Source organism: Marichromatium sp. AB32 (assembly GCF_003718675.1).
In the GTDB taxonomy this organism is placed as follows: domain Bacteria; phylum Pseudomonadota; class Gammaproteobacteria; order Chromatiales; family Chromatiaceae; genus Marichromatium; species Marichromatium gracile.
On record NZ_RHFJ01000015.1, the window covers coordinates 1 to 57,671 of the forward strand.

Consider the following 57,671-nt stretch of genomic DNA (forward strand, 5'->3'; position numbering starts at 1 on the left):
ACGACGCAGTGCGTCAACGATCTGCTGCTCGCTGTACTTGCTCTTGCGCATGTGGGCTCTCCTCTGCTCGGCCACCATCATGCCGTCGGTCTCTACTTTTCGCTGGACCTATTTTTGGGGAAGGGGAAAGCGACGACGAGGCGGTGCTGATCGTCGATGAGACCGGTTTCTTGAAGAAGGGAGCGCACTCGGTGGGGGTGCAGCGCCAGTACAGCGGCACGGCGGGCCGGTTCCAGACTAAGCCGGCCTTAGCGCGCACGATGCTTGAGCGCGCACTCGATGACGGGGTGCCTTGTAGGTGAGTGACAGGCGATGCCGTCTACGGTAAAAATCGCAAGCTGCGCCTGTGGCTCAAGGCGCGCGAACAGCCCTTCGTACTCGCTGTGGCGGGCAATGAACCGGTGTGGTTCGATGGCCCGCAGACCCATCGTGTCGCGGCACTGGCCAAGGCGCTGCCAGAGACCCTGGCAACGCCACGCCGTCGGCGCCGGCAGCAAGGATGCGCGCACCTTCGAGTGGGCCTGGGTACCGCTGCGGCGCCTGCAGCTCAACGCCGAGGAGCGGGCCTACTACATCGCCTTCGCGCCCCGCGCCGAGGCCACGCTCGAGCGCCTGGCCAAAGTCGCCGGGCAGCGCTGGGCGATCGAGGTCGGCTTCGAGCTGGCCAAGCAGCAGTGCGGGCTCGACGAGTATGAGGTGCGTCGCTGGCCGGCCTGGCACGCCATATCACCCTTGCGCTGCTGGCCCATGCCAGCCTCGTCGTGCTGCAACGACGGGCGAAAAAGGGGGCGCCATCGCCGGGCGGATCGCACTGACCGCCCCTGAGATCCGGCGCCTGCTCGAGGCGTTGTTGTGGCGCGAACGCGCCCCGCCGGATGCTGTCATCGCCTGGTCGAATTGGCGGCGACGACATCAGGCGCGGGCCAGGGTCTGTCATTATCGAGCGCGTGGGGCTGGGCCGCCGTGATGATATTCGGCTGTAGTAGTAAACAGGGGGAGTTGATATACGGCCTCCGGCCGATTAAGGAAATAATCCACAAGCGCAGGAATTACAGACACAAAAAAAGCGGCCCTGCCAAAGCAGAGTCGCTTTTTTTTATTTTGGTCGGGGCGAGAGGATTTGAACCTCCGACCACCTGAACCCCATTCAGGTGCGCTACCAGGCTGCGCTACGCCCCGTGAAGAGACCGAAATAATATCGGGCTAGCGGTCTCTTGTCAACGCCTCAGGACCTGAAGGATCTCTTCGAGTTCCAGACGCATCTGCCGGAGCAGTTGGTGCGTCTGGTTGAGGTCGTTGCGCGCGCCCTCGCCGCTGAGCTGCTGACGGGCGCCACCGATGGTGAAGCCCTGGTCGTAGAGCAGGTTGCGGATCTGGCGCACCATCAGCACGTCGTGGCGCTGATAGTAGCGGCGGTTGCCGCGCCGTTTCACCGGTTTGAGCTGGGGGAACTCCTGCTCCCAGTAGCGCAGCACGTGCGGCTTGACGCCGCACAGCTCGCTGACCTCACCGATGGTGAAATAGCGCTTGCCGGGGATGGGCGGGAGTTCGCCCTCCCCCTGGCTGCCGACGCTACCTTTCGTTTCCGGCATAGGCTTCCACCCGCGATTTGAGCTTTTGGCCTGGACGGAAGGTGACGACGCGACGCGCGGTGATCGGGATCTCTTCCCCGGTCTTGGGGTTGCGGCCGGGTCTCTCCTTCTTCTCGCGCAGATCGAAATTACCGAACCCGGACAGCTTGACCTGTTCGCCGCGCTCGAGCGCGGTACGGATCTCCTCGAAGAACATCTCGACGATGTCCTTGGCCTCGCGCTTGTTGAGCCCCAGTTCGTCGAACAGATGTTCAGCCATGTCGGCTTTGGTCAAAGCCATACCGTCAATCCCTCAATCGTGCGTCAAGTTCGGACGTCAACCGGGCCAGGATGCGGCCCACTGCGTCGTCGATCACTTCTTCGGTAAGTGTCTGAGAAGAAGCCTGTAAAATCAATCCCAAAGCCAGACTTTTTCGTCCTTTCTCGATGTTGTCGCCGGCATAGACGTCGAACAGCACCAGGTCGCGCAGCAGCTCGGAGCCGGCGGCGCGGGCGCAGGCGGCGACGGCGGCGAAGTCGACCTCGGCATCGACCACGATGGCGAGATCGCGACGGATGCTGGGGAAGCGCGAGATCGGGCTGAAGCGCGGCGCGACGCCGAGATCCAGCGGGGCCAGCTCCAGCTCGAAGAGGAAGGCGTTGCCGTCGAGGTCGAGTTCGGCGGCGAGCGCCGGGTGGAGCATGCCGATCCAGCCGATCGGCGCGCCGTCGCAGTCGATGCGCGCGCTCTGCCCCGGGTGCAGCGCCGGGTGGGCGGCAGCGACGAAGGCGAAACGCTCGGGCGCGCCGGTGAGCGCGAGCAGCGCCTCGACGTCGGCCTTGAGGTCGAAGAAGTCGGCGGCGCGCTCACCCTGCCCCCACTGCTCGGGCGCCACCGCGCCGAGACTGAGGCCACCGATGGCCTCGCGCTGGGCCAGCCCCTCGGACTCGGGGATGAAGCGCAGCCCGCTCTCGAAGATGCGCACCCGCGCCTGCTGGCGCGCCTGGTTGTGGCGGGCGCACTGCAGCAGGCCCGGCCACAGGCTGGTGCGCATGCAGGAGAGTTCGCTGCTGATCGGGTTGGCGAGCTTCAGCGGCTCGCGCTCGGGGTCGATGCGCGCCTGCAGCTCGGGGGCGACGAAGCTGTAGGTGATGACCTCGTGATAGCCGCGATCGACCAGCGCGAGACGCGCGCGATCGGTCTCGAAGGCGCCCTCGGGCACCGGACGCATGGCGCTGTTGGTGGTGGCCTGGCGCACCGGGATGTTGTCGTAGCCGTAGATGCGACCGATGTCGGCGATCAGGTCGACCTCGTGGACCAGATCGAAGCGCGCGCTCGGCGGGGTGACGCGCCAGCCGCCCTCGACCGTCTCGAGCGTCATGCCGAGACGCTCGAGGATGTCGACGATGGTCTCGCGCTCCAGCGCGACGCCGAGCACCTGCCCCACCCGCGCCTCGCGCAGGGTGAGCGCGGCGCGTTGCGGCAGCGCCGACTCGGCCACCGCCTCGACCACCGGGCCGGGGGTGCCGCCGGCGATCTCCAGCAGCAGCGCGGTGGCGCGTTCGATCGCCTGGCGCTGCAGCTCGGGGTCGACGCCGCGCTCGAAGCGGTGCGAGGAGTCGGTGTGCAGGCCGTAGCTGCGCGCCTTGCCGCTGACGGCCAGCGGCGAGAAGAAGGCGCTCTCGAGGAGCACGTCGCGGGTCTCCTCACCGACGCCGGAGCCGGCCCCGCCCATGATGCCGGCGACGGCCAGCGGACGGCTGGCGTCGGCGATCACCAGGGTGTCGGCGCGTAGCTCGATCTCGCTGTCGTCGAGCAGCACGAGGCGCTCGCCGGGGGCGGCCATGCGCACCTGGATCTCGCCCTCGACGCGAGCGAGATCGAAGCCGTGCAGCGGCTGGCCGAGTTCGAGCAGCACGTAGTTGGTGACATCGACCACCGGGGAGATGGCGCGCACGCCGCTGCGACGCAGCCGCTCCTGCATCCACATCGGCGTGGTGGCGGCGGGATCGATGCCGCGCACCACGCGGCAGAGATAGCGCGGACAGGCCTCCTCGGCGAGCAGGCGGACCTCGACGCGGTCGTCGCAGGCGGGCGCGACCGGAGCGAAATCGGGGCGGGTGAGCGCGGCGCGGTTGATCACCCCGACCTCGCGGGCGAGCCCGGCGATGCTCAGGCAGTCGCCGCGGTCCGGGGTCAGGTCGACCTCGATGCAGTGATCGTCGAGCCCCAGCCAGGCGCGGAAGTCGGTGCCGATGGGCGCGTCCTCGGGCAGCGGCAAGATGCCCTCGGAGGACTCGGCGAGGCCGAGTTCGCTCGCCGAGCAGATCATGCCGAAGGACTGCACGCCGCGCAGCTTGGCCTTCTTGATCTTGAAGTCACCCGGCAGCCGCGCGCCGATGGTGGCCACCGGCACGCGCATGCCGGCGGCGACGTTGGCCGCACCGCAGATGATCTGCAGCGGCGCGTCACCACCGACATCGACGGTGCAGACGCGCAGCTTCTGGGCGTCCGGGTGCTGTTCGAGCGCCTGCACCAGACCGACCACGACGCCGCTGAAGGCGGCCGCGGCGGGTTCCACCGCGTCCACCTCCAGTCCTGCCATGCTGAGCTGATCGGCCAGAGTCTGAGTATCGACCGGCGGGTTGACCCACTCCCGCAGCCATGCCTCGCTGAATCGCATGTCCCGCTTTCCTGTGCTTCGGTCCCGGCGCGCGTCGGTGCCGGGGCCTCGATGAAGATGTTGGCGAAAGGCCGAGCGGCTCGGCGCTTTCCGTGGCACCCGCGGGTGCCGTCCCGAGCGGAGCGCGCCGCGCGCCTGGGCTCAGGCGCGCGGTGCGCTCCACGCGCCTCAGGCGAACTGTCGCAGGAAGCGCAGATCGTTGTCGAAGAAGAGTCGGAGGTCGTCGATGCCGTAGCGCAGCATCGCCAGTCGCTCCACGCCCATGCCGAAGGCGTAGCCCTGGTGGCGGTCGGGGTCGATGCCGACGTGGCGGAACACCTCGGGGTAGACCATGCCGCAGCCCAAGACCTCGAGCCAGCCGGTCTGCTTGCACACCCGACAGCCGTCGCCGCCGCACATCACGCACTGGATGTCGACCTCGGCGGAGGGCTCGGTGAAGGGGAAGTAGGAGGGGCGGAAACGCAGCTCCAGATCACGCTCGAAGAAGTTGCGCAGGAAGTCGTAGAGCACGCCCTTGAGGTCGGCGAAGCTCATCTGCTCGTCGACTACCAGACCCTCGACCTGATGGAACATCGGGGTGTGGGTCAGGTCCGAGTCGCAGCGATAGACGCGCCCCGGGGCGATGAGCTTGAGCGGCGGCGCCTGCTCCTCCATCACCCGCACCTGCACCGGCGAGGTGTGGGTGCGCAGCAGCAGCTCGGCGTTGAAATAGAAGGTGTCGTGCATCGCCCGGGCGGGGTGGTGCGCGGGGATGTTGAGCGCCTCGAAGTTGTGATAGGCGTCCTCGACCTCGGGGCCCTGCTCGACGGCGAAGCCGGCGTCGGCAAACAGCCGCTCGATGCGGCGCAGCGCGCGGGTGACCGGGTGCAGACCGCCGGCGGGGGTGCCGCGTCCGGGGAGGGTGACGTCGATGCGCTCGGCGGCGAGGCGGGCCTCGAGCGCGGCCTGTTCCAGCGTCTCGCGACGTGCGTCGAGCGCGCTCTGGACCTGGCCCTTGGCCTGGTTGATGCGCTGCCCGGCGACGGGACGCTCGGCCGGCGGCAGGGTGCCGAGCCGTTTCAGCAACGCGGTCAGCTCGCCGCTCTTGCCCAGATAGCGCACCCGCGCCTGATCGAGCGTGGCGAGATCGGGGGCGGCGGCGATGGCCGCGAGCGCCGTCTCGCAGAGGGTGTCGATATCGAGTCCGATTTCTTCTGCCATACCTGGATCTTCCGACAGGGGTGTCTGTTGAACGGCCTGCCAGCCCCATGACGCAAAAAGAGGGAAAGACCGGGGCCTTTCCCTCTTCCGTTCGGCGGCTACGCAGGCGGGATGGCGGCGAGCGCGGGGCGGGTCGCGATCTCGGCGACGCACCCCTGGCGTTGTCGAGCGACCCGATCCCTGGGAAGGTGTTGCAGGCAGACGCTCGTCACGCGCCCATACCGACCGCCGTCACCGGCGTGGTCAGCCGAGGCGGACCACGCCGCGCGCCTCAAGCCAGCGCTTCCTTCGCCTGAGCGGCGAGCGCGGCGAAGGCGACGCTGTCGTGGTAGGCGATGTCGGCCAGCACCTTGCGGTCGACCTCGACGCCGGCCATCTTCAGACCGGCGATCAGGCGGCTGTAGGACAGACCGTTGGCACGCGCAGCGGCGTTGATACGGGCGATCCACAGGGCGCGGAACTGACGCTTTTTCTGGCGACGGTCGCGATAGGCGTACTGGCCGGCCTTGATGACGGCCTGCTTGGCGACGCGATAGACCTTGCGGCGGGCACCGTAATAACCCTTGGCCTCGTTCAGAACCTTCTTGTGGCGGGCGCGAGCGGTAACACCGCGTTTCACTCGTGGCATGTGGAGTCTCCGGTTGGAATCAGCGGGTTAGCAGTAAGGGATCATGCGCAGCGCTGCACGCACATCCGACTTGTGGATGCGCTGCGGCGCACGCAGCTGACGCTTACGCTTGGTGCTCTTCTTGGTCAGGATGTGACGCCGGTGGGAGGCGTTGCACTTGACCGAACCGGATGCGGTGCGCTTGAAGCGCTTCGCGGCTCCGCGGTTGGATTTCAGCTTGGGCATTCGATACTCCGCTATTTGCTGATCTTTTGTTTTTACAGCGACGGCAACGAACCGACGACGCCACATCGCCCGACCGTCGTGTCGACGACGGTCGGGCGGCGGCCACGCCGGGGCGTGCTCTTCGGGGAAGAGGATCGACGATCCGTTCGGTGTCGCTATTTCTTCTTGGGACCCAGCACCATCACCATCTGCCGCCCTTCCATCTGCGGCTGCTGCTCGACGGTACTGATCTCGGCCAAGTCGCTCTCCACGCGCCGCAGCAGCTCGAGCCCGAGTTCACGGTGAGCATGCTCGCGACCACGAAAACGCATGGTGACCTTGGCCTTGTCCCCTTCCTGCAGGAAACGCGTCAGGTTGCGTAGTTTGACCTGATAGTCTCCCTGATCCGTTCCAGGACGGAACTTGACTTCCTTGACCTGAACCTGCTTTTGCTTCTTCTTGGCTTCGTTCTTCTTTTTCTTCTGATCGAAGAGAAAACGACCGAAGTCCATGAGCCGACACACCGGCGGATCGGCATTAGGAACGATCTCGACCAGATCGAGCGACGCTTCCTGGGCGAGGGTGAGAGCCTCTCGCGTACTGACGACGCCGACCTGGTTACCGTCCGCGCCGATCAGACGTACCTCCTGTACGTTGATTTCCTTGTTGACGCGGTTTCTCTTTGGTGCAGCGATAGCAGGTTCCTCCAAAAGCACAGATCACGATCGATCGGGCATCAGGCAACGTCGATCGTCGTCCGCGCAGCCCGACCGGGTTAGGCGATTCGGTTTGTCATCTCCTCGCCTACACGCTCGACAAAGGCGTCGAGCTCGAGCGTTCCGAGATCTTGGCCCTTGCGGTCACGCACGGCGACGGAGCGGGTTTCCACCTCGCGGTCACCGATGACGAGCAGATAGGGCACCCTCTGCAGGGTGTGCTCGCGGATTTTAAAGCCGATCTTCTCGTTTCTCAAGTCGGTCTCAACACGCAAGCCCTTTGCACGCAAGGTCTTAGCGATCTCAGCGACATAGTCGGCCTGGCGATCGGTGATATTGAGCACCACCACCTGCACCGGAGCGAGCCACAGCGGCAGCAGGCCGGCGTAGTGTTCGATGAGGATACCGATAAAACGCTCGACCGAACCGAGCACCGCGCGGTGGATCATCACCGGGGTCTGCTTGCTGTTGTCCTCGGCGATGTAGTGCGCGCCGAGCCGCCCCGGCATCGAGAAGTCGACCTGGATGGTACCGCATTGCCAGGCGCGACCGATGCTGTCGTGCAGGGTGAACTCGATCTTGGGACCGTAGAAGGCGCCCTCGCCCGGCTGTACCCGATACTCGAGTCCCTTGGCGTCGAGCGAGTGCTTGAGCGCCGCCTCGGCCTTGTCCCAGAGTTCGTCGCTGCCGACCCGCTTCTCGGGGCGCAGCGAGAGCGCCAGCTCGATGTTGTCGAAGCCGAAATCGCGATAGGTCTCGAAGACCATGTCGATGAGGGTGGCGACCTCGGGCTGGAGCTGCTCCTCGGTGCAGAAGACGTGGGCGTCGTCCTGGGTGAAGCGACGCGCGCGCATCAGCCCGTGGAGGGTGCCGGAGGGCTCGTTGCGATGAACCACGCCGAACTCGGCCATGCGCAGCGGCAGGTCGCGATAGCTCTTCAGCCCCTGGTTGTAGAGCTGGATGTGGCCGGGGCAGTTCATCGGCTTGATCGCGAAGTCGCGATCGTCGAGCTGGGTGGTGAACATGCTCTCGGCGAACTTCTCCCAGTGCCCGGAGCGCTCCCACAGCGAGCGGTCGAGCACCTGCGGGGTCTCGACCTCCTGATAGCCGTACTCTTCCAGCTTCTCGCGCATGTACTGCTCGGCGAGGCGGTAGACCACCCGGCCCTTGGCGTGCCAGAAGGCCATGCCCGGGGCCTCGTCCTGGAAGTGGAAGAGATCGAGCTGCTTGCCGAGCTTGCGATGATCGCGCTTCTCGGCCTCTTCCAGACGACGCAGATAGGCCTTGAGTTCCTTCTTGTCGCGCCAGGCGGTGCCGTAGATGCGCTGCAGCATGGCGTTGGCCGCATCACCACGCCAGTAGGCGCCGGCGAGCTTGGTCAGCTTGAAGCCGTTGCCGAGCTTGCCGGTGCTCGGCAGGTGCGGCCCGCGACAGACGTCGAACCAGTCACCCTGGCGATAGAGGGTGATGGTCTCGCCTTCGGGGATGGCGTCGATGATCTCGACCTTGTAGTGCTCGCCGAGCTCGGCGAAGACCCGCTTGGCCTCCTCGCGCGACAGCTCCTCGCGCACGATCGGCAGGTTGCGCTTGACGATCTCGTGCATCCGCGCCTCGATCCGCTCGAGGTCGTCGGGGGTGAAGGGCTCGTCGCGGGCGAAGTCGTAGTAGAAGCCGTTCTCGATCGCCGGGCCGATGGTGACCTGGGTGCCGGGGTAGAGCTCCTGGACGGCCTGGGCCATCACGTGCGCGGCATCGTGACGGATCAGCTCGAGGGCGGTCTCCTCGTCCTTGCTGGTGACGATGGCGAGTTCGACATCGCGATCGATGCGATAGGAGGTGTCGACCAGCTCGCCATCGACGCGACCGGCGAGCGCCGCCTTGGCGAGACCGGGACCGATGGATGCGGCGACATCGTGAACACTGACCGGCGCGTCGAACTGACGCGTCGAGCCGTCGGGAAGGGTAATCTGAGGCATGCGCGGACCTTGGGTGTTCAGTGGTGATCGATACGAGGGATCACATGAAAAAAAGCCGCCAGCCTCCTTGGTCGTCGCCACCGTAGTGGGGCATACTGACGTTTGGAGACTGACGGCCCGGTGTTTGGTAGGCGCAATTGGACTCGAACCAACGACCCCCACCATGTCAAGGTGGTGCTCTAACCAACTGAGCTATGCGCCTGTCGTCGTGAGCCATGTATACTACAGACCCTCCCCTGATCGCGCAACCCCTTTTTTAAAAAAAATGACGATCGAGCGTTTCTGACCCCTCGTCCATGTAATGAACGCGCGTGCGCGCGCGAGGCGGGAGGCCAAACCCGATTGATATACTGGCGCGAACAGACCGGCCGCCGGCGATGGCGACCACTGCAACACAGGGCGCGCCATCGATGACGGCGAGCCCCTCCCCCACAGCCAAACAGCCACGAGAGACGATGACCACCATTCGCGAGTCTGACTTCGTCGAGAGCATCGCCGATGCCCTTCAGTTCATCTCCTACTACCACCCGCAGGACTACATCCGCGCCCTGAGCGCGGCCTACGAGGCCGAGGAATCGCCGGCGGCCAAGGACGCCATGGCGCAGATCCTCGTCAACTCGCGGATGTGCGCCGAGGGCCAGCGCCCGATCTGCCAGGACACCGGCATGGTGGTGGTCTTCCTCAAGGTCGGCATGGAGGTGCGCTGGGAGACCGACAAGAGCGTGCAGGCGATGGTCGACGAGGGCGTGCGCCGCGCCTACACCCATCCCGACAACCCGCTGCGCGCCTCGATGGTCAAGCCGCCGATCGGGGCGCGCAAGAACACCCGCGACAACACCCCGGCGATCGTGCACATGGAGCTGGTGCCGGGCGACAGCCTCGAGGTGAAGATCGCCGCCAAGGGCGGCGGCTCGGAGAACAAGTCCAAGTTCGCCATCCTCAACCCCAGCGACAGCCTGGTCGACTGGGTGCTGAAGACGGTGCCGACCATGGGCGCCGGCTGGTGCCCGCCGGGGATGCTCGGCATCGGTGTCGGCGGCTCGGCCGAGCAGGCGATGCTGATGGCCAAGGAGGCGCTGATGGAGCCGATCGACATCCACGAGCTGCAGCAGCGCGGCGCCGAGGACGAGATCGAGGCGCTGCGTCTGGAGCTGATGGAGAAGGTCAACGCGCTCGGCATCGGCGCCCAGGGGCTCGGCGGGCTGGCGACCGTGCTCGACGTCAAGATCCACACCTACCCCACCCACGCCGCCTCCCTGCCGGTGGCGATGATCCCCAACTGCGCGGCCACCCGTCACGTCGAGTTCACCCTCGACGGCAACGGCCCGGCCAGGCTCGAACCGCCGCGCCTGGAGGACTGGCCGGCGCTGGAGTGGGACGGTGCCGCCGGCGCACGCCGGGTCGATCTCGACACCCTCACCCGCGAGCAGATCGCCGAGTGGCAGCCGGGCGAGCGCCTGCTGCTCTCGGGCAAGCTGCTGACCGGGCGCGATGCCGCGCACAAGCGCATCACCGAGATGCTCGCGCGCGGCGAGTCGCTGCCCGAGGGGGTCGACCTCACCAACCGCTTCATCTACTACGTCGGCCCGGTCGACCCGGTCGGTGACGAGGTGGTCGGCCCGGCCGGTCCCACCACCTCCACGCGCATGGACAAGTTCACCGAGCAGATGCTCGCCGAGACCGGGCTGATCGGCATGGTCGGCAAGGCCGAGCGCGGCCCGGCGGCGGTGGAGTCGATCGCACGACACGGCGCGGTCTATCTGATGGCCGTCGGCGGCGCGGCCTATCTGGTGGCCAAGGCGATCAAGTCCTCGCGCCTGGTCGCCTTCGAGGACCTGGGCATGGAGGCGATCCGCGAGTTCGAGGTCGAGGACATGCCGGTTACGGTCGCCGTCGACAGCCGCGGCGAGGCGGTGCACCAGAGCGGCCCGGCCGAGTGGCGCGCGCGCATCGGCAAGATCCCGGTCGAGATCGAGTAAGACGGGCCGGGCGACGCCGCAAGGCGTCGTCTGGGTGCCGCGCAGGCGGCACCCGCCCTGCCCTCACCCCGCGGCGCGCTGCGCCGGGGTCAGGGTGCGGATCGAGATGGCGTGCAAGGCGCCGCTGGCGATCTCCGCCTTGACCGTCTCCATCACCAACCGCTGCTTGGCCAGCGGCGTCAGCCCCTCAAACCGCTCGCTGACCACCACCGCGTCGAAGTGCTCACCATCGCCGGTGACCTCCACCTCGGCCTCGGGCATCCCCCGACGAATCAGATCGGCAACCGCTGTCGTCTCCACGTCTCGACTCCTGCGCAGGCTTGAGAATGAACGCGCGCCGACTCGGCGCACCCGCCAGAGATTGGTGCGGCGCGGCCCTGGCTCAAGCCACGGCCAGCGGCCAGCTACCAGCTACCAGCTACCAGCTACCAGCTACCAGCTACCAGCTACCAAGGGGATTGAACCGCAAAGCCGCGAAGGACGCGAAGGACGCGCAGAGAAGAAAGGCTTGCAGTCACCAGCTGCCAGCTGCCAGCTGCCAGCTGCCACCCACCGTGGGAAGCCGGCACCACCGCCGAGACCTCGATTCCATCAAGTCTTCTTCGCGCCCTTCGCGGCTTTGCGGTTCGAATCAGCATCCAGCCTCCGGTCGGCGAAGCTGGTGTGCTTGATCGGCGATTGACGGGCAAGACGGTATCTTGGCGGTTCAACCATTTCCCCGCCCGAGCCGCCCACCCGGCGGATGAACGCAACCGGGTCGCGGGGATATAATTGATGGTTTTCCCAGTCCGCAGCCAGCAACGCCAGACACCTCTTATGAGCGAGCTTCAAGCGCAACTCGACAAACGTCGTACCTTCGCCATCATCTCCCACCCCGACGCCGGCAAGACCACCCTCACCGAGAAGCTCCTGCTGTTCGGGGGCGCGATCCAGCTCGCGGGCACGGTCAAGGGGCGCAAGGCCGCCCGCCACGCCACCTCCGACTGGATGGAGCTGGAGAAGCAGCGCGGCATCTCGGTGACCTCCTCGGTGATGCAGTTCCCCTACGGCGAGGCCACCGTCAACCTGCTCGACACCCCCGGCCACGAGGACTTCTCCGAGGACACCTACCGCACCCTCACCGCGGTCGACTCGGCGCTGATGGTGATCGACGTGGCCAAGGGCGTCGAGGACCGCACCATCAAGCTGATGGACGTCTGCCGGCTGCGCGACACCCCGATCCTCACCTTCGTCAACAAGCTCGACCGCGAGGGCCGCGACGCCATCGAGGTCCTCGACGAGATCGAGGAGGTGCTGAAGATCCAGTGCGCGCCGGTGACCTGGCCGATCGGCATGGGCAAGCGCTTCCGCGGCGTCTACGACCTGCGCGACGGGCGCACCCATCTGTTCTCGGCCCAGCACGGCGGGCGCATCGTCGAGGGCGAGGTGATCGAGGGGCTCGACAACCCGCGCATGGACGAGGTGCTCGGCGATCAGGCCGAGGAGCTGCGCGAGGAGCTGGAGCTGGTCGAGGGCGCGAGCCACCCGCTCGACCTCGAGGCCTACCGCGCCGGGCGCCAGACCCCGGTGTTCTTCGGTTCGGCGATCAACAACTTCGGCGTGCGCGAGCTGCTCGACGCCTTCGTCCAGTACGCCCCGCCGCCGCGCCCGCGCAACACCCTGCAGCGCCCGGTCGAGCCCGCCGAAGAAGGCTTCACCGGCTTCGTGTTCAAGATCCAGGCGAACATGGACCCCGCCCACCGCGACCGCGTGGCCTTCATGCGGGTGTGCTCGGGTTGCTACCGCAAGGGCATGAAGATGCGTCACGTACGTATCGGTCGCACCATTCAGATCGCCAACGCCATCACCTTCCAGGCCGATGAACGCCGTCACGTCGAGGAGGCCTGGCCGGGCGACATCATCGGTCTGCACAACCACGGCACCATCCAGATCGGCGACACCTTCACCGAGGGCGAGGAGCTCAAGTACGAGGGCGTGCCCTACTTCGCCCCCGAGCTGTTCCGCCGCGTGGTGCTCAAGGACCCGCTGCGGATGAAGGCGCTGCAGAAGGGCGTGGTGCAGCTTGCCGAGGAGGGCGCGACTCAGGTCTTCCGCCCGCTCAAGAACAACGACATGATCCTCGGCGCGGTCGGTGTGCTGCAGTTCGACGTCGCCGCCTACCGCCTCAAGGACGAGTACGGCGTCGACGCCATCGTCGAGGCCGTGAACGTCCAGACTGCGCGCTGGGTGAGCTGCGACGACGCCAAGCTGTTCGAGCGCTTCAAGGACAAGAACTACGAGTATCTCGCCCTCGACGGCGACGACCAGCTCGTCTATCTCGCCCCCACCCGCGTCAACCTCAGCCTCGCCGAGGAGCGCTGGCCCGAGGTCCGCTTCTCCGCCACGCGCGAGCTGTAAGGCAACGCGACCAGCCGCCAGCCACCGGCCCCCAGTGGGCGCGGACGCTGGGGGTTGGTGCCCCCCCCTCACCCCAACTCGATCCTACGGGGATGCGCGCCGGCGACGGCCATCACCTCAACCCACTGGTGGCTGGCGACTGGAAGCCGGCGACTCCCGATCCGAGTTCCCGCGCCAGCACCAGGGCGTCCTCGCGGCCATTGGCGGCGGGGTAGTAGCCGCGACGACGGCCGATCTCGCAGAAGCCCTCGGCCTCGTAGAGCGCGCGCGCGGCGGTGTTGGAGGCGCGCACCTCGAGAAAGGCGGTCTGCGCCCCCTTGGCGCGGGCGCGCTCGACCAGCGCGCGCAGCAGGACGCGACCGAAGCCGCGACGCTGGCAGTCGGGATGGACGGTGATGTTGAGCACGTGACACTCACCGACCGCCACCGAAACCACCGCATGGGCCACCGGCCTGCCGTCGAGCTCGCCCACCCGGCAGTCGTAGCCGGCGCGCAGACAGTCGCGCATCACCCCCTCGCTCCAGGGGTGGGGATAGGCCGCCCGCTCCACCATCATCACCGTCGCGAGGTCGGTCTCGCGCATCTCGCGCAGGGCCAACCCCGCCTGTTCGATCACTGCATTCATCAGGGTTCCTGACATCATCCCCGTCGGTCGATCGCCGCTTGCCCGGCGATCAAAAGCATTCACAGATAGCGACTATAGTTGATCGGGGCGACGTGCCGGACGCCGGATGACAGACCGGCTCGCGCCCCAGTGGTCGGGACAGCCTCCGGACCAGGGGTCACGAGCAACCGCCGCGCCCCCGCTCCAGCCACCTCGCAACCCGGGACAGATCGATGTCGCACACAGAAATGGTCTCGCTCGACGGCAACGAAGCCGCGGCCTACATCGCCCACATGACCAACGAGGTCATCGCCATCTACCCGATCACCCCGGCCTCGCCGATGGGTGAGTGGTCGGACGAGTGGTCCTCGCTGGGGGTCACCAATCTGTGGGGCACGGTCCCCGACGTGATCGAGATGCAGAGCGAGGCCGGTGCCGCTGGCGCGGTCCACGGGGCGCTGCAGGCGGGGTCGCTCGCGACCACCTTCACCGCCTCGCAGGGGCTGCTGCTGATGATCCCCAACATGTACAAGATCGCCGGCGAGCTGACCCCGACGGTGATCCATGTCTCGGCGCGCTCGCTGGCCGCCCAGGCGCTGTCGATCTTCGGCGATCACGGTGACGTCATGGCCTGTCGCGGCACCGGCTTCGCGATGCTGTGCGCGGCCTCGGTGCAGGAGGTGATGGATTTTGCGCTGATCGCCCAGGCCGCGACCCTGGAGAGCCGGGTGCCCTTCCTGCACTTCTTCGACGGCTTCCGCACCTCGCACGAGGTCAGCAAGATCGCGCGCATCCCGCGCGAGACGGTGCGCGCGCTGATCAGCGAGGAGCAGGTACGGGCCTGTCGCGCGCGCGCCCTCAACCCCGACCGACCGGTGATCCGCGGCACCTCGCAGAACCCCGACGTCTATTTCCAGGGGCGCGAGTCGGTCAACCCCTACTATGAGGCCACCGCGGAGATCGTCGCCCGGGTGATGACCCGCTTCGCCGGACACACCGGTCGTCACTACCAGCCCTTCGACTATGTCGGCGCACCCGACGCCGAGCGCGTGCTGGTGCTGATGGGCTCGGGGATCGGGGCGGCCGAGGAGACCATCGAGCACCTGGTCGCGCGCGGCGAGCGGGTCGGGCTGGTCAAGGTGCGGCTGTTCCGTCCCTTCGCGCCCAAGGCGCTGCTCGCCGCGCTGCCCGCCAGCGCCGCGCGGATCGCGGTGCTCGATCGCACCAAGGAGCCCGGCGCCGACGGCGAGCCGCTCTACAAGGACGTGCTCACCGCCCTCGCCCAGGCCCATGCCAGCGGCGCGCGCGCGACGATGCCCCGGGTGATCGGCGGGCGCTTCGGGCTGTCCTCCAAGGAGTTCACCCCGGCGATGGCCAAGGCGGTGCTCGACGAGCTCGCCGCCGAGCAGCCGCGCTGCCCCTTCACCGTCGGCATCATCGATGACGTCGGCCACACCAGCCTCGACTGGGACCCCGCCTTCCGCCCCGACGCCAGCGCCGGCGTGAGCGCCTGCGTCTTCTACGGACTCGGCTCGGACGGCACCGTCTCGGCCAACAAGAACTCGATCAAGATCATCAGCGAGGAGACGCCCAACTACGGCCAGGGCTATTTCCAGTACGACTCCAAGAAGGCCGGCGCGGTCACCATCAGCCATCTGCGCTTCGGCCCGCGACCGATCTCCAGCACCTATCTGATCGGCGCCGACGAGGCGCAGTTCGTCGCCTGTCACCAACCGACCTTCCTCGAGCGCTACGACATGCTCGCGCTCGCCGCCCCCGGGGCGACCTTCCTGCTCAACAGCGCCGCCCCGCCCGATCAGGCGTGGAACGGCCTGCCACGGTCGATGCAGCAACAGATGATCGACAAGGGGCTCGCCTTCTATGTCGTCGACGCCTATGGCATCGCCGCCGCGACCGGCATGGGACGGCGCATCAACACCATCATGCAGACCTGCTTCTTCGCCATCTCCGGGGTGCTGCCCCGCGACGAGGCCATCACCCACATCAAGGAGGCGGTGCGCAAGACCTACGGACGCAAGGGCCAGCGCCTGCTCGATCGCAACTATCGCGCGATCGACGCCGCGCTCGCCGGGCTGCACCAGGTCAGTGTGCCGGCGACGCCGAGCAGCGACTTCGAGCGCCCGCCGGTGGTCCCGGCCGATGCCCCCGAGTTCGTCCGCCAGGTCACCGCACCGCTGATCGCCGGACTCGGCGACCGGCTGCCGGTGAGCCTGATGCCCGCCGACGGCACCTGGCCGACCGGCACCACCCGCTTCGAGAAGCGCAACATCGCGCTGCAACTGCCGCTGTGGGAGCCCGAGCTGTGCACCCAGTGCGGCAAGTGCCCGCTGGTCTGCCCGCACGCGGCGATCCGCGCCAAGGTCTATCCGGAGGAGACGCTGGCGAGCGCGCCCGCGGGCTTTCTCAGCGCCCCGGTCAAGGGACGCGACTTCCCCGCCGGACACCGCATCAGCTACCAGATCGCCCCCGACGACTGCACCGGCTGCGGGCTCTGTGTCGAGGTCTGCCCGATCCGCGACCGCAAGGACCCGAGCCGCAAGGCGCTCAACCTGGTCGAGGCCGGCGAGATCCATGCCGCCGAGCAGACGCACTGGGACTTCTTCCTCGATCTCCCCGAGTACGACCGCACCCAGCTCGAACCGACCAAGATCAAGCACGCGATGCTGATGCAGCCGCTGTTCGAGTTCTCCGGGGCCTGTGTCGGCTGCGGCGAGACGCCCTACGTCAAGCTCGCCACCCAGCTCTTCGGCGACCGCATGCTGATCGCCAACGCCACCGGCTGCTCCTCGATCTACGGTGGCAACCTGCCGACCACGCCCTACACCACCGATCCCGAGGGCCGCGGACCGACCTGGAACAACTCGCTGTTCGAGGACAACGCCGAATTCGGGCTGGGCATGCGCCTGGCGATCGACAAGCAGCGCGATCAGGCGCGCGAGCTGCTCGGTCGGCTCGCCGACACCATCGGCGTGGGGCTGGCGCGCGAGATCCTCGAGGCCGAGCAGTCCGACGAGGCCGGCATCCACGCCCAGCGCGCACGCATCGAGCGGCTGCGCCTGGCGCTCAGCGGCATCGACGCGCCCGAGGCGCGACTGCTCGAGGGGCTGTGCGATCAGCTGGTCAAGCGCAGCGTGTGGATCGTCGGCGGCGACGGCTGGGCCTACGACATCGGCTACGGCGGTGTCGATCACGTGCTCGCCAGCGGACGCGACGTCAACCTGTTGATCCTCGACACCGAGGTCTATTCCAACACCGGCGGCCAGACCTCCAAGGCCACCCCGCTCGGCGCCGTGGCCAAGTTCTCCGCCGGCGGCAAGCCGACCTTCAAGAAGGACCTGGCGCTGATGGCGATGGCCTACGAGAACGTCTATGTCGCCCAGGTCGCCTTCGGCGCCAAGGACGTGCAGACGGTGCGCGCCTTCCTCGAGGCCGAGTCCTACCCCGGCCCCTCGGTGATCATCTGCTACGCGCCCTGCATCGCCCACGGCGTCGATCTCTCCAACAACCTGCGCCAGCAGGACATGGCGGTCAACTCGGGACACTGGTCGCTGCTGCGCTACGACCCGCGCCGCGCCGCCGCCGGCGAACACCCGCTGCACATCGACAGCAAGCCGCCGAGCCTGCCCTATCGCGACTTCATCGCCACCGAGACCCGCTTCAGCGTGCTCGAGCGCATCCACCCCGAGGCCGCCGAACGCTACCTGCAACAGGCCCAGCGTCATGTGCAGACACGCTTCAGCCTCTACGAGCAGCTCGCGCAGATCGCGCTGCAGAAGGCGCCAGCGGCCGATGCCGACGAGCACAACCACTGAACACACCGTCCCGGACCGAACACGGAGCCGATCATGGATCTAGCGACCAAGTATCTGGGTCTCGACCTCAGCAACCCCTTCGTCCCCTCCGCCTCGCCGCTCTCACGCAGCCTCGACCAGGCGCGCGCGCTCGAGGACCACGGCGCCTCGGCGATCATCCTCTGGTCGCTGTTCGAGGAGGCGGTCAGCGCCGAGTCCGAGGCCATGGTGCGCTTCCTCCACCACCAGGAGATCGGCTTCGCCGAGGCCGATGACGGCTTCCTGCCCGACTATCACGACTTCGACAGCCCGCTCGAGCAGTACCTGGCGCACATCGGCCGGCTCAAGGCGGCGCTCGACATCCCCGTCATCGCCAGCCTCAACGGCGTCACCCCCGGCGGCTGGATCGCCCATGCCGGCGAGATCGAGCGTGCCGGGGCCGACGCCCTGGAACTCAACGTCTACTATGTCGCCGGCGACATCGGTCAGGACGGCGCCACGGTCGAGGCACGCTATCTCGACCTGCTGCGCGACCTGCGCGCTCACGTCGCCATCCCCATCAACATGAAGCTCTCGCCGAGCTTCAGCTCGCTCGGCCACCTGATCGGTCAGCTCGCCGCCGCCGGGGCCAACGGGGTGGCGCTGTTCAACCGCTTCTATCAGCCCGACATCAACATCGACACCCTGCGCCTGCAGCCGAGCCTGCACCCCTCGACCTCGGCCGAGGCGCTGCTGGCGATGCGCTGGATCGCCCTGCTCCACGGTCGCTTCGAGGGCCTGTCGCTGGGCGCCACCGGCGGCGTGCACACCGCCGCGGACGCGATCAAGCTGCTGCTCGCCGGCGCCGACGTGGTACACCTGTGCAGCGCGCTGCTCGCCCACGGCCCGGCCTATCTCGGCGAGGTGATCGGCGGGGTGGAGCAGTGGATGGAGGAGCAGGGGTTCGAGTCGGTGGAGGACTTCCGCGGCCGGGTCAGCGCCCTGGCCGTGCCCAACCCGGCGGAGTTCGAGCGCGCCAACTACGTCAACGTGCTCGACAGCTACAGCGCCTCGCCCGGGGTCAGGCTGTGAGCCTCAGCCGGCGAGCGCGTGACGGCGCGGGGCGTCGTCGACCCCCGGGGTGAAGAAGCGATAGCGCCCCTTGCCGGCGAGCTTGGCCTGATACATCGCCTGATCGGCGCGGCGCAGCAGCAGATCCGGGGTGATCTCGTCGCCCTGCTTGAAGCAACTGACGCCGAGGCTGGCCGAGACCTGCACCAGGTGATCGGTGATCGGCATGGGGCGCGAGAGCGCCTCGAGCAGACGATCGAGCAGCGGCGCGAGTTCGGCGATCCCGCCCGGATCGAGCAGCACGGCGACGAACTCGTCACCGCCGAGCCGGGCGACGGTATCGCCCTCGCGCAACACCCCGCGCATCCGCACGGCGAGGCCGGCGAGCAGACGGTCGCCGGCCTCGTGACCGAGCCCGTCGTTGACCGCCTTGAAGCCGTCGAGGTCGAAATAGACCAGCGCCAGGGCGCCGCCACGTCGCTGCACCTGGGTCATCGCCTGCTCGAGCCGATCGAACAGCAGCGCGCGGTTGGGCAGCCCGGTGAGGCCGTCGTAGTGCGCCGCCTGTTCGAGCCTGCGCTGTTGCAGCTTGAGCGCGGTGATGTCGTGATAGAGCAGGACATAGTGCTGCAACGCGCCCGCCTCGTCGCCGACCGCGGTCATGGTGATCATCGCCACATAGCTCTCGCCGCCGCGTCGTCGGCCCCAGAACTCGCCCTCCCAGTGGCCCTGATCGGCCAGGGTCGTCCAGATCGCCTCGACGGTGACGGCATCGCTGCCACCGAGCAGCCCGGCGCCGGACTCGAGCACCGCCGGACGGCGACCGAGCAGGGTCTCGCGCGACTCGCCGGTGATCTCGACGAAGGCGGCATTCAGGTCGACGATGTCCCCCTGCGCGTCGGTGATGACGATGCCCTCGCGGGCATGGGTGAAGACGTTGGCGGCGAGCTGGCGCGCCTCCTCGGCACGGCGCCGCTCGGTGATGTCGCGCACGCTGACCAGTACGCCGTCGATCTCCGTACCCTGATCGCGGTAAGGGGCATAGATCACGTCGAGATAACAGCGCCCGGTGCTGGGCAGCTCGAACCAGGCCTGATAGTTGACCGTCTCGCCGGCCAGACAGCGCGCCAACCGCGGCGCCACCACGCGCTCGAAGGTCTCGTCGCCGAGCAGCTCGCGGGCCGAATGGCCGACGATGTCGTCATAGCGACGCTCGAAGATGCGCAGATACGACTCGTTGACCAGCAGATAGACAGCATTGCGGTCGATCAGCGAGATCGAGTCCTGGGTCGCCGAGACCACCTGACGATAGCGCCGCAACGCCTGCTCGGCGGCACGCCGTTGCACGACCTCACGACGCAGCCGCCGATTCCAGATCACGAAGGTCACCACCAGCAACAACAACGGTCCGATCAGCCACGCCGGCTCGATCAACCCCGCCACCGGCTCGGCGCTGGCCGCACTGCTCCAACCCACGGCCACCACCGCACTCGCCACGCGCCATACCGCGACGCGCCCACTGCCATCACGCACTAAACCTCTCCTGGATAATCGGCGATGCCGGGGTTGTCGGCGACGCCCTCGAGACGTGGGGTCTCGAGCCGGGCGATGTCGATCCGCTCGCGATCGCGCAGATAGGTCGCCACCGTCTCCCAGATCGGCTCGCCCTCGGCCTGGGCGCCGACGCTCGCCCAGCCGGCCACCACATAGCGCTTGTCGGCCTCGATGGGGGTGGCGTCGGCGAGACGCAGCGACCGGATCCGCGAGCCGATCGCCGCGCCGGGCTCGCAGACATAGTCGAGCCCGCCGCTACGCACCATGTCGCCACCCTGCTGAACATAGGGATCGGGGTTGAAGAGGTTGTCGCAGACGTCCTCGAGGATGGCCTTGAGCTCGGCGCCGGTCATCTCGCGCCGATAGGTCTCGGGGTAGGTGATGCAGGTCTGGTCGAGCACGTGTTCCATGGTGATGGTCTGGCCCGGCAGCAGGGTGGTCCCCCAGCGGAACCCGGGCGAGAGGGCGATCTCGGCGTCCTTGACCGTGCGCAGCGCATCGCAGATGAGCTGGTCGAAGGTGCCGTTGAAGTTGCCGCGACGATACAGCGTCTGCCCGGCCACCGCCAGGGGCTCTTCGAGGCGCGCGCGATAGGGTGCACGCACCCCGGCGATATAGTCGGTCATCTCCGGATCGGGCGCGATCAGGTCGGAGAACACCGGCAGCAGCCGATAGCGGAAGTCGCGCAGCCCCCCCGGGCCGACATCGAGGTCCATCACCCCGAGGAACTTGCCGTTGGAGCCGGCGTTGGTCACCAGGGTGCGCCCGCCCGGGTTGTCGACCACCTGCGGCGCGGGCACGCCGTCGTGGGTGTGACCGCCGAGGATCAGATCGATGCCGCGCACCCGCGAGGCGAGCTTGAGATCGACGTCCATGCCGTTGTGCGAGAGCAGCACCACCAGCGCCGGGCGCTCGCGCTCACGCACCCGATCGACGATCTCCTGCAGCCGCCCCTCCTGGATGCCGAAGGTCCAGTCGGGGATGAATCGGCTCGGGTTGGCGATCGGGGTATAGGGGAAGGCCTGGCCGATCACCGCCACCCGCACCCCGCCGGCCTCGCGGATCACATAGGGGTCGAAGGCCAGCCCGAGGTCCTCGTCGAAGCCGGCGAAGTCCTCGAAGCGATAGTCGAACAGCGCCTCCTCGCGCACCTTGACGTTCTGCGCGACGAAGTCGCCGGCGAAGGCGGCGATGTTGTCGATCACCTCGGCATCGCGATAGGTGAACTCCCAGTGCCCGGTCATCACGTCGACGCCGAGCAGGTTGCAGGCGCCGACCATGTCGCGCCCACGGGTCCAGTAAGCCGTCCCCGAGCCCTGCCAGGTGTCGCCGCCGTCGAGCAGCAGGGTGGCCTCGCGCCCACGCTCGGCGCGCAGCCGCTCGACCAGGGTACGCAGCTGGGCAAAGCCGCCGACCCGGCCGAAGCGCTCGGCCTGCTCGGCATAGTCGAGATAGGTCAGCGCATGGGCCTCGAGCCCCCCCGGTGCGACCCCGAAGTGATCGAGCAGCGCCTGCCCGACCAGGTGCGGCGCTCGCCCACGCGCCGCCCCCAGCCCGAGGTTGACGTTGGGCTCGCGGTAGTAGACCGGGTTGAGCTGGGCATGGGTGTCGGTGATGTGGAGCAGCCGGAGGTTGCCGAAGACCGGCAGGTCGTAGGGATCGGCGGGGATGCGCCGCGCGGCGCGGGCGCTGAGCGGGAGCATGCCGGCGGCGCCCGCGAGGGCGAGCAGGCGCACGAAGTCACGTCGCGACAGGGTCATCGGGGATGTCCTCCTGCTGGGTTCTCTCGGGCTCGGCATCGGGCCGTGCGGACTAACAAGACAAAGAAATCGGCGCTCCCGCCACGATTGCAAGACACCCCGCGACGACATCGAAGGTGTCACGACGAGATTGAAAACACCGGTCGTCACCTTCACTTTCGGCGCACGGGGCGGCGCACACAATAACCATAGAAGACATCCGGTACCGTTCGACCCGGCGCGCACCGCTCCACGATGCGCGCGACACCACCGACGCTCGACCGGATCGCCGACGATCACGCCCCTGGCCGCCCCAGACCACCACCGTCACCAACGGAGATCCAGGAGGCCCCGCATGAGCTCGTCCCCGCACCCCAGGCTGGTGCTGACCGCACTCTCGCTCACCCTGGCGCTCGGCACCGCGCCGACGCGCGCCGAGATGCCCTCCGACCTCGCGCTCGAGGGCGACATCGAGGCCGGGCGCATCGTCGCCACCACGCGCGCCAAGGGCAATTGCGTCGCCTGCCACGTGATCGCCGGCGCCGAGAGCCCTGGCGCCATCGGCCCGATACTGATCGCCATGCAGACCCGCTACCCGAGCAAACGCGCGCTCGCCGAACAGATCTGGGACCCCACGGCGCAGAACCCCGAGGTGGTGATGCCGCCCTTCGGCAAGCACGAGATCCTCACCGAGCGGGAATTCGCCGATGTGGTCGAGTTCGTCTGGTCGCTATAGAGGATCACGGCACCGCAGCCACCCGACACGGAGGAGCACGCATGACAGCCAAGACCAGCCATCGCGCCCTGGCGCTGCTCGCCGGCGCACTGCTCGCCGCCCCGGTCGCGGCCGGTCCCGAGGAGGACCGCGCCGCCTTCCAGCAGTATTTCGAGACCCGCTTCCCCGCCATCGCCACCGAGGACTTCATCAACGGCGCCTACGCGCTCGACCCGGTCGGGCGCGAGAACTGGGAGGCGATCGAGGAGTTCCCCCCCTACGAGACCGCCCTCAGCAAGGGCGAGGAGATGTGGAACACCCCCTTCGCCAACGGCCAGGGCTATGCCGACTGCTTCCCCGACGGGCCGGCGATCGCCGGGCGCTATCCGCACTGGGACCGCGAGCGCGGCATGGTGATCACCCTGCCGCTGGCGCTCAACGACTGCCGCGCGGCCAACGACGAGCCACCGCTGAAGTACAAGAAAGGCCCGATCGCCGACCTGGTCGCCTACATCGCCTTCGCCTCGCGCGGCCAGATCACCGCCGTCGAGATCCCCGAGGACGACCCCCGCGCGCTGGCCGCCTACGAACAGGGCAGACAGTTCTATTTCGCCCGTCGCGGCCAGCTCAACTTCGCCTGCAGCCACTGCCATATGGGCAATTCGGGCACCACGCTGCGCACCGAGATCCTCAGTCCCGCCTACGGCCACACCACCCATTTCCCGGTCTATCGCTCCAAGTGGGGCGAGATGGGCACCCTGCACCGCCGCTTCAGCGGCTGCAACGAGCAGGTCCGCGCCAAGGCCTTCCCCGCCCAGGGCGAGGAATATCGCAACCTGGAGTTCTTCATGACCTACATGAACAACGGTCTGCCGCTCAACGGCCCGGGTGCGCGCAAATGATCCCGGCCCACGCACCAGAGGAGATGACGGCATGACGCCATTTCGCACCCGCGCCCGCTTCACCCTCGTTCTGGCGCTCACCACACTGATGATCGCACCCGCCTGGGCCACCCACCGCAGCGAGGCCGAGGCGGCGATCGCCGCGGCGCGCGCCGCTCACGAACGCGCCGTCGAGGCCGGGGCCGAGGTCGACGAGACCGCGGCGCTGATCGAACGCGCGGCGGGGCTGCTGCCCTCGCGCCAATACACCAAGGCGGTGCGGATCGCCGAGCAGGCGATCGCCCAGGACACCCATGCCTACGAACAGGCGCAACGCGACGAGACCGAGCCCGGCGCCGCCGCAGCCGAGGCGGCGATCGCCGCGGCCGAGGCCGCACGCGCGCGCGCCGACGCGGTCGGCGGCGAGTGGCGCGACACCGCCAAACTGATCGCCGAGGCGCAGGGACTGGCCCGCGCCGGTGACTTTGAGGCCGCCATCGCGCTCGCCGAACGCGCCCGCCGCCAGGGCGAACTCGGTCACGCGCAGGCGCTGCGCGAGCGCGACGCCGACTTCCCCGACTATATCCGCCAACCCTGAGCCCAGGAGACCTCCATGCACGCGAACAGCACCCTGATCCTGGTCGCGCTGACCGGCGCGCTCGGCGTCGCCACCGCCGCACCGGCCGCCGAGAACCGGATCTCCCCCGAGATCGAATCGGTCACCGTCACCCACCAGGGCGAGAGCGTCACCATCGCCCGCGGTCACGACCGCGACGCGACCCTGCCCGAGGCGTTCCAGAAGACAGATCGCGGCTGCCCGCCCTTCTGCGTCCAGCCGATGGTCGCCGTCCCCGGCGTCGAGACCATCGGCGAGCTGGAGCTGCTCGACTATCTCAAGCGTATCGAGCAGGGCGACGACAACATCCTGGTGGTCGACTCGCGCACCCCGGACTGGGTACTGCGCGGCACCATCCCGGGATCGGTCAACATCCCCTGGAACACCATCAGCCGCGACAACGCCGGCACCTTCGAGACCCCCACCGAGGCCGACACCTTCCGCCACGTGTTGGCCGACACCTTCGCCGCCGAACCACTGGCCGGGGACGGCTGGGACTTCGGCGAGGCCAAGACCCTGGTGCTGTTCTGCAACGGCATCTGGTGCCCGCAGTCGACCGCCAACATCAAGAACCTGGTCGAGATCGGCTATCCGCTGCACAAGCTCAAGTGGTATCGCGGCGGGATGCAGGACTGGGTGAGCGTCGGCCTGACCACGGTCACGCCCTGAACGACACGGGCGCCGATGGCGATCGGCGCCCGTTTAATCTCGCGGTGGATTCGGTATAGAATGATGCGCTTGCGCGGGTGGCGGAATTGGTAGACGCGCTGGATTTAGGTTCCAGTGGAGCAATCCGTGGGGGTTCAAGTCCCCCCTCGCGCACCAGCCTCCCTCCTCTCTTCCTTGTCCCACCGGCGATGGCCGACCGGGATCTCCCTCAGCCCTCGCCGTCGATCACCCGCCGGTGGAATGCGGCGAACATGAACAGGCTCCAGATCGCCGGACTGAACTCGCGCATCCCCGACTGATGCTGGTCGACGATCCAGGCGAGCTGCTTGCTGTCGAACAGCCCGGTGTCGGCGAGCCGGTCGCCGAGCAGGGTCTCGCGCACCTGCTCGCGCAGCGGCCCGCGGAACCAGGCCGAGAGCGGCACCGCGAAGCCCATCTTCGGACGATAGAGGATCTCCGGGTCGAGATGGCGCTCGAGCGCGCGCTTGAACACATACTTGCCCTCGCGCCCGGAGAGCTTGAGGCCGGGGGCGAGCCCGGCGCTCCACTCGAGCAGCTGGTGGTCGAGGATCGGCACCCGCACCTCCAGCCCGTGGGCCATGCTGGCGCGATCGACCTTGGTGAGGATGTCGCCGGGGAGATAGGTCTTGAGGTCGAGATACTGCACCCGCGAGAGCGGATGATCAGGGGCGCGTTCGGCATGACGACGCAGCACCTCGACGGCGCGATAGCCCTGTAACTCGCGCCTGAAATCGGCCGAGAACAGCGACTGACGCAGCCCGTCGCCAAGGATCGAGACGCTCTCGAAATAGCCCTCGAGCGAGTCGCGCGCCAGCGCCTGGAAGGTCGACTTGGCGCGCAGCACCTTGGGCGCCCAGTCGGCCTTGGGATAGACCCGCCCGAGCAGCCCGAACAGCGGCCCGCGCATCCCCTGCGGCAACAACCGCCGCAGCCGTTCCTCGTAGAGATGCCAGCGATAGCGGCGATAGCCGGCGAGGCTCTCGTCGCCGCCGTCACCGGAGAGACAGACGGTCACGCGCTTGCGCGCCAGCTCGCAGACACGATAGGTCGGCAGCGCCGAGCTGTCGGCATAGGGCTCGTCGTAGAGCGCCGAGAGCCGTTCGAGCAGGGCGAAATCGTCGGGGTCGACCGATTCGACCAGGTGCCGGGTGGCGAAGCGCCCGGCCACCTGCTCGGCATAGCGCGACTCGTTGTAGCGCGGATCGCCGAAGGAGATCGAGCAGGTGTTGACCGGCTGCTCGGAGAGCCCGGCCATCATCGCCACCACCGCGCTGGAGTCGACCCCGCCGGAGAGGAAGGCACCGAGCGGCACCTCGGAGATCAGACGGATACGCACCGCCTCGCGCAGCCGCTCGATGAGCTCCTCGCCGGCGCCGTCGAGATCGCGCACGCCGTTGTCGGCGAAATCCAGGTCCCAGTAGCGGCGCGGCTGCGGCGGCGCCGTGCGGCCCCGGCGCAGGGTCAGGGTATGACCGGGTTCGAGCTTGCGCACCGCGCCGAAGATGGTGCGTGGATCGGGGATGTAGCCGAAGCCGAAGTATTCCTCGATCGCCTGGGGGTCGAGCGCGCGCGGCAGCGTCGGGTCGACCAGCAGCGCCTTCAGCTCGGAGCCGAACAGCAGCCGGCCGTCGTCGAGCAGCGCGTAGTGCAGCGGCTTGATGCCGAGCCGGTCACGGGCGAGGAACAGGGTCTCGCGTCCGCGATCCCAGATGGCGAAGGCGAACATGCCGCGAAAGCGCTCGACACAGGCCTCGCCCCAGGCCTCCCAGGCATGGACGATCACCTCGGTGTCGCTGTGGGTGCGGAAGCGGTGCCCGGCGGCGCGCAGCTCGGCGGCCAGTTCCTGGAAGTTGTAGATCTCGCCGTTGAAGACCACGGCGACGGTCTCGTCCTCGTTGAACAGCGGCTGGTGCCCGCCGGAGAGGTCGATGATCGACAGACGTCGGTGCGCCAGCCCCACCCCGGGCTCGATGTGGACCCCGCCGTCGTCCGGGCCGCGATGATGCTGCGCCTCATTCATCCGCCCGAGCAGCTCGGGGTCGATCGGCCCCGGCCCCCGGGTGTCGAAGATGCCTGCGATTCCGCACATGATGGACTGTCCTACTCCCCCGGCCCCGCGAGGAGCCCGTCATAGACCTCGAGATAACGCGCGACCATGGTGCCGAGGCCGAACTCGGCCTCGATCCGTGAGCGCGCCGCCGCGCCCTGGGTACGCGCCAGCGCCGGGTCGGCGAGATAGCCCCGCAGCGCGGCGGCAAGTGCCTGGGTGTCGTCGCGCGGCACCAGGGCGCCGGTCTCCCCGGCCACCACCAGCTCGCCGTTGCCGCCGACCTCGGTCGCCACCACCGCCAGCCCCGAGGCCATCGCCTCGAGGATGGTGTTGGAGATGCCCTCGCCGAGCGAGGGCAGCACGAACAGATCGAGCGCGCGCAGACAGGCCGGCACGTCGTCGCGACTGCCGGCGAACCACACCTGGGCGCCGAGCCCGGCGGCATCGACCAGGGCGCCGAGCCGGGTGCGCTGCGAGCCGTCGCCGATCAGCACCAGCCGCAACCGCGCGCCGCGCGCCGGGTCCTCGCGCACCAGGGCGATGAAGGCACGCACCAGGGTGGCCTGATCCTTCACCGGCTCGAGCCGCCCGACGGTGCCGATGACGAGGTCATCCGGTCCGGCGAAGCCCGCGGGCAGGACCGCGCGCGGCTCCTCGTCGGGCCGCGCGGGGCGGAAGCGCTGCTCGTCGACCCCGTTGCGGATGGTGTGGATGCGTTCGGGCGCGACCCCGATATCCACGCGCAGATACTCGGCCAGCTCGCGCGAGAGCGGGATGTAGGCCTCGACCAGCGGACGGAAGGCACGGCGCAGCCAGCGATACCGGCGGCGGGTGTTGTCGAGGTCGTGGACGTCACGCCCGTGCTCGCCGTGGACGCGGTGCGCCACCCCGGCCAATCGCGCCGGGAGCTGCATCTCCAGGGTGGCGAGGTTACGGGTATGGACGATCGCCGGGCGCAGCCGCCGCAGCGCGCGCCACATCCGCAGATAGAGCCCGAGGTCCTGCCCCGGGCGCTTGGCGAGGTCGTGGACCTCGACCGGTCGCTCGATGCGCGCGCGGAAGTCAGGATCCACGCCCTCGAGGGCGAGGATCGCATGACGATAGCGCCCCTCCGGGGTGCGGTTGATCAGGTTGACCAGTCCGTTCTCCAGCCCGCCGACGGCGAGCCGGTGGATGACATGGACGATCAGCGGCGGATTATTCTCGGCCATCATGGACTCCGGCGGCGGGACGACTGGGGGCATCGAGCAGGGCGTCGAGCGCGGGGCGCAACCGCTCGGCCAGGGCACGCAACCGCGCGCGCGCGGCCTGCGGATCGAGTCCGAGCGGGGTGTAGATCACCACCCCGGCCTCGTGACGCCCGCGCCCCTGGAGCAGCGCCAGCGCCTCATGAAGCTTGGCCAGGTAGTCGTTGGCGAGATGCGCGCCGTCGATCCAGTACCAGTGCCACACCAGCAGGGTCTGCTCGGGGGTCCGTACCCGCGACTCGATCAGCCCCAGCGAGCCACCGGCAAGGTCCTCGCGACGCGGCGCCTGCTGCGGCATCTTCCACCTCGGGTGCTTCTGCGCGACCAGCACGTTCTGCGAGTTGACCAGCTCGCCGCCCTCGCCGGCATAACCGGCGAGATAGAACCCGACGGGCTCGCCATCGCGGACGAAGACCTGCTCCAGGGTGGCGCTCGCGCCGAGATAGGTCGGGCGCCACTCGGTGAAGGCCGCGCCCGTCGTCCAGCCGGCGGGGGCCGCGAGCGGCGCGAGCGCGAGCGGCTGAATCGCGCGCGGGCGCTCGAGGTCGGCGGCGAGCGCCGGCCAGGCGAGCAGCAACGCCAGCCCGAGCGCGGGCAGCGCGTGTCCGCCACGCCGCCGCGCGCCCCGCCGATCGGCGGTGGAGGACACCGTCGGCGTCTCTGGCTCGGCGCGCGGCGGCTCGCGCCACAGCCCGCCGATGAGAAAGAGCACGAACATCACCAGCCCGAAGAACACCCAGCCGTAGATCAGGTGATCGACGCCGACGGCCAGGCGCATGTCGCTGAGGTGGGCGATGATCACGATCAGATAGGCGCGCAACCCGTTGGCGAGCAGCGGCACCACCGCCGCCAGGACGATGAAGGCAAGCCGGCGCCAGGGCGAGCGATAGCTGAGATAGGCGTAGATCACCCCGAGGAAGAGCGAGGCGATCAGATAGCGCACCCCGCTGCAGCCCTCCACCACCGACCAGTCACCGCTGGGGATGCTGAAGAAGGTGCCGTCCCAGAACACCGGGATGCCGGTCAGGCGCAGCAGGTTGACGGTGAAGGCGGCGGTGAACTCCATCAGCGGGTAGATCAACCCCTCGCCCATGGGCACCGCAAACAGCAGGAAGGCGAGCGGAAAGGCCAGACGCCACAGCATCGTCCGGCCGAGCACCAGCCCGATCAGCGCCCAGCTCAGCCCGACCAGCGCCAGCTGCTCGATCACCGCCACCTCGGTGAGCCGCGCCAGCAGCCACACCAGCCCCCCGGCGGCGATCGCCAGCAGCGCCAGCGGCTCGCCGCGCAGCACCACCCCGCGCAGCCCGGCGCGCTCGCGCCAGATCATGAACAACACCGCCGGCAGCACCAGGAAGCCGTGGGTGAAGGTCTCCGAGCGCGTCCAGATCTCGATCATCCCGGCAACCGTCGGCCAGAAGGCGGCGAGCAGCACGAGCAGCAGCAGCGCAAGCCAGATCAGCCGCGCCCGCGGCGAGAGCGGTCGGGACAACCAGTCGACTCGACTCATGATCCACCCTCCAACAGCTCGACCAGCCTGGGCAGGGTCGCCTCCCAGGCGAAATGGCGCTCGACCAGCGCCCGACCCTGTGCGCCCATCGGGTCATCGGACGTCGCCAGCGCGGCGAGACACTCGGCGGCGAAGGGCTCGACTGCCTCGGCCACCCGGGCCTCGCGCCCCGGGGCCGCCGGGATCCCCTCCAGCGCCTGCGGGGTGGCGATGACCGGACGCGCCATCGCCATCGCCTCGAGCACCTTGTTCTGGATACCGCGGGCGATGTGCAGCGGCACCACCGCCGCGGCGGCATGTTGCAGATAGGGTCGCACGTCGGGCACCGCGCCGGTGACCACAACGCCGGGCAGCCGCCCGAGCTGGCGCACCGCGCGGGTCGGATTCATCCCCACCACCCAGAACTCGGCATCGGCCCGACGTGCGCGGATCCGCGGCAGCACCTGCTCGGCGAACCAGGCCGCGCCCTGGGCATTGGCCCAGTAGTCCATGGCGCCGGTGAAGACCAGCCTGGGGGCGAGGTCCGGATAGGGCGATGGCGTCCCGGGAGCCACGGCGAAGTGCGCGGTGTCGACACCATTGCCGACCACCTCGACCCGCGCCGAGGCGTCATCGAGCCGCTCACGAAAGAGCGCCGCCTCGGCCTCGGAGACCAGCGTCGAGGCATCACAGGCGGTGGCCAGGCGACGCTCGAACGCGCCCAGTCGCCGCGCCTCGCGGGCATAGACCCAGCGCATCGGCGGCGGACTCTCGGCGGCGTACTGGCGCCATTTCTCCGAGTCGACATCGACCAGGTCGATCACCCGGCGCAGATCGGCGCAGGCCGGATCGAACAGGTACTGGCCCATCGATGAGGAGAAGGCGAGCACGCGACCGATGGCATGACGCGCGCGGGTCTCGCGCAGCCAGCGCCGCAGCGCGCGATCGCGGTAATAGGTGAGCGTCAACGGCTCGCCGCCGAGCAGCCCGCGCAGGCTCAGGAGCTTGTCGCGGCGCGGATCGAGGGTACCGAACCAGCTGCTCGCGCAGCACTCGGCGACACGCGCGCGATGGACGCGGTCCTCGGGCTGGTCGATGAAGGTCGCCAGGTGCACCCGATAGTGCTCGCTGAGGAAGCGCAGCAGGTGAAAGGAACGGATCTTGTCGCCCTTGTTCGGTGGATAGGGGATGCGGTGGACCAGAAACAGCAGATCATCCATGTCCGGGTGTGGTCCTCAGCCGAGATTCCTGGCCAGCAGCGGGCCGATGAGCTGGCTCAGCGGCAGCGGCAGCCGCTTCCAGGCCGCGATGAAGAGCCGATACTTGGGGTTGAGCGGGTTGACGTCGGGCAGCTCGCTGGCACGCACCAGCCGATAGGCATAGTGCAGCGGCTCGGGCTCGAAGCCCCAGTTGCGCTTGAAGTCGAAGGCCCCGGTGCCGCGCTTGCTGCGCCCGAAGTCGAAGGTACGCGCGCCGTCGACGCAGGCCCGGCGCATCACCTCCCAGTACATGAAGTCGTTGGCCTTGAGCGCGCGCGCCGCCTGGGTGCCGCCGCCATAGTAGGGCAGCACCTCGTCGCGGAAGCGAAAGCTCATCACCCCGGAGACCAGCGCGCCCTGGTGCTCGACCAGCAGCACCTCGCAATCATCGCCGAAGACCTGCTTGAGCACGCGAAAATAACGACGCGGGAACACCGGGGTGCCGAGGTTGCGCACGCTCTCGCTGTAGACCCGATAGAGAGCATCGACGCCCTCGTCGAAGCGGCTCGACAGCCCCGCCTTGATCCCCTTGCGCACCATCGCCCGCTGCTTGCGCGGGATCTGTTGCAGGTTGCGCTCGGGGTCGGGATCGATCGCTCGACGGAAGGTGGCATAGAGCGCCTTGCCCGGCCACTCCGGGTGATGCGGCTCGCGCTCGCGCAGCTCCAGGTGCCCCACCCCGGCGGTCTCGGCGAGCCGGCAGGCCTCGGCCTCGAGCAGCCCGCGGACCTCCGGGTCGTCGGCGACCGCGCCGCCGTAGACACAAAAAGGGGTGGAGATCAGCGCGCGCCCGAACAACAGGCTGCGGATCTCGCCGAGCGGCAGGATGCCGCACAGCTCGCCGTCACGCTCGGCGTACAGGAAGGGCGCACGATGACCGAGCCCCTGCTCGAGCACCTGCTTCCAGCCGGCGCGGTGGAAGAAGGTCGCCTCGGGGTGACGGTCGACGAAGGCGTCCCAGCGGGCGAGATCGGCGTCCGTCTCGAGTCGGGCGATACGGATTGCGGCGGTTGACGTGTCCGGGTCGGCGGGGGCGGTCGATGGCGAGTCCATCATCGGCGAACAGACACTCCTTGCGGTTCGAGAAAGACCTGGTCCATGCGTCCCCAGTGAAAATCCTGGAGCAGGCGCTCGAGCCGCGCCTCGGTGCGTGCCAGGTTGAGATAGTGACGCACCCGGGTACGCGGCGGGAGACCGCCGACACGGGGCTGGTCGGGGTCGATCTCCCAGGGGTGGAAGTAGAAGATCGCGGCGGCCCCCTCGCGACGGTTGATCCGTCGGATCGCCTGGCGCGAGAGCGCGTAGGGATAGAGTCTGAAGAAACCACCGCCGCCACTGGGCAGGCGGCGCCCGAGGAGCGTGCTGGTGGTGATCGGGATCTCGACGAAGTCCTCGACCCCGGCGAGCGGTCGGTAGGCAAAGCGCGGCGCCTCGGGGATGCCGTAGAGATCATGACGTACCGGGTAGACGCTGGAGCTGTAGCGGTAGCCGCAGTCGTACAGCGTCTCGTGCGCCCAGCGCTGGTTGTCGCGATCGATCGAGTAGCTGGCCGCGCGATAGCCACGGACCTCGACCCCGCCGATGTCCTCGAGCAGCGCCTTGCTGCGGCGCACATCCTCGCGAAAGGACGTCGGCGTCTGCTGGGTGACGCGCACATGGGCCAACCCATGACAGGCCAGCTCGTGCCCGGCGGCGACCAGCTCGCGCACCACCCGGGGATGGCGCTCGGCGATCCAGCCGAGGGTGAAGAAGGTCGCGCGGGTGGCGTGACGCTCGAGCAGCTCGAGGATTCGATCCATGTTGCGCTCGATCCGGCAGGGAATCTGCTCCCAGTCGGTGCGAGCGATGTGACGCTCGAAGGCGGAGACCTGGAAGTAATCCTCCACGTCGATGGTCATGGCGTTCAGCATGGCTGACGGACTCGCGACAGGGCTCTGCCCCGGACGCCGCTCCGGCGCCGGACGCATGCGAAGGGATGGGGACGGGACGGCATCCAGCACGTTCAGTCCGACCAGCTGGTGACCAGGCCCAGGGTCACGCGGTTCTCGGTGATGTCATCGGAGCTGCTCAACCGATACTGCAGCGCCACCCGGGTGTTGGTGCCGACGCGCCGGCTCAGTCCGGCATCGAGGGTGTATTCGTCGCGCTCGTCACTGCCATCGGTCACGCTGGTCTGGTCGAGCTCGCTCCGGCTCCAGCCGAGGGTGAGGTTGGAGCGGGTCAGGCCGGAGAGTTGCCGACTCCAGAACAGCCGGGCGCGCATCGTCGACTGATCCTCCGCGGTGGCCTCGTACTCGCGCAGCACATAGCCGAGCGAGGCCCCCAGGGTGCTGCGTCGGGTCTGCAGGGTGTAGCTGGTCTCGAAGGTGTTGCTGATATAGGTTCCGGTGGTCGGTGCCGCGGTGTCGTCGGTGACCTCGAAGGGTGCGGTCACCTCGGGGACGGTCGGATCGCCGAAGACGTCCTCGAACGCGAAGACCTCCGAATCGAGACGATCGCCCCGCGCACTGGAGACATCGCGAGCATAGCTCGCGCGCCACATCGAGCGCTTGCTGCGATGGGAGAAGTCGAGCACCGGCGTCATGCCGAAATAGCGGTGACCGACACCGACCCGCAGCGAGGTCCGAGGCGTCGGCGTCCAGGTGGTCGACAGCTCCCAACCGGCCCCACTGGTGCCATCACGCGAGGTGTAGTCGTTGTCCTCGTAGAGCAGGGTGGCGTCGAGGCGCCAGCGCCGCGAGAGCTGGTTGCCGAGCAGAAAGCTGGCATCGGAATAGGTATCCGAGGGCACCTCGTCGTCCTGGTAGTCGATCTGCTCGGAAGAGATCAACAGGGCCCAGTTGGTGGTGCCGAAGGCCGGACCACTGCGCAGCTCGATCGAGCCATCGTAGCCGATGCTGTCACTGCCCTCGTCGGAGTAGAAGACCCCGTTGTTGGAGAAGCGCGCGGTCAGCTCCGCACGACGACCGAAGCGCTCGTAATAAGAAGGCGAGATCTCGTAGGTGTAACTGGTCTGGAGGTTATCGGAGCGGTTGGTGGCATCGCCGCTGGTCGGACCAAGTGGGTCGATCAACTCCTGGCGCGCAGTCGTCTTGGCATCGACGAACAGCCGCTCCCTGAGCAGCTCGACCCGGCCGTTGCCCTGCAGGCGGTGATTGGCCCGGTCGCCGCTGTCCGAACTGAGATAGTTGAGGTACTGCAGCGAATAGGCGAGATCGAGTTCGGCGCGCCCTCCCTTGCCTGAGACCACGAAGCCCGGGGTCAGCTCGACATAGAAGTCGCTGCCCTGATCCTCCTCGGAGAGCGAGAGGTTGTCGGTATAGACCCCGTTGACGCTGAGCTGACGCGACAGCCGCCAGTCCGCGCCCCAGGCGGCGCCCCAGATCAGGGGCGCGGTCGCACACAGGCACAACGACACCAGATGACGATGCCGCGCGGGCTTCAGCATGACTCCACTCCCCGACAGCACGGACCCGGGTCAGACGCCGGGCTGGGCCGCCGATTCGTCCGCCGTTGGCGCTTGTCCATAACCGTATCCGTATCCATAACCATATCGGTAACCGGTGCCATAGCGATTGCCGAGCCCGGGGCGGTACTTGTTGAGCAGCAACCCGATGATCTTGTCCTCGCCGAGTCGCGCCAACCCCTCGTTGACCGCGTGCTGCCCCGTCTGCTCGGCAGCCACCACCATGATCACCTGCCCCATCATCTCGGCCAGCACCGCGCTCTCGCTGGCCAGCAGCAGCGGCGGTGAGTCGAAGATCACCACACGATCACTGTAGCGGGTCGAGAGCTCGGCCATGACCATGCTCATCCGTTCGCTGGCCAGCAGCTCGGTGGCACGCTCGTGACGACGCCCGGCCGGCAGGATGCGCATGTTGGCCACATCGGCATGCACGAGTACGTCGGCCACCGAGTCGCAGCTACCGTCGAGCAGATCGGTCAACCCCAGCTCGGCCTCGATCCCCAGGCGCTTGGCCGCGGTCGGCTTGGCCACGTCACCATCGACCAGCAGCACCGTGCGATCGCGCTCCATGGCGATGCTCATCGCCAGGTTGATCGCCGAGAAGGTCTTGCCCTCGCCCGGCAGGGCGCTGGTGACCATGATCATGTTGGCGTTGTCGACGATGTCGGCACCCTTCTTGTCGACATTCATCAGCAGCGGACGCTTGATCAGCCGGTACTCCTCGGCCAGCTGTGAGCGCTTGGCATCCGGGGTCAGCAAGCCCTGGGCACGCAGACGCTCGAGCGCCAGGTGCTGGACCCGTCCCGGGTCGGTGATGGCTCCCTCCGATACGTGCCCCTGCCTCCCTGCGGACGTCGCCCAACCGGTGGACGAATCGGCAACGCCAGGCTCCGCTGCGCCCTGGCGACCGATCTTGGCAATGGCCTTTTCGATGGTACTCACAAGGATACCCCCTGCATGTCCGTGTGTCGGACTAGATGAGAGACTGCAACAGCGGCAGACCGGAGACAACTAAGATGAAGGCGACCGCAAGCCCCACGGTCATCGCGAAGAACGGGATCAGCATGACCCGTTCACGTCTGCGCTCGGTGGGCGAGCGCACCAGGGCCACGGTGCCGAGCACCGGCAGACCGGTGGCACGATAGAGCAGCCGCCGATCGTCGAACACGGGACGAACCAGATCCATCGCCAGGGCGGCGAGCAGACCGCCACCGAGGGCGACCAGCAACACGCCGCTGGCGAGCAGCAGCCGGTTCGGCGCCGAGGGCTTGAGCGGCGCCACTGGTGGATCGATGACGCGGAACTTGACCCCCTCGGCGGTCTTCTCGACCTCGCTCGAGAGCCGCGCCGATTCACGCCGCTCGAGCAGCTCGGCATGCTGGGCGACGATCGTCTTGTAGTTACGGGTGAGCTGGGTCAGCTCCGCCTCGATCTCGGGGATGGTGTCGATCTTCTGATCGAGGTCACGCACCCGCTGGCCATGATCATCGACCCGCGCCTGCAGTGCCGCCACCTGTGCATCGGCCTGACTGAGCGCCATGCGCAGGCTGCCATAGAGGCTGTCGGCCTGTACCGTGGTGGCCATCAGCGAGCTACCGGTGATCTCGTTGCGCTGCTGCTGACGCGAGCGGATCTCGCGGATCAATCGGCGCAGCTCGATGACATCGGGGTGGCGTTCGGTGTAGCGCAGCAGCAGCTCGTCGAGCTTGGTCTGCAGCGCAGCGATGCGCGGATCATCGGGCAATTGCGGAACCAGCGCCTCGGCGTTCTCCAGCGCCTGCTCCTGGGTCTCGATCTGCTGCTGGAGCTGATCACGACGCCGCTTGGCCTCCTGCAGGGTCAGCTCGGCGTCCTTGAGCTCCTTCTGCGCCGCTTGGAGGTTGGAGTAGTAACTGCCGATATCTCCCGACAGCAACCCGGCATAGCGACGCTTGAAATCGGCGAGACGGTGCTCGGAGTCACGCAACCGTGCCTCGTACTCCTCGATTTCCTGATCGAGGAAGTCCTGGGCGTTGGAGGTGGCGCGCTGATCGCTCACCAGCGCCTCCTCGATGAAGATCGACACCAGCGACTGCACCACCAGCTTGGCGCTCTGGGGATCGCGATCCTCGAAGGAGATGGTGTAGAGCGAGGGGTTGGAGCGATCGCCACGGATCTTGATCTTGTTGCCGAGATCGCTGATCAGCCGCTCGCGCTCGGCCTCGGTGCGCAGCTTCAGATCCAGATCGCTCATGCGGATGATCTTTTCCAGATTCGGTCGGCTCAGCAGCATTCGGCTCATCAGCGCCACGCGCTGCACCAGATCCGGCTGGATGGTCAGACCGCGCAGCAGAGGCCGCAGCACACTGTTGGTGTCGACGAACACCCGCGCCGAGGAGCGATACTCATCGGGGATACGCGAGACGATGGTCCATCCGGCGATCGCAATCGCCCAGGCGACGACGAGCGCGAGCCAGCGGTAACGCCACATGCCGCGCGCGTAGCCGAACAGTTGGGCCAGGAGTTCGTGCATCGCCGTCCTCTTTCAGTCTAAACCTGCATCACGCCGGGCTGTTGCACGGCTTCAGAACCAAGCTTCGGGGATGATCAGGATATCGCCCGGGAGCAAGCTCACGTTCTCCGCGATTTCACCATCGCGAATGAGATCATCCAGCCGTACCGAGTACTCCTGGCGCTCGCCACCGTAGTAGCGCACCAGCACCGATTTGTTGCCGGCGGCGAAATCGGTCAGTCCGCCGACGGCGATCATCAGGTCGAGCAGGGTCATGTGCTTGCGAAACGGCACCGCGGCTGGCGCCATCGCCTCGCCGATGACCCGCACCTGCTGCGAGGGCAGTCCGACGAAGCCCTTGACGATCACGGTAACGATCGGCGAGCGGACATAGACCGCATATTCCTTTTCGAGATCGCGGGCAAGCTGCGACGGGGTCTTGCCGCTCGCCGGCATGTCCTCGATCAGCGGCGTGGTGAGCATGCCGTCGGGGCGCACGGGGACCGTTCCCGAGAGGTCGTTGAGGCCCCAGACGAAGATGCTGACCGAATCGCCCGGAGCGATCTCGTAGAAGTATCCCTGCTGTACCGCCAGCTCGCGCTGCTCCGGCGGGACCGGCGGCAGGTCCTTGCCGGAGCCAGAACAACCGGCCAGCAGCACCAGTGCCGCGCCCATGCACAACCGCGACCAGGCGCCGTCGATCGATCCAAGATACGCGCTCAACAGTGTTCCCCCTGTAACCAAGCTCCAGGGACCAGCCCTGGTCCGATACCGCGCCCGGCGAGGCCGGGCGCGGCTTGTTCATGATCTTCGCCGAGCGCCGCGTCCGTACTCCGCCATGCGTTGCATAGATGTGGCGCAAACCACGAGGACAAAGCACCAAGCACCAATCGTGTAAACACGATCACAGTGCCTGAAGGTCGCAACGACCTCATTCCTTGAGCCCATACTTATCGAGCAGGCCGTACAGGGTCGGACGGGTCACGCCCAGCAACCGCGCAGCCTGAGTGATATTGCCGTCGACCCGGGCAAGCGCCTGACGGATCGCCCGAGTCTCGGCCTGTTCACGGACCTGCTGCAGGTTCAGCGGCAGGACCGGCTCGGCGCCGGCGGGCGCCAGCTCGAGATCGGCAGGTGTCAACTGCTGCCCATCGGCCATGATCACCGCCCGCCTGACCCGACTCTCGAGTTCGCGCACATTGCCCGACCACGCATAGGTCTCCATCGCCGCCAGCGCATCCTTGGTGAAACCACGCACCGTCTTGGCGTACTCACGGTTGTAGCGCTCGAGAAAGGCGCGCGCCAGCACCAGCAGATCACCCTCGCGATCGCGCAGCGGCGGCAGGGTGATGGTCACCTCGCTGACCCGATAGAAAAGGTCCTCGCGAAAACTGCCCTCGGCGATCTGTGCCCGCAGATCGCGATGGGTCGCGCAGATCACCCGCAGGTCGACGGGGATCTCCTGACGACCACCGACCCGCTCGATCACCCGCTCCTGCAGAAAACGCAGCAGCTTCGCCTGCAGCGGCTGCGACAGGTCGCCGATCTCGTCGAGAAACAGGGTGCCGCCATCGGCGTACTCGATCTTGCCCCGGGTCTGCTTGACCGCGCCGGTGAAGGCGCCCTTCTCGTAGCCGAACAGTTCGCTCTCGAGCAGGTTCTCGGGGATGGCGGCACAGTTGATCGCCACCAGCCGGCCCGAGGCGCGCGGCCCCATCTCGTGCAGGGCGCGGGCGAACAGCTCCTTGCCGGTCCCGCTCTCGCCGAGGATCAGGGTGGTGACGTCGGTCGGCGCGACCTTCTCGACCGCACGACAGACCTCGAGCATCGGCGTGCTGCTGGCGATGATGCCGCGCAGCGGCGAGTCCATCTGGCTGTGCTGCAGGCGGAGATTCTCGGTCTCGAGCGCATGCAGCCGATGGCCACGCTCGACCACCAGGTTGAGGGTCTCGGCGTCGATCGGCTTGAGATAGAAGTCGTAGGCCCCGAGGCTGATCGCCTTGAGCGCATGACTGCGATCATCGTTGCCGGTGACCACCACGACCTTGGTCTGTGGGGCCAGCGCGACGATCTCCTCGAGCAGCGCGAGCCCCTCGCTCACCCCGCCGGGGTCGGGCGGCAGGCCAAGGTCCAGGGTGACCACGCTGGGACGGTGGCGACGCAACTGCGCCAGCGCCTCACGCCGATCACCGGCGAGCACCACCTCGAAACCATCAAAGCACCAGCGCAGCTGGCTCTGCAGCCCTGGGTCGTCCTCGACGACCAACAGACACTTCTCCGAGCCCTTCATGAGGCCACTCCATGATGCCCGGCGTGCACGCGCTCCTCCTGCTGTAACTCGCCATCCAGCGGCAAGCATACACGAAACAGCGTACCCTCCCCCGGCTGACTACACACCAAAAGATCACCGCCGAGCAGCCGGATGAACTCGCGGCTCTCGAATGCGCCGATCCCCATGCCGGTCAAGCCCTTGGTCGAGTCGAAGGGCCTGAACAGTCGCTCGCGGACGAATTCCTGCGACATGCCGACGCCATCATCCTCGATCTCGACGATCGCGAATCGGCCCTCTGCGAACAGACGAACCACCACGCGCCCTTCCGGCGTGGTCGCTTCCTGTGCATTTTGCACCAAATGACCGAACACAGTCAGCAAACGCTCGCGATCGGCACACACACAGGGCGACGATAGCGGCGCCTCGAACACCGGCACCGGGGCATGCCCGCCACGCCCGCGCACCAACTCCTCCAGCAAGGGCGCCAGACTCAGTCGCTGCGGCGCCTCGCCGCGCACACCATCGCGCAACTGCTCCATCAACCGGGTCATGCGCTCGACCGAGCTGCGCACGGTACGGATGACATCATCGAAAAAGGCAGGATTGTCGCGATGACGCTCGGCATTGGAGACCAGCAGGGACTGCTGGGCGAGCAGGTTCTTGAGGTCATGAGCGACATAGGCCGAGAGCTGGCTGAACGCCTCGAACTGACGCGCCCTGATCAGCGCCTGGTCGGCCAGGTGCTGAGCGACATGGGTCGCCGCCTGACGCCCCGCGGTGCGCAACAGTGAGCGGTCCTCCCAGTTGAGCGCCCCGGCGCCTCCCGGGCGGGCCAGCACCACGAAGCCGCACAGCGACTCGCGATGCAGCAATGGGATGATCAACCAGGCATCGGCCAGCGACGCGAGCCAGGACGGCGCCGAGAAGCCCTGGTAGCGCTCCGGGTGGCTGCGATACTCCTCGAGATCGACCACCCAGCCGCGGCGCGCCAGGAAGGTGATCATCGGCGCGTCGGCAGCGAGGATCTGCGCCTGCGACTCACCCAAATGGCTCTGGGCACAGAACTCGAACGCGCCGTGCTCACCTTTCACCCAAAGCATCCCGCCCGGGCTGTTGACGATCCCGCCGAGCGCCGAGATCACCGCCTCCGGCAACGCCACGCCGGGACGCGACAGTGCCGTGGTGAAGCCCAGCCATTCCTCGCGATAGTCGTACTTGAAGCTGAAGAAGTGCTTGCTGAGCAGGACCCGTAGGCGCGCGCGCAGCTGCCCCGAGAACAGCACCGCCAGCAGAAACAGCAGGGCCGCGAACAGGAAGGTGATCTGCAGCACCGCCCCCCAGGCGCCGCCGAAATAGCGGATGTAGTAGCCGGCGGCGGCCATCGCCAGCAGATAGAGCCCGGCGGCGGTCAGCGTGGCGGAGTGGAACACCGCGTGACGCGAGACGTGCACCTCCAGCGACCAGCTCGGATTACGCGCCGCCGAGACCGCGACCAACGGCACCACCAAGGCGTGCACCAGGCCGCGCGCCTGCCACAGCACGGGATCGACCCGATGCAGCAACAGGGCATCGGAGAAGAAGTACAGGTCGAAGGCGAACACCGCCCCGAGCCCGAGACACAGGTGCTTGATGCCCCAGCGCTGCTCGGGGCGGCGATTGCGGAAGATCTGCTCGAGCAATACCAGACCGAAGATCGACCACAGCACCCAGCCGAGCAGCATCGCATTGATCACCTGGGCGCCGTCGAGGCCGAGCGGGACCTCGAGCAACGGCACCCCCAGGGTGAGCAGCGCGCCACCGCTGATCACCCACCACGGTGCCTGCGCCCAGAAACGCAGCTGACTCGGATCGTGCTCGGCCACCAGCACCCGCGACAGGAAGATGAACCAGGCGCCACTGCGGATCAGCTCGGCCACCGCCGACCACTGCCCCGCAGGCAGCAGACCATGCGTCATCGCCAACACGATCGCCGCCCAGCAGACGCCGGCCATGCTCGCCACCAGCGCAAACAGCCCCAACAGGCGCCCACGCCACGCAGTGGCCAGCAGCAGGGTCAGCACCAGATAGGCGATCAGCGCCGCCGCATAGCTGATGGTGGCCACGCTCATCCGTTCTCCTCATCCATCTCCACCCTCTCCGGCGCATAGGGGGTGAGCTCGACCATGCGACCGCGCGACCCGGCCGCCTCGGCCGACTGCCCCTCCAAGGCCTCCGGTTCGACCGGACCTCGGCCCTCGACCCGCAATCGATCAGGGGCGAGACCGCCGGCGACCAGATAATCGGCAACCGCCTGTGCACGACGCCGCGACAGGTCGAGATTGTAGGCGGGATCGCCGAGGGCGTCGGAATAACCGACGATCTCGATGCCGAGATCATCACGCGATCGATACGCCTCGATCAGCACATCGAGCCGCCCGGCGAAACGCCCCTCGACCTCGGTGCTGTTCCACCCGAACACCACCTGGAGCGGCTCCGGCCAGGGCCCACGCGACACCTCGCGCACCGCCGCGGAGCTGTCAACGGCCGATACAGCGGCGGCAGCGGTCGACGGAGACGGCGCCACCGAGCGGAGATCGGCCACCCTGAGCACCGGAGGCTCATCGCTGACCTCGGTGGAGACCGCCATGGACCCATCCGCGGTCGCTCGCCCCACCGGCAGCGCCTGATCGGCGGCGGTCACACTTGACCCGACTGCGTCGGCCACTGCGACCGCAGGACGAGACTGGACGCGTGCGCGAGGCTCGTTAGGCTCGGGCTCGGGCTCGATCGGCGCCGGTCGTGGCGCCACAGACGACTCCTCGGCCACCAGCCCGGACTCAACCACCACAGCAGCCGGCATCGTCTCGACAGGCGATAGCGCCTCGGGCGCGGCCGGTGGCGGCTCATCGGCCGGCGAGAGGCCGGCGACCCGATCGTCGGCGGCGGGGGGCATCACCTCGACCCTCAGCTCGTGCAGCGATCGCGCCACCCACGCGAAGGTTGCTCGCCCCAACTCGACGGTCTGCTGCGGCTGGAGCAGATAGAAGGCACCGAGCAGACAGCTGGCGGCCAGGACACTGCCGCCGACGACCCAGCGGGCGGGCGAGCGACGCCGTCCAGGGGCGACCGCCGGCTCGGTGACGAGCTCATCGAGCTCCTCGGGCAGCAACACCGCCTCACGCAACGGGAACTCGTCATCGGATGGCGGCACCTCGCCGTCGAGCGCCTCGTCGAGCTCGAACACCGGCTCGGCGGCCTGGCTTGCGGACGGGGCGTCATCGACCAACGGTGGCGGAGACATCTGTGACGGGGGAGCCTCCCCAGGCCGCGGCGTCTCGGCGATCACCGGAGCAAGGTCGGGCGACGCGCTCAATCCCTGGTCGAGCGCGTCCCAATCGACCTCGATCTCCGGTGACGCGCCGGTCAGCGACTCCTGCTGCAACTCATCGAGCACCCCCTCGGCATCCTCGGCGCTGATCAGGCGGCGCTCCTCGATGAAGCCGTGCAGCAGCAACCGGCTGCAGATCAGGTTGATCCGCCGCGGCACCCCACCGCTGAACTCAAAGACGGTACGCAGCACCCCGGGCGCGAACTCCGGGTCACCGTGCCACCCCCCCTTCTCCAAGCGGTGGCGGACATAGGCCAAGGTTTCGACCGGTCCCAGCGGCTCGAGATGCCAGGCCGCAACCAGACGCTGATGGACCTGCTCCATATCCGGCCCCTGGACCAGCTCGCGCAGCCGCTCCTGACCGACCAACACGATCTGCAGCAGCGGACGCCCCTGGCGCTGCAGATTGGTCAGCAGCCGCAGCTCCTCGAGCGCCGAGGCAGCCAGGTCCTGCGCCTCGTCGATGATCAGCAGGGCACGCCGCCCGGCCTGGTGCTGGCGCTCGAGGAACGCCATCAGTCCCTGCAACACATCCGCCTTGCGCGGGGCGCCGGCACTCAACCCGAAACCGTGGGCGGTCATCCGCAGCAGATCCTCGGCGGCCAGCTGGGTGCTGACCAACATGGAGACGGACACCTCCTGTGTCGGCAGACGATCGAGCAGGTCATTGATCAGCGTGGTCTTGCCTGTCCCCGGTCGACCGGTGATCATGACGAAGCCCTCGCCACGGTGCAGCGCATAATCGATATAAGAGCGCGCACGGGCGTAGTTCCTGTGGGTGAAACAGAAACGATGATCCGGGCTCAAGCGAAACGGATCGGCCCCGAGGGCATAGAAATGCTCGTACATAATGGCTCAAGACCTCTGATCGATCTGGCGGCGCGATGCTTTTCGTGGTAAAGATCACGGGGTGTGGCCAGTGGCAGTGGCTACGGCGGCGCACTGCCCGAAATGTCGGCATCACCCCTGTCTGCGTGCAGTCGACATTGCAATACAAGGGCCAGACCGCAACTACGAATATCGGAAAAGAAGACGCACCTGACACACGCATCTGCGATAGCGTACGAGCAGCCGCGCCAGCCCCCATCTCGCACTCAAGGACTGATAGAACAAGACGACGGGCAGCATTGGCAACAGGTCGTCAGATTCTGACACTCGCGTCGCACGGCAGCAATGTGAAGACGGTGAACGACCCATTGCACCACGACCCGTTCGCGCACAACCGTTCTCATGCCGCGTATGGCGGCACCACTGGGGCGCTCGACAACGCCCTCGCAGTCAGGCAGATACGGATGTCGCTCATGAAGACCAGAAAGGCACGTATTTTGCTGCCTAGAGCGGGCCGCTCAGCCGGCACGGAACGGCAATGACCGTCCCCGCGCTCGCATCCACTTCACGCACGACAAGCAGGCCGAATCATGCACAAGCATCAGAACGATAACGACGTTGCAATCGATGAAATGAATCTCGACGCACGCATCGATCATTACCGGCGCGAGATCGCTGACCTGACCCCGCCGGCGACCTTCAGAGAGGAGGTTCTGGTCAATGTCTATCGCTGTCTGCTGCAACGCTATGACAAGGAGCACCACACCAGCCATCAGGCGCTGACCTGACGCGCACCGACACGATCTGCCGGCAGTGGCCGACAGATCGTGTCCGACGGAGCGGGTGTCAGGCCTCTCCCCGGATGGGGCGAGGCCGATGCACGAGGGCCCCGGATCGGCTCGGACGAAACGGGGCGCGGAGTTCAGCGATCGAGACTCTCGAGCAACGACTCGGCCTCGGTGCGCTCGGGGAAGTCTGCGACATCGGCGAGGGTCGACTCAAGCAACCGTCCGGCCTCATCGTCGAGCCCCTGGGAGACCAGGATCTGCGCCTTGTGGAAGCGCACCGTCGCGCTCTTCGGCGCGAGCGCCTGGGCCTCGTCGATGATCCGTCTCGCCTCGTCGAGCGCGCCCTCCTCGAACAACACCACGGCCAGGGTGTCGGCCACGTCTGCCGACTCAGGTGCCGCGGCATAGGCGCGGCGTGCATAGTCCAGGGCACGCGCACGATCCCGGTCGCGGATCAACCAGGCCAGGTTGTTGAGCGCGATGGCATGTTCCGGCGCGATCTCGATGGTGCGCTCGAAGGCGGCAATCGCCTGTGACAACTCCCCGACCTCCATCTGTGTCTGCGCCAGGTTGAACTGAATGCGGACATCCTCGGGGTGCTCCACGAGCCAGCCCTCAAGGGTCGCGACAGCGGCCGCCGGATCATCGGCCTGGCGCTGCGCTCGCGCCAGCCGCAGCAGGTTGACCGAGTTCGGCGCCACCTCGAACAGACGCTGATAGCTGGCCAGTGCAGCCACGCCATCCCCCTGTCCGTCGGCGATCAACCCCTCGAGCAGCAGCACCTCGGGGTGCGCCTCACCGACCACTGCCCGCAGTGACTCGAGTCGCTCACCGGCCAACACCATGTCCTCTTCGGCCAGCGCCAACCGGACCAGCCCGGCGTGCGCGGCGACCGAATCGGGCGCTTGCTCCAGGGCGCGTCGCAGCGCCTCCTCGGCCAGCGCCATGCGTCCCAGCCGCGCCTCGGCGGTCGCCAGGGCGGTCAATATCCCGGGCGCACCCGGCTGCAGCCGGGCCAGTTCCACCAGGCTCTGACGCGCGTCCTCGTTGTGCCCCAGCGCAAGCTGGGCCTCGGCGCGCAGCCCGAGCAGATCGGGGGCATCGGCATGGGCCGCCGCCACGGTGCCAAGCACGTCGAGGGCCTCCTGTGGCTGGCCACGCTGCAGCTGGTAGGCCGCCAGATAGAGCCGCGGACGCAGCTGCTCGGGGTTGGCCGCCACCGCCGCCTCGAGGGCCTGCTGCGCGCCTTGCGGATCCTCACGCAGCAGTGCCAGCCGCGCCTGGCCGATCAGCAGTTCGGCGTCTCCGGGCGCCGACTCCAGCGCACTGCGATAACGCCCCGCGGCGGTGTCCGGATCATCGCCCTCGAGATCGAGCGAGACCAGCCCGTCGACCGCCATCGCCATGCCGGGGTCGCGGTCGAGCGCCTCGGCGAAGGCCGTCGCCGCCGCCTCGCGCTGATCGGCGCGCAGATAGATCATCCCGAGCAGCGCACGCGGTCGCGCGGCATCGGGTTCACGCGCACAGAGTGCGCGCGCGGCATCGATCGCAGCGGCCAGGTCACCACGTCGCACCTGACCGAGCACCAGCTGCTCGGCGGCGTCGAGACGCTGCGGGTCGAGGCCGAGCGCAGGGTCCTCGCTCGCGCCCTCGAGCAGCTCGGTGAAGGCATCGGCGACGCTCGACAGATCACCGCGCTGCTGCGCCAACTGGCCCTGGATCAGCAGCACATCGGCATCGAGCGCGCCACGGACCCGGCGCAGCTGCTCCAGCCGCGCCTCGGCCTGCTCGAACTCACCCTCGGCCAGCGCCAACCGTGCCGACCAGGCAAGCGCCGGAGCGAACTCGGGATCGATCACCAGGGCACGATCGAGCTGGTCACGCGCGGCGGGGAGTTCGTCCAGACCCACCAGACTGGTCGCCAGGGCGACCCGCACCCGGGGATCGGCGGGCGCCAGCTCGACCAGACGCATCAGGGTATCGCGCGCGGCACCGTGACGCGCGAGGACGAGCTGCGCATCCGCGATCAGACCGAGCAGCACCGGGGTCTCGGCAAAGCGCGCACGCGCCGCATCGAGCATCTCGAGCGCCTGCCCGGGCTCACCGTGACGCAACAGATAGGCGGCCAGATAGAGTCTGGGAGCCAGTGTCTCGGGGTTGTGCGTCACCGCCCGCTCGAGCAGTGCCTGCGCCTGTGCGGTCTCGCCCTCGGTCAGTGCGATCCGGGCCAGGGCGATCAGCACCCGCGGATCATCGGGACGCGCCTCGAGACTCTCGCCGAACAGCCGCCGCGCCTCGGCAAGGTCCTGACGCGCGAGCGCCAGGGTCGCCAGTCCGGTGGTCGCGGCAAGGTCCGAGGCATCCAGCGCCAGCGCCTGCTCGAACGCCGCGCGCGCAGCCTGCGACGCCTCGCGACGCAGCTCGACCACCCCGAGCAGGGTGTGGGCGCGCGCCGAGTCGGGGTGACGGTCGCGATAGTCACGCGCCGCGGCCAGTGCCTGGTCGAATTCACCGCGAGCCAACCGACCGATCACCAACTGCTCGGCCGCGCCCTGGAAATCGGGGTCCTGCGCCAGCGCGGCCTGCAACTCCAGCACCCCCTCGTCGGATCCGGGGTCGGCGAGCAGCGCCGCACCGAGCCGCGCGCTGGCCACGGGGGAGTCGGGCAGCTCCGCCTTGACCCGCCGCAGATAGGGCAGGCTCTCCTCGCGCCGGCCCTGCTGCAGCAGAGCGCTTGCCAGCAGGTCCATGGTGGCGAGGTCCTCGGGCTGACGCTCGAGCACCGCGCGCGCCAGCTGCTCGGCCTTGGCCGCCTCGCCCTGCTGCAACAGGGTCATCGCCAACAGCCGCTGGGTCGACGCATCATCCGGGCGCAGCGAGCGGGCGCGCTCGAGATGGATGCGCGCGAGTTCGGGCTCGCCCAGCGCCAGTCGCGTCGCCCCCGCCAACGACTGCGCCGGGGCGAAATCGGGCAGCGCACCGAGCGCGGCATCCAGCTGCTCGATCGCGGCGGCATAGTCCTCACGGCTGTAGAACAGCAAGCCCTGCGCGTACTTGACCAGCGGATTGTCGGGCGCGGCGCGGCGCAGTTGATCGAGATCGGCCTGGGCCGCATCGAGTCGACCATCCTGGATCCGCACATAGGCCCGATTGAGACGCGCCTGGGCCTGCTCCAACGGGTCTTCCAAGGCCTGCGAAAAGGCCGCCTCGGCCGCGTCCATGTCACCCGCCTGGCGCGCCAGCTCACCGCTCAGCGACCAGGCCCGGGTTGCCTCCGGGGCGTTTTCGAGCAGGGTCGCGAGCCGCGCACGCGCCTCATCGACCGCCCCCTCGGCGACCTCGACGCGGGCCAGGGCGAGCTGTACCGCGGGCGCATCGGGCTGCAGCGCAGCGGCACGCTCGAGCGTCGCCCGCGCCGCGCCCGACTCGCCGTCAGCCAGCTCGGCCTCGGCACGCAGCGCGAGCAGCTCGGCACGATGCGCGGGCGACAGCTCCGGGGTCACCTCGAGCGCGCGCAACTGCTCGAACTCGCCACGACGCAGCCAGGCGCGGGCGAGCCAGGGCTGGAGCAGCGCGGCATCGGCGCCGAGTCGCTGTGCACGCGCGAACTCCTGGGCGGCGGCGTTGACATCCCCCTGAGCGAGCAGGGCGCGCCCGAGCAGGACCCGGGCCCGGGCATTGCGCGGATCAGCCTGCAGGGCATTCTTCAGCTCGATCACCGCCACCCGCGGCTCACCCTCGTCGAGGGCGGCGGCGCCGCGCTGCAGGGGGTCGGCGGGGGTGGCCAGGGCAGCCCCGCTCAACAGCGTCAGTGCGGTGGAGACTGCGACCAGCTCGATCATTTTCGTTGCACGCGACATCGATCATCCTCTTGCGAAATGGCCTCGAGGCGGGGCGTCCGAGGCCAGCACGACACGCCGTCACCTTCGTTGCACGAGTGTACTGCCGGCGCGATCACCGACAGACACCAGGAGCCGAGACGGTGCCCGCTCAGCGCCCCGGCAATCCGATGAGATAGGTCACCCCCACCGGCAAGGGTCCCAGCCGCGCCACGCCACGCTCCCAGCGATAACCCTCGCGCTCGAGCCCACGGGTGAGCGCATCGAGTTCGGCGACGCTGTAGGTGCGCAGACAGGAGACGATACCGTCGAACATCACCGCCAGCGGGATCGCCGGGATCAGATAGGTCCAGAACAGCCGGCTCCAGCGAAAGGGACGGATGAAGGGGGTGGCAAGCAGCACCAGCAGAGGGGTGAAGAGCATATAGAGCAGCAGCAGCGGATGCCGCTGGGTCGACTCGAACACCGCGATCCCCCGCCCCTGCTCGACGGCATCGGCGAGGATCGCCCGCGCCTCGCGCGGGCGAAAGTGATGGAAGGCGGAGAACAGGGTGCGGAAGCCTTCGAGATCTCGCGGCACCGCCATCGCGCTCACCGAGCGCTCGACCACCTCGACCCGCGCCCCGGCCTGCTCGCGCAGCCGCGCCAGGGCGGTGCGATTGGGATAGAGATCGCTCACCAACACGCGGACCTCGCCGGCGCGAACCGGACCGAGCTGATCGAGCATCCGCATCCAGGGACCGCCGCCGCCGGCGCAAAGGTCGAGGATGGTCGACGCCCCGCTCTCCTCCAGGGCACGTTCGAGACGCGGCGCCACCGGACGATAGAGGTCGGGAACCCGCACCGCGAACTCGAGGAAGTCGGTGATACCGTCGCGGATCGCGGCCGGTAACCAGGGCAGATCCTCGAGTTCGAAGAGATGGATACGTTGTTGCATCATCGTCGGCCAGGCTCCTGATCGGTGAAGGGGTCCGTCCCGAGGTGCGGCATCAGCCCCCCTCGTAACGACCAGGCGCGATCACCCCGTCGGGATCGAGGGCCTGGCGCAGCCGCCGCCCGAAGTCCCTGGAGTGATCGAGCAGGCTGTCGAGCTCGCCCATGCCATCGACCCCCACGCGATAGGGAAAACAACCGATCTCGCGTCCGGCCGCCACCAGCGCGCGATGACACGCGCGCGCGGCGCGCTGGCCGGCACCGCTCTCGTCACGGGCGAAGATCAGCGGCACCGTGCTGTCGAACACCCGGTCGTTGAGGCTGGTGAGGGTGATCAGAGGCTCGATGCCGTGCTCCAACCCGATGCGCTCGACCATGTCGACATATTCGCGCACCTGACGCGGGCGCATCGGCACCAGCGGCGAGTACCAGCGCAGACCACAACCATCGCGCGCCGGATCGAGCATCCCCTCGCCCATCGCCGCCGGGTTGCGCCAGTAGCACAGCGGCAGCGCCGTCTGGTTGGGACGACCGGCCACCAGTTCGAGCGAGCTGGCGAGGGTCATGGCGGTACTGGCCAGACCACGACCGATACGGCCGGGCAGCCAGCGTGCGAACCGGGCAAGCTGCGCGGCGCGCTCCGGGCTGAGGAAGATCAGCCGCACGCCGACCCCAGAGAGCGCGCGACGGATCTCGCGGCGCGCCGCGGCCATCACCGCCGCCGAGCCGTAGAGGGTGCCGAAGCCGGTCCAGGGCAGCACCTGATACTGGGCGCCGAGTTCGTCGATCACCGCCTGGGGGATCAGCCCGTGCCGGTCGAGACGCGACTGCGGATAGGGCGCGGCCATGGCGAGCACGCGGCGACGATTCATCAGGTTCACCCCGCCGACCACCCCGGGCAGACGCTGCAGGATATCGCGCACGCGGATGATGGCCGACTCGAGCGCCGCCTCGTTCCTGAGGCTGAAGAGAAAGATGCCGACCCGTTCGGGGCGGCGCGCCAGCGCGATGCTGGCACGGGTGACGATGCCAAAGCCGCTCTGGGTGAAGAGCCCGTTGGTATAGGGACCGATGCCCCAGCGAAACAACCGGGCCAGGCCCTCGCCACCGGCCTCGCTGAGCATCGAGCGATAGATCGAGCCATCGGCGAGCACCGCCTCGAGGTCGGTCAGCGCGCCGAAATGATCGATATGCGGGGTGATGCCGTAGCCACGTTCCAGCGCATTGCCGATCAGGCTGCAGTGTGGACCGGCACCGGTCACCGGCACCAGGAAGGGGTGCTCGCCCTGGTCGAGAAACTCGGCGAGCTGCGCCTGGGTCACCCCGGGCTCGAGGGTGACCACGCCGAGCTCGGGATCGAAGTCGAGAATCCGGCGCAGCGCGCCGAGATCGACGATCACGCAGTCATCGCGAACTGGCAGGGCGCCGCCATACCCCCAGTTCCTGCCCGTGCTGATCGGATACAGGGAGAGCCCGTGGCGGGCGGCCACGCTCACCAGGGGGGCAACCTGGCTGGCGTCCTCGACCAGCAGCGCAGCGGCGATCCGACGCTGCGTTCCGGTGGTGTCGCCTCCGTACCTGCGTTCGGCCGCCTCGCCGACCAGAACACGCTGCGCGCCGAGCTGCTCCTTCCAGAGTTCCAGCGCCGAGTTCAGGTCGGCAGCGTCGCTCATGCACATCCTTCGTGCCTCCATTGCGTGTAATCCTCCCGCCGATGCAACCGCTCGTGTGAAAAGAATGTGACCCAGTGCACGAATCCGTTAGCATGGCTCAACCATGGACCGCAGCGGACGCGACCAGCCCAAAAAGCACAGCTCTATCATCGACGATGACGATTAAGATACTGATCGCTAGGACGCCAGATCAAATCGAGGACGCCTTCTGGCTCAGACACCAAGTGTACATCGTCGAGGAAGGGCGCTACGGCGGAGTCCCGTTGCCCGCGGCGAAACTCACCGATCGCTTCGACCGGCTCGGGGGGGTGCGCCACATCCTCGCCTATGATCGCGCGCAACCGGTGGCGGCCATCCGCGTCAACCTCGAGACCGGCCACGGACTCCCCCCCGAGACCCACTTCGACTTCCGTCCCGCCATCGCCGAGCTGCGTATGCACGAGCAGCAACCGGGCGGTCGTTGTCTTGCCGCATCGGGCAGCATGCTGGTGATCCGCAGCCCCTGGCGCCGACGCTACAACATCCTGCGCGCACTCTTCCGGGCCGCGACCCACTGCTTCCAGCACTGGGGCGCAACCCACGTCATCCTCAACTCGACCCCGAAGCTGACCCCACTGTATCGACGCATCGGTTTCAGGCCGATCCATGAACCGCTGTGGATCCCCGAGATCGGCGATCATGTGGTGCCGATGATCGGACGGGTGGAGGACTGCAGTCGACACGCCTTCACACAGAGCCGCTACATCCCGCAGCTCGATCACAACCCAGCCTTCGGCCGCGCCGGCAGCAAGACGCTGTGAGCATGCCGCGAACCTCACAGCGCCACGTCGAGATCCTCGGCGATGGCATCGAGCAATGCCTGCAGCGGCGGCGTGAGACGCTCGAACAGCATCTGGCGCGAGATGTAGAAGGGCGCGCGCGCGCCGCGAAACTCGATCGCCTCGCCGACCTGCTCGAAATAGATGCCGCCGAAGTGCAGATGACGCGCCAGCCGTGGCTCCATCATCGCGTAGACGCCCTCCATGCCCTCGGACAGACCGATGGTCGCCGCCGCCAGATACAGCCCCAGCGCCATGTGCGGGAACCGGCGGCGATCGTCCTGGCTCCACTGGAAGAGTTCGGTGCCATGTCCCTCGGGCGTCGACTGCTCCCCCGGGCGACGCCTGAACTGCTCGTGCAGGGCCAGCCTGGAGATCTCGCCGAAACAGCCCTTGGGCATGGTCAGCGGATTGTGCTCGGTGCGGAACAGACTGCGATCATAGTGCTCGATCAGCGGCAACCTGGGCTCGGGATCCTCGGGGCGGGAGCGAACCAGGCGGACGGTGCCGGCATCGCGCCCCGAGCGGCGATGGAACAGCAGACAGTGCACGGCATCATCATCGAAGGCGTCGGTTTCACGCTGGTCCGGAAAGGCTGCGGCATCCTCCCAGCCGAGTTCCTTGCAGTACACCTCATAGCGCAGCGCGAACACCCGGTCGCGCAACTCGTCCGTTGTCGCCGCGATGATCTTGAAGTATTCCTTGTACGGTGTAACGAGATCGACCTTCGACATGGAAAGGGGTCTCCCTGGCAGAAACGGGTTTGCGTCCTTAATCGTCGGGCCCCGCAACCGTCCAGGCTGCCACATGGCGCCAGCGAGCCACCTCTCGACGATGACGGGGTCATGCTTATCATGACCGATTGTAGGATCCAGATCACTCCGAGGAACACGCAACGCAGACCGCGAAGCAGACCGGCAGCGCTGACACCGGCCTCTCCTCCCGACCATATGGCCCGACCGAACAGGAACTCCAAGCATGCACGCCCTCCCCTGCGCGCGACCGGCGCTCATCACCCTGCCCGTCGTGCTCCTGCTGCTGACAGGCATCCTGCCCACCCGCACCGTGGTGGGCGCCACCCTGGTCAACTGCTACGACGCACAACGCGAGATGGTGGTCCGTACCCGTCAGGAGGACTGTCAGGGTCGCGCGGTGAGCGATGCCGAGGCGGCGGCCATCCGTGAGCGGCGGCGCAGCTATGTACGCGACTCGCTCGAGGTCAACAGCAACCCCCGGGTACTCGGCAGGCGCCTCGAGCGCATCGGCGCCGGCTTCTTCGTCGATCCAGCCGGACACCTGCTCACCAACGCCCACGTGGTCAACAACTGCACCACCATCACCGTCTCGCGCGATCGCGGCGAGATGGCGCCGGCCCGCCCCATCGCGGTGGACAGCCGCGCCGATCTGGCGCTGCTCGCCACCGACTATCGCCCGGAACGCGCCGCCCCCTTCATGCCGCTCGATGCCCCACTGCCCGAGACGGTGGCAATCGTCGGCTATCCCAACCAGGGACTGCCGCCACTGCGCCCGCTGCTGACCATCGGCACCATCGCCCCCACCCGGCTGATCACCACCCCACCGCGCACCCTCACCCTCAATGCCGACATCCGCCCCGGCAACAGCGGCGGTCCGGTACTCGCCGACGATGGTCGAGTGGTCGGCGTGGTCTTCGCCGCGGTCGACACCCCGGCGGTCTACGAGCACACCGGACGCGTGGTGCGCAACATCGGGGTCTCCATCCCCAACACCGTCACCCTGCCGTTCCTCGAGCGGCACGGCATCGGCATCGAGGAAACGGCGCCATCGACACCGCCGGACGACATGCTCGAGTACAGCCACGCATTCATCGCACGGGTCGAGTGCTGGCGATGACCCCGGAGCGGGTCTGGCCACTGCCAGATCTGGCAGACAGCGGGCGACACCGCCTGCCCATAACCGCCATGGTCATGCGCTTGACCTCGAGCGGTTCAGGCCACAGCATCGACAACGGCGGGGGGAGGCGATGGTATGCGCTGTCTTTGAGAGGCCCGCGCGGGCACTGCTACACTGCCTTGGTACCCGCCCACGCTGGCCAACCGCGACACCCGAGCCGCCGCGCGTCGTGGCTGCGCCGTTCAGGGCGCCCGCCCCACGCTGCTCGACGGATACCGGTCGGCCTGGACGCTCGTGCGTCCCGGGGCGGCTCAATACCACAATGGCCACTCTCACGATCACGCGCACGGCGGAGCCCCGACGGCGCCGGGAGTGGAGGACGTCAGGACACAGCCTAGCCCCCCATGTCGCGGACACCGTACTTCTCGAGCCTGCTGCTCGCCCAGAGAAACCCCTTCGTGGTCATCGATGCCGACGCGCGCATCCGCAGTGTCAATGCATCGCTCGAGACCACCCTGGGATACGACACCAGCGAATTGATCGGCAGCCCCTGCTGTCGACTGGATGCGAACGCCGCCGAGGACGGCTGCCGTCATCGCCGCTTCTTCCGTGACCTGGAACCCTATGTCGAGACCCGCGCCCTGGCCGATGGCCGGGGCGAGGTCCACTTCGCCCAGATCCAGGGCTTCCCCATCGTCGACGGCCAGGGGCAGATCTTTCTCGGCGAATCACTGCACCTGTTCCAGGGGCAGCGCCAGCCCGGACGGATGATCGGTCGCTCGGAGCAGATGCGTGGCCTCGTCCAGGAACTCAAGCGCGCCGCCGCCACCGATGTCTCCGTGCTGCTCCAGGGCGAGACCGGCTCGGGCAAGGAGCTGGCCGCCGAGTTCCTTCACCAGCACTCCACCCGCGCCAACGGCCCCTTCGTGGTGGTCGATTGCACGGTGCTCAGCGAGGACCTGTTCGAGAGCGAGCTGTTCGGCCACGTCAAGGGGGCCTTCACCGGCGCCGTCGGCAACAAGACCGGCCTGCTCGAACTGGCCGACGCCGGGACACTGTTCCTCGATGAGATCGGCGAGCTGCCGCTCTCGCAACAGCCCAAGCTGCTGCGCGCGCTCGAGAGCGGCATGTTCAGACAGGTCGGCTCGACCAAGATCCGCCAGGCCAATGTGCGCGTGGTCAGCGCCACCCATCGCGACCTCCTCGCCATGGTCCAGCAGGGGCACTTCCGCCAGGACCTCTACTATCGTCTCGCCGTCCTGCCGCTGGCGATTCCGCCGCTGCGCGGACGGCGCGCCGACATCCCCGAACTCACCGAGCACCTGCTACAGGAGATCTCGGCGCAGTCGGGCCACCCTTACCGGATCACCAAGGATGCGCTGCGCAAGCTCCTGCTCTACCAGTTCCCGGGCAACATCCGCGAGCTGCGCAACCTGCTGCACCTGGCCACCGTGCTCAGCGCAGACGGCGTGATCGACGCCGAGGCCATCCGCCTGCCGGTCACGGCCGAGCAACCGGCATCGCCGACGATTCCCACCAGCGAGGCGGCAGAGCTCTTGCATGAGCACCCCAGCATGACCACGCTCTCGCCGGTCGAGGCCGTCGAGGCCAAGTACATCCTGCAACTGCTGCAGCGTCATCGCGGCAGCCGCAAGGAGGTCGCGGCCAGCATGTCGATCAGCGAGCGCACGCTCTATCGCAAACTCAAGCGCTACCGGCTCAATACAACCGATGAACGAACACACAGTGGCAGTTGAGCGTTCCAGGACCGCCGACGAGATCCAGACCCTGCGCTGGAACCTGGAGTCGGCCACCGGCGCCGGACAGACCCTGGCCGCACCGGGCGACATCCGCGACCGCATTCGTTCGAGCGAGGCGCTCCCGCCCCTGCCCGAGATCACCCGCCGGCTGCTCGAGCTGCGCGCCGACCCCGACGCCAATGCATTGATGCTGGCCGAGGCGGTCGGACTCGACCCGATGCTCTCGGCACAGCTGCTGCGCTGGGCCAACTCCCCCTACTATGCCCCGCGCAGCCCGGTCAGCACCGTGCGCGACGCCATCGTGCGCGCACTCGGCTTCAACCTCTCGTTCAGCCTCGCGCTCGGGCTGGCGGCGCTCAGCCCGCTCAAGACCCCCAACACCGGACCACTCGGTCGCGACCGCATCTGGCGTCACGGCATGCAGTGCGCCACCCTGATGCAGGCGCTCGCGCGCGAGCAACCCGCCGAGATACGCCCGGCCAGCGGCCTGATCGAGCTCGCCGGGGTCACCCAGAACATCGGTTATCTGCTGCTCGGACACCTGCTCCCCGAACACTTCCAGCTGCTCGGACGCTTCATCCAATCCAACCCCGGGCTGGCGCTGCCGACCCTCGAGCGCTTCGCCATCGGCGTCGAACACACCCAACTCGGCGGCTGGCTGTTCGAGGCCTGGGAGATGCCCGAGGCACTGCAGACGGTGCAGCGCCAGCACCACAACCCCGCCTACAGCGGCGAGCACCAGTCGCTGGTGCTGCTCACCTGTCTGGCCGATCAATTGCTGGAAGGGCGCGGCGACGGACTCGGCGCCCGCCCCAGCGATCCCGAGACCCAGGCCGGCCTGCTCGAACGCCTCGGGCTCGGCGAGCACGCCTGCGAGCACGCCCTGAGCGCGCTCGCCGACTGCGAGGAAGAGGACAACGACGACTGACGGCGGCCCTGGAGCGATGCCCGCGGCGGCTCGCCGCTAGACGGCCCCCTTGCCGAACACCACCACCTCGACCGTCTCGATCAGGATCAACAGGTCGAGGAAGATGCTGTAGTTCTTGACGTAATAAAGGTCGTACTCGAGCTTGCGCAGCGCATCCTCCTCGGAGCTGCCGTAGGGGTAGCAGAGCTGGGCCCAGCCGGTCAGCCCCGGCTTGACGCGGTGACGCGCGGCGTAATAGTCGTACTTGCTCGCCAGGGTGGCGACGAACTCGGGGCGCTCGGGGCGCGGACCGACGAAACTCATCTCACCCTTGAGGACGTTGAAGATCTGCGGCAGCTCGTCGATCCGGGTCTTGCGGATGAAGCGCCCGACACGGGTGATGCGCGAGTCGTTCTTGGTCGCCCAGCGCGCCCGCCCATCGGCCTCGGCGTCGACCCGCATGCTGCGGAACTTGACCACGTCGAAGGGCATGCCGTTCTCGCCGATCCGGGTCTGACGATAGAACACCGGGTGGCGGAAGCGGCTCTCGGCGGCAATCGCCAGCGCGGTCACCAGCATCACCGGCCACAGCAGCACCAGGAAGACCACCGAGACCAGCACGTCGAACAGCCGCTTGAGCAGCATCGTCATCGCCCCGTGCTGGAAGCCATCGGAGAGCATCAGCCAGCTCGGGGTCAGCAGATCGAGTTTGACCACCCCCATCTCACGCTCGAAAAAGCCCTGCGGCTCGAGCACCTGGATCCCCGCCATGCGACAGTCGAGCAGCTCCTCGATCGGCAGCTTGCCGCGCCGGTCCTTGACCGCCACCACCAGCTCATCGGCCTGGGTCTCGGTGACGATGCGCAGCAGCGGCCGGTCATAGGGGATGCGCTTCGGCAAGTCGCGCTCGTCCACATCAGCCTGCAGGGGCACCAGCCCGACGATATCGAGCCCACGTGGATTGGCGACCATCACCGCCTCGGCGAGCGGTCCGGCACCGAGCACCAGCACACGACGCTTGAAGATGCCCGGCTTGATGACATAGGAGAGCAACCGCAGACCGCTCACGACGATGATCGAGAGCACCACGGTCAGCGCCAGGATGCTGCGCCACAGCTCGATGTGCGGGAAGCTGAAGGAGATCGCCGCCAGCGCCACGGCGCCGAGCAGCAACGCCAGCACGATGCGCAGCAGCGAGCCCCACCAGCCCTCGCGGAGGCTGGCCTCGTAGAGCCCCATGGCGCCCATCGAGAGCACGAAGACGACCGCCAGCACCACCGAGTAGGCCATCACCCCCGAGGTCGAGGCCGGTACCTCGGCACCGATCGACCACCAACGCAGATGGAAGCTGGCATGGAAACAGGCGACGAACATCAGCCCCTCGACCCCGGCCAGGATCAGCAGGGGCAGGCGCATGTAATGACGAAAGATACGAACCGAACGCATGAGCTGGATTCCTGGCTAGCATCGCACGGAGCGACAGACGAAGGCTGCCCCGCGACGGACGAAAAAACATGTCCGGGCACTGTTGATCACAACGCGCGACTCGTGCCGGCGACCGGCTGATGCGCAGGCACCGCCAACGCCCCCGAAACG

The 57,671-nt window shown here is 67.9% G+C and carries 46 protein-coding genes and 3 tRNA genes; 16 read left to right on the forward strand and 33 right to left on the reverse strand.

What is annotated here, in order from left to right; translation table 11 throughout:
• Positions 1–143: 143 nt before the first annotated feature.
• Positions 144–302, forward strand: coding sequence for a transposase (locus EBL85_RS17615; protein ID WP_223806080.1), 159 nt, complete (start codon positions 144–146; stop codon positions 300–302).
• Between the two features lie 109 nt (positions 303–411).
• Positions 412–825 (forward strand): transposase, encoded by a 414-nt coding sequence (locus EBL85_RS17395; protein ID WP_223806081.1) that lies wholly within the window; start codon positions 412–414, stop codon positions 823–825.
• Between the two features lie 277 nt (positions 826–1,102).
• On the opposite strand, the gene EBL85_RS06660 is transcribed toward EBL85_RS17395, so the two are convergent.
• The 10 genes from EBL85_RS06660 to EBL85_RS06705 form a co-directional block, all read right to left on the reverse strand.
• Positions 1,103–1,179: transfer RNA gene (locus EBL85_RS06660), tRNA-Pro, on the reverse strand.
• A 38-nt stretch (positions 1,180–1,217) separates the two neighbouring features.
• On the reverse strand, positions 1,218–1,592 hold the full coding sequence (locus EBL85_RS06665) for a MerR family transcriptional regulator (RefSeq protein ID WP_005220610.1): 375 nt from the start codon (positions 1,590–1,592) through the stop codon (positions 1,218–1,220).
• Entirely contained in the window at positions 1,573–1,872 is a 300-nt protein-coding gene (ihfA, locus tag EBL85_RS06670) for an integration host factor subunit alpha (RefSeq protein WP_005220608.1), read from the reverse strand. Before ihfA ends, EBL85_RS06665 begins: the two co-directional genes overlap by 20 nt.
• Positions 1,873–1,876: 4 nt before the next feature.
• Positions 1,877–4,255: a phenylalanine--tRNA ligase subunit beta gene (gene pheT / locus EBL85_RS06675; RefSeq protein ID WP_123142483.1), complete on the reverse strand. Its 2,379-nt coding sequence runs from the start codon at positions 4,253–4,255 to the stop codon at positions 1,877–1,879.
• A gap of 168 nt (positions 4,256–4,423) precedes the next feature.
• Positions 4,424–5,455 carry a phenylalanine--tRNA ligase subunit alpha gene (gene pheS, locus EBL85_RS06680; protein WP_123142484.1) on the reverse strand — a complete coding sequence of 344 codons (1,032 nt, stop codon included), beginning with the start codon at positions 5,453–5,455 and terminating at the stop codon, positions 4,424–4,426.
• Between the two features lie 271 nt (positions 5,456–5,726).
• On the reverse strand, positions 5,727–6,083 hold the full coding sequence (gene rplT, locus EBL85_RS06685) for a 50S ribosomal protein L20 (RefSeq protein WP_005220602.1): 357 nt from the start codon (positions 6,081–6,083) through the stop codon (positions 5,727–5,729).
• A gap of 27 nt (positions 6,084–6,110) precedes the next feature.
• On the reverse strand, positions 6,111–6,308 hold the full coding sequence (gene rpmI / locus EBL85_RS06690) for a 50S ribosomal protein L35 (protein ID WP_005220599.1): 198 nt from the start codon (positions 6,306–6,308) through the stop codon (positions 6,111–6,113).
• A gap of 155 nt (positions 6,309–6,463) precedes the next feature.
• Positions 6,464–6,997: a translation initiation factor IF-3 gene (gene infC / locus EBL85_RS06695; RefSeq protein WP_123140427.1), complete on the reverse strand. Its 534-nt coding sequence runs from the start codon at positions 6,995–6,997 to the stop codon at positions 6,464–6,466.
• Positions 6,998–7,062: 65 nt separating this feature from the next.
• Entirely contained in the window at positions 7,063–8,979 is a 1,917-nt protein-coding gene (gene thrS / locus EBL85_RS06700) for a threonine--tRNA ligase (RefSeq protein WP_123140305.1), read from the reverse strand.
• 125 nt (positions 8,980–9,104) lie between these two features.
• Positions 9,105–9,181 (reverse strand) — tRNA-Val (locus EBL85_RS06705).
• A 253-nt stretch (positions 9,182–9,434) separates the two neighbouring features.
• Here EBL85_RS06705 and EBL85_RS06710 point away from each other — a divergent pair.
• Entirely contained in the window at positions 9,435–10,958 is a 1,524-nt protein-coding gene (locus tag EBL85_RS06710) for a fumarate hydratase (protein WP_123142485.1), read from the forward strand.
• Positions 10,959–11,021: 63 nt separating this feature from the next.
• Here the strand turns inward: EBL85_RS06710 and EBL85_RS06715 are convergent, their stop codons facing one another.
• Complete coding sequence (locus EBL85_RS06715) at positions 11,022–11,258, reverse strand: BolA family protein (RefSeq protein ID WP_005220592.1); 237 nt, start codon at positions 11,256–11,258, stop codon at positions 11,022–11,024.
• 291 nt (positions 11,259–11,549) lie between these two features.
• Positions 11,550–11,789: a hypothetical protein gene (locus EBL85_RS17060; protein ID WP_132229909.1), complete on the reverse strand. Its 240-nt coding sequence runs from the start codon at positions 11,787–11,789 to the stop codon at positions 11,550–11,552.
• Between EBL85_RS17060 and EBL85_RS06720 the strand changes: the two genes are divergently transcribed.
• Positions 11,775–13,355, forward strand: a complete 1,581-nt coding sequence (locus EBL85_RS06720) for a peptide chain release factor 3 (RefSeq protein WP_123140307.1) — start codon at positions 11,775–11,777, stop codon at positions 13,353–13,355. The two genes, EBL85_RS17060 and EBL85_RS06720, sit on opposite strands and share 15 nt — an antisense overlap.
• Positions 13,356–13,467: 112 nt before the next feature.
• On the opposite strand, the gene rimI is transcribed toward EBL85_RS06720, so the two are convergent.
• Complete coding sequence (gene rimI / locus EBL85_RS06725; RefSeq protein ID WP_123142486.1) at positions 13,468–13,980, reverse strand: ribosomal protein S18-alanine N-acetyltransferase; 513 nt, start codon at positions 13,978–13,980, stop codon at positions 13,468–13,470.
• Positions 13,981–14,192: 212 nt separating this feature from the next.
• On the opposite strand from rimI, the gene nifJ reads away from it, so the two are divergent.
• Positions 14,193–17,792 carry a pyruvate:ferredoxin (flavodoxin) oxidoreductase gene (gene nifJ / locus EBL85_RS06730; protein ID WP_123142487.1) on the forward strand — a complete coding sequence of 1,200 codons (3,600 nt, stop codon included), beginning with the start codon at positions 14,193–14,195 and terminating at the stop codon, positions 17,790–17,792.
• Between the two features lie 33 nt (positions 17,793–17,825).
• Positions 17,826–18,842, forward strand: a complete 1,017-nt coding sequence (locus tag EBL85_RS06735; protein ID WP_123140310.1) for a dihydroorotate dehydrogenase-like protein — start codon at positions 17,826–17,828, stop codon at positions 18,840–18,842.
• A gap of 3 nt (positions 18,843–18,845) precedes the next feature.
• On the opposite strand, the gene EBL85_RS06740 is transcribed toward EBL85_RS06735, so the two are convergent.
• Positions 18,846–20,354, reverse strand: coding sequence for a diguanylate cyclase domain-containing protein (locus EBL85_RS06740; RefSeq protein ID WP_123142488.1), 1,509 nt, complete (start codon positions 20,352–20,354; stop codon positions 18,846–18,848).
• On the reverse strand, positions 20,354–22,135 hold the full coding sequence (soxB, locus tag EBL85_RS06745) for a thiosulfohydrolase SoxB (RefSeq protein ID WP_123142489.1): 1,782 nt from the start codon (positions 22,133–22,135) through the stop codon (positions 20,354–20,356). The genes EBL85_RS06740 and soxB overlap by 1 nt, the downstream gene beginning before the upstream one ends.
• 334 nt (positions 22,136–22,469) lie before the next feature.
• Here soxB and soxX point away from each other — a divergent pair, with 334 nt between their 5' ends.
• The 5 genes from soxX (at position 22,470) to EBL85_RS06770 (ending at position 25,151) form a co-directional block, all read left to right on the forward strand.
• The gene (gene soxX, locus EBL85_RS06750; protein ID WP_123142490.1) at positions 22,470–22,850 is read left to right on the forward strand and encodes a sulfur oxidation c-type cytochrome SoxX; all 381 of its coding nucleotides are present in this window, start codon (positions 22,470–22,472) and stop codon (positions 22,848–22,850) included.
• Between the two features lie 41 nt (positions 22,851–22,891).
• Positions 22,892–23,731 (forward strand): sulfur oxidation c-type cytochrome SoxA, encoded by an 840-nt coding sequence (gene soxA, locus EBL85_RS06755; RefSeq protein ID WP_123142491.1) that lies wholly within the window; start codon positions 22,892–22,894, stop codon positions 23,729–23,731.
• Between the two features lie 31 nt (positions 23,732–23,762).
• Complete coding sequence (locus tag EBL85_RS06760; RefSeq protein ID WP_123142492.1) at positions 23,763–24,308, forward strand: hypothetical protein; 546 nt, start codon at positions 23,763–23,765, stop codon at positions 24,306–24,308.
• Between the two features lie 15 nt (positions 24,309–24,323).
• Positions 24,324–24,995, forward strand: coding sequence for a rhodanese-like domain-containing protein (locus tag EBL85_RS06765; protein WP_123142493.1), 672 nt, complete (start codon positions 24,324–24,326; stop codon positions 24,993–24,995).
• A gap of 71 nt (positions 24,996–25,066) precedes the next feature.
• Positions 25,067–25,151 (forward strand) — tRNA-Leu (locus EBL85_RS06770).
• Positions 25,152–25,203: 52 nt separating this feature from the next.
• On the opposite strand, the gene EBL85_RS06775 is transcribed toward EBL85_RS06770, so the two are convergent.
• The 13 genes from EBL85_RS06775 to EBL85_RS06835 all read right to left on the reverse strand — a co-directional run bounded on the left by EBL85_RS06775 (position 25,204) and on the right by EBL85_RS06835 (position 43,506).
• Complete coding sequence (locus tag EBL85_RS06775; protein ID WP_123142494.1) at positions 25,204–27,105, reverse strand: XrtA/PEP-CTERM system amidotransferase; 1,902 nt, start codon at positions 27,103–27,105, stop codon at positions 25,204–25,206.
• A gap of 11 nt (positions 27,106–27,116) precedes the next feature.
• Positions 27,117–28,277 carry a TIGR03088 family PEP-CTERM/XrtA system glycosyltransferase gene (locus tag EBL85_RS06780; RefSeq protein ID WP_123142495.1) on the reverse strand — a complete coding sequence of 387 codons (1,161 nt, stop codon included), beginning with the start codon at positions 28,275–28,277 and terminating at the stop codon, positions 27,117–27,119.
• Positions 28,264–29,823, reverse strand: coding sequence for an exosortase A (xrtA, locus tag EBL85_RS06785; protein WP_123140319.1), 1,560 nt, complete (start codon positions 29,821–29,823; stop codon positions 28,264–28,266). Before xrtA ends, EBL85_RS06780 begins: the two co-directional genes overlap by 14 nt.
• Positions 29,820–31,022: a TIGR03087 family PEP-CTERM/XrtA system glycosyltransferase gene (locus tag EBL85_RS06790; RefSeq protein WP_123142496.1), complete on the reverse strand. Its 1,203-nt coding sequence runs from the start codon at positions 31,020–31,022 to the stop codon at positions 29,820–29,822. The genes xrtA and EBL85_RS06790 overlap by 4 nt, the downstream gene beginning before the upstream one ends.
• A 15-nt stretch (positions 31,023–31,037) precedes the next feature.
• A complete protein-coding gene (locus tag EBL85_RS06795; RefSeq protein ID WP_123142497.1) occupies positions 31,038–32,117 on the reverse strand; it encodes a FemAB family XrtA/PEP-CTERM system-associated protein in 1,080 nt (359 codons plus the stop codon).
• Positions 32,114–32,971, reverse strand: a complete 858-nt coding sequence (locus EBL85_RS06800) for an XrtA system polysaccharide deacetylase (protein ID WP_123140322.1) — start codon at positions 32,969–32,971, stop codon at positions 32,114–32,116. Before EBL85_RS06800 ends, EBL85_RS06795 begins: the two co-directional genes overlap by 4 nt.
• A 92-nt stretch (positions 32,972–33,063) precedes the next feature.
• The gene (locus EBL85_RS06805) at positions 33,064–34,509 is read right to left on the reverse strand and encodes a TIGR03016 family PEP-CTERM system-associated outer membrane protein (RefSeq protein WP_123140323.1); all 1,446 of its coding nucleotides are present in this window, start codon (positions 34,507–34,509) and stop codon (positions 33,064–33,066) included.
• Between the two features lie 30 nt (positions 34,510–34,539).
• Positions 34,540–35,469 carry an XrtA-associated tyrosine autokinase gene (locus EBL85_RS06810; protein ID WP_123142498.1) on the reverse strand — a complete coding sequence of 310 codons (930 nt, stop codon included), beginning with the start codon at positions 35,467–35,469 and terminating at the stop codon, positions 34,540–34,542.
• Positions 35,470–35,500: 31 nt separating this feature from the next.
• Positions 35,501–37,039: an XrtA system polysaccharide chain length determinant gene (locus EBL85_RS06815; RefSeq protein WP_123140325.1), complete on the reverse strand. Its 1,539-nt coding sequence runs from the start codon at positions 37,037–37,039 to the stop codon at positions 35,501–35,503.
• Positions 37,040–37,090: 51 nt separating this feature from the next.
• Complete coding sequence (locus tag EBL85_RS06820; protein WP_062277964.1) at positions 37,091–37,693, reverse strand: XrtA/PEP-CTERM system exopolysaccharide export protein; 603 nt, start codon at positions 37,691–37,693, stop codon at positions 37,091–37,093.
• A gap of 256 nt (positions 37,694–37,949) precedes the next feature.
• Positions 37,950–39,308 (reverse strand): PEP-CTERM-box response regulator transcription factor, encoded by a 1,359-nt coding sequence (prsR, locus tag EBL85_RS06825; RefSeq protein ID WP_123142499.1) that lies wholly within the window; start codon positions 39,306–39,308, stop codon positions 37,950–37,952.
• The gene (gene prsK / locus EBL85_RS06830; RefSeq protein WP_123142500.1) at positions 39,305–41,398 is read right to left on the reverse strand and encodes an XrtA/PEP-CTERM system histidine kinase PrsK; all 2,094 of its coding nucleotides are present in this window, start codon (positions 41,396–41,398) and stop codon (positions 39,305–39,307) included. Before prsK ends, prsR begins: the two co-directional genes overlap by 4 nt.
• On the reverse strand, positions 41,395–43,506 hold the full coding sequence (locus EBL85_RS06835; protein WP_123142501.1) for an AAA family ATPase: 2,112 nt from the start codon (positions 43,504–43,506) through the stop codon (positions 41,395–41,397). Before EBL85_RS06835 ends, prsK begins: the two co-directional genes overlap by 4 nt.
• Positions 43,507–44,075: 569 nt before the next feature.
• Here EBL85_RS06835 and EBL85_RS17065 point away from each other — a divergent pair.
• Entirely contained in the window at positions 44,076–44,273 is a 198-nt protein-coding gene (locus EBL85_RS17065) for a hypothetical protein (RefSeq protein ID WP_132229879.1), read from the forward strand.
• Between the two features lie 134 nt (positions 44,274–44,407).
• On the opposite strand, the gene prsT is transcribed toward EBL85_RS17065, so the two are convergent.
• The 3 genes from prsT to EBL85_RS06850 form a co-directional block, all read right to left on the reverse strand.
• Positions 44,408–48,115: an XrtA/PEP-CTERM system TPR-repeat protein PrsT gene (gene prsT / locus EBL85_RS06840; RefSeq protein WP_190287912.1), complete on the reverse strand. Its 3,708-nt coding sequence runs from the start codon at positions 48,113–48,115 to the stop codon at positions 44,408–44,410.
• Positions 48,116–48,263: 148 nt separating this feature from the next.
• On the reverse strand, positions 48,264–49,052 hold the full coding sequence (locus tag EBL85_RS06845; protein WP_123142502.1) for a class I SAM-dependent methyltransferase: 789 nt from the start codon (positions 49,050–49,052) through the stop codon (positions 48,264–48,266).
• Between the two features lie 49 nt (positions 49,053–49,101).
• Entirely contained in the window at positions 49,102–50,718 is a 1,617-nt protein-coding gene (locus tag EBL85_RS06850; RefSeq protein ID WP_123140332.1) for an FAD-binding oxidoreductase, read from the reverse strand.
• Positions 50,719–50,981: 263 nt separating this feature from the next.
• Between EBL85_RS06850 and EBL85_RS06855 the strand changes: the two genes are divergently transcribed.
• Complete coding sequence (locus EBL85_RS06855; protein WP_132229873.1) at positions 50,982–51,518, forward strand: hypothetical protein; 537 nt, start codon at positions 50,982–50,984, stop codon at positions 51,516–51,518.
• Between the two features lie 14 nt (positions 51,519–51,532).
• Here EBL85_RS06855 and EBL85_RS06860 read toward each other — a convergent pair whose 3' ends face one another.
• Positions 51,533–52,270, reverse strand: a complete 738-nt coding sequence (locus EBL85_RS06860; protein ID WP_190288051.1) for a PEP-CTERM/exosortase system-associated acyltransferase — start codon at positions 52,268–52,270, stop codon at positions 51,533–51,535.
• 244 nt (positions 52,271–52,514) lie between these two features.
• Between EBL85_RS06860 and EBL85_RS06865 the strand changes: the two genes are divergently transcribed.
• The 3 genes from EBL85_RS06865 to EBL85_RS06875 all read left to right on the forward strand — a co-directional run bounded on the left by EBL85_RS06865 (position 52,515) and on the right by EBL85_RS06875 (position 56,096).
• Positions 52,515–53,408, forward strand: coding sequence for a serine protease (locus EBL85_RS06865; RefSeq protein ID WP_123142503.1), 894 nt, complete (start codon positions 52,515–52,517; stop codon positions 53,406–53,408).
• Between the two features lie 404 nt (positions 53,409–53,812).
• Entirely contained in the window at positions 53,813–55,165 is a 1,353-nt protein-coding gene (locus EBL85_RS06870) for a sigma-54-dependent Fis family transcriptional regulator (protein WP_123142504.1), read from the forward strand.
• Positions 55,155–56,096, forward strand: coding sequence for an HDOD domain-containing protein (locus EBL85_RS06875; protein WP_223806082.1), 942 nt, complete (start codon positions 55,155–55,157; stop codon positions 56,094–56,096). The genes EBL85_RS06870 and EBL85_RS06875 overlap by 11 nt, the downstream gene beginning before the upstream one ends.
• A gap of 36 nt (positions 56,097–56,132) precedes the next feature.
• Here the strand turns inward: EBL85_RS06875 and EBL85_RS06880 are convergent, their stop codons facing one another.
• Complete coding sequence (locus EBL85_RS06880; protein WP_123142506.1) at positions 56,133–57,521, reverse strand: TIGR03013 family XrtA/PEP-CTERM system glycosyltransferase; 1,389 nt, start codon at positions 57,519–57,521, stop codon at positions 56,133–56,135.
• Positions 57,522–57,671 lie beyond the last annotated feature (150 nt).

What these genes read in the sequence shown, in the direction of transcription:
- EBL85_RS17395 (WP_223806081.1), top strand. Translation starts at nt 412, where the DNA reads ATGGCCCGCAGACCCATCGTGTCGCGGCACTGGCCAAGGCGCTGCCAG.
- EBL85_RS06665 (WP_005220610.1), bottom strand. Translation starts at nt 1,592, where the DNA reads ATGCCGGAAACGAAAGGTAGCGTCGGCAGCCAGGGGGAGGGCGAACTC.
- ihfA (WP_005220608.1), bottom strand. Translation starts at nt 1,872, where the DNA reads ATGGCTTTGACCAAAGCCGACATGGCTGAACATCTGTTCGACGAACTG.
- pheT (WP_123142483.1), bottom strand. Translation starts at nt 4,255, where the DNA reads ATGCGATTCAGCGAGGCATGGCTGCGGGAGTGGGTCAACCCGCCGGTC.
- pheS (WP_123142484.1), bottom strand. Translation starts at nt 5,455, where the DNA reads ATGGCAGAAGAAATCGGACTCGATATCGACACCCTCTGCGAGACGGCG.
- rplT (WP_005220602.1), bottom strand. Translation starts at nt 6,083, where the DNA reads ATGCCACGAGTGAAACGCGGTGTTACCGCTCGCGCCCGCCACAAGAAG.
- rpmI (WP_005220599.1), bottom strand. Translation starts at nt 6,308, where the DNA reads ATGCCCAAGCTGAAATCCAACCGCGGAGCCGCGAAGCGCTTCAAGCGC.
- thrS (WP_123140305.1), bottom strand. Translation starts at nt 8,979, where the DNA reads ATGCCTCAGATTACCCTTCCCGACGGCTCGACGCGTCAGTTCGACGCG.
- EBL85_RS06710 (WP_123142485.1), top strand. Translation starts at nt 9,435, where the DNA reads ATGACCACCATTCGCGAGTCTGACTTCGTCGAGAGCATCGCCGATGCC.
- EBL85_RS06720 (WP_123140307.1), top strand. Translation starts at nt 11,775, where the DNA reads ATGAGCGAGCTTCAAGCGCAACTCGACAAACGTCGTACCTTCGCCATC.
- rimI (WP_123142486.1), bottom strand. Translation starts at nt 13,980, where the DNA reads ATGAATGCAGTGATCGAACAGGCGGGGTTGGCCCTGCGCGAGATGCGC.
- nifJ (WP_123142487.1), top strand. Translation starts at nt 14,193, where the DNA reads ATGTCGCACACAGAAATGGTCTCGCTCGACGGCAACGAAGCCGCGGCC.
- EBL85_RS06735 (WP_123140310.1), top strand. Translation starts at nt 17,826, where the DNA reads ATGGATCTAGCGACCAAGTATCTGGGTCTCGACCTCAGCAACCCCTTC.
- soxB (WP_123142489.1), bottom strand. Translation starts at nt 22,135, where the DNA reads ATGACCCTGTCGCGACGTGACTTCGTGCGCCTGCTCGCCCTCGCGGGC.
- soxX (WP_123142490.1), top strand. Translation starts at nt 22,470, where the DNA reads ATGAGCTCGTCCCCGCACCCCAGGCTGGTGCTGACCGCACTCTCGCTC.
- soxA (WP_123142491.1), top strand. Translation starts at nt 22,892, where the DNA reads ATGACAGCCAAGACCAGCCATCGCGCCCTGGCGCTGCTCGCCGGCGCA.
- EBL85_RS06760 (WP_123142492.1), top strand. Translation starts at nt 23,763, where the DNA reads ATGACGCCATTTCGCACCCGCGCCCGCTTCACCCTCGTTCTGGCGCTC.
- EBL85_RS06765 (WP_123142493.1), top strand. Translation starts at nt 24,324, where the DNA reads ATGCACGCGAACAGCACCCTGATCCTGGTCGCGCTGACCGGCGCGCTC.
- EBL85_RS06775 (WP_123142494.1), bottom strand. Translation starts at nt 27,105, where the DNA reads ATGTGCGGAATCGCAGGCATCTTCGACACCCGGGGGCCGGGGCCGATC.
- EBL85_RS06780 (WP_123142495.1), bottom strand. Translation starts at nt 28,277, where the DNA reads ATGGCCGAGAATAATCCGCCGCTGATCGTCCATGTCATCCACCGGCTC.
- xrtA (WP_123140319.1), bottom strand. Translation starts at nt 29,823, where the DNA reads ATGAGTCGAGTCGACTGGTTGTCCCGACCGCTCTCGCCGCGGGCGCGG.
- EBL85_RS06790 (WP_123142496.1), bottom strand. Translation starts at nt 31,022, where the DNA reads ATGGATGATCTGCTGTTTCTGGTCCACCGCATCCCCTATCCACCGAAC.
- EBL85_RS06795 (WP_123142497.1), bottom strand. Translation starts at nt 32,117, where the DNA reads ATGATGGACTCGCCATCGACCGCCCCCGCCGACCCGGACACGTCAACC.
- EBL85_RS06800 (WP_123140322.1), bottom strand. Translation starts at nt 32,971, where the DNA reads ATGCTGAACGCCATGACCATCGACGTGGAGGATTACTTCCAGGTCTCC.
- EBL85_RS06805 (WP_123140323.1), bottom strand. Translation starts at nt 34,509, where the DNA reads ATGCTGAAGCCCGCGCGGCATCGTCATCTGGTGTCGTTGTGCCTGTGT.
- EBL85_RS06815 (WP_123140325.1), bottom strand. Translation starts at nt 37,039, where the DNA reads ATGCACGAACTCCTGGCCCAACTGTTCGGCTACGCGCGCGGCATGTGG.
- EBL85_RS06820 (WP_062277964.1), bottom strand. Translation starts at nt 37,693, where the DNA reads ATGGGCGCGGCACTGGTGCTGCTGGCCGGTTGTTCTGGCTCCGGCAAG.
- prsR (WP_123142499.1), bottom strand. Translation starts at nt 39,308, where the DNA reads ATGAAGGGCTCGGAGAAGTGTCTGTTGGTCGTCGAGGACGACCCAGGG.
- prsK (WP_123142500.1), bottom strand. Translation starts at nt 41,398, where the DNA reads ATGAGCGTGGCCACCATCAGCTATGCGGCGGCGCTGATCGCCTATCTG.
- EBL85_RS06835 (WP_123142501.1), bottom strand. Translation starts at nt 43,506, where the DNA reads ATGTACGAGCATTTCTATGCCCTCGGGGCCGATCCGTTTCGCTTGAGC.
- EBL85_RS17065 (WP_132229879.1), top strand. Translation starts at nt 44,076, where the DNA reads ATGCACAAGCATCAGAACGATAACGACGTTGCAATCGATGAAATGAAT.
- prsT (WP_190287912.1), bottom strand. Translation starts at nt 48,115, where the DNA reads ATGATCGAGCTGGTCGCAGTCTCCACCGCACTGACGCTGTTGAGCGGG.
- EBL85_RS06845 (WP_123142502.1), bottom strand. Translation starts at nt 49,052, where the DNA reads ATGATGCAACAACGTATCCATCTCTTCGAACTCGAGGATCTGCCCTGG.
- EBL85_RS06850 (WP_123140332.1), bottom strand. Translation starts at nt 50,718, where the DNA reads ATGAGCGACGCTGCCGACCTGAACTCGGCGCTGGAACTCTGGAAGGAG.
- EBL85_RS06860 (WP_190288051.1), bottom strand. Translation starts at nt 52,270, where the DNA reads ATGTCGAAGGTCGATCTCGTTACACCGTACAAGGAATACTTCAAGATC.
- EBL85_RS06865 (WP_123142503.1), top strand. Translation starts at nt 52,515, where the DNA reads ATGCACGCCCTCCCCTGCGCGCGACCGGCGCTCATCACCCTGCCCGTC.
- EBL85_RS06870 (WP_123142504.1), top strand. Translation starts at nt 53,813, where the DNA reads ATGTCGCGGACACCGTACTTCTCGAGCCTGCTGCTCGCCCAGAGAAAC.
- EBL85_RS06880 (WP_123142506.1), bottom strand. Translation starts at nt 57,521, where the DNA reads ATGCGTTCGGTTCGTATCTTTCGTCATTACATGCGCCTGCCCCTGCTG.